General features: G+C 70.6%; 48 protein-coding genes and 4 pseudogenes (1 of these 52 running past the window's edge). 38 read left to right on the top strand and 14 right to left on the bottom strand.

Features of this window, described 5'->3' with window-relative positions; all coding sequences use genetic code 11:
- Window positions 1–135, top strand: partial view of an anthrone oxygenase family protein gene (locus AB0C20_RS07345; protein ID WP_238687178.1) — the final stretch only. The gene continues 369 nt to the left of window position 1, outside the view; 135 of the gene's 504 nt are visible here — the last part of the coding sequence; its start codon lies beyond the left edge, outside the window; the stop codon is at window positions 133–135.
- Between the two features lie 246 nt (window positions 136–381).
- Here the strand turns inward: AB0C20_RS07345 and AB0C20_RS07340 are convergent, their stop codons facing one another.
- Window positions 382–702 (bottom strand): hypothetical protein, encoded by a 321-nt coding sequence (locus AB0C20_RS07340; protein WP_357189267.1) that lies wholly within the window; start codon window positions 700–702, stop codon window positions 382–384.
- Window positions 703–1,747: 1,045 nt separating this feature from the next.
- Between AB0C20_RS07340 and AB0C20_RS07335 the strand changes: the two genes are divergently transcribed.
- Window positions 1,748–2,179, top strand: a complete 432-nt coding sequence (locus AB0C20_RS07335; protein ID WP_357567588.1) for a hypothetical protein — start codon at window positions 1,748–1,750, stop codon at window positions 2,177–2,179.
- A 3-nt stretch (window positions 2,180–2,182) separates the two neighbouring features.
- Window positions 2,183–2,261: pseudogene (locus AB0C20_RS07330) on the top strand (IS5/IS1182 family transposase); the annotation flags it as partial.
- Window positions 2,262–2,405: 144 nt separating this feature from the next.
- On the opposite strand, the gene AB0C20_RS07325 reads toward AB0C20_RS07330, so the two are convergent.
- The gene (locus AB0C20_RS07325; RefSeq protein WP_357189264.1) at window positions 2,406–2,873 is read right to left on the bottom strand and encodes a hypothetical protein; all 468 of its coding nucleotides are present in this window, start codon (window positions 2,871–2,873) and stop codon (window positions 2,406–2,408) included.
- 249 nt (window positions 2,874–3,122) lie between these two features.
- Between AB0C20_RS07325 and AB0C20_RS07320 the strand changes: the two genes are divergently transcribed.
- A complete protein-coding gene (locus AB0C20_RS07320; protein WP_357567587.1) occupies window positions 3,123–4,289 on the top strand; it encodes a helix-turn-helix domain-containing protein in 1,167 nt (388 codons plus the stop codon).
- Between the two features lie 178 nt (window positions 4,290–4,467).
- Window positions 4,468–4,857, top strand: coding sequence for a hypothetical protein (locus AB0C20_RS07315; RefSeq protein WP_357189260.1), 390 nt, complete (start codon window positions 4,468–4,470; stop codon window positions 4,855–4,857).
- A gap of 143 nt (window positions 4,858–5,000) precedes the next feature.
- Here AB0C20_RS07315 and AB0C20_RS07310 read toward each other — a convergent pair.
- Window positions 5,001–5,341 (bottom strand): annotated as a pseudogene (locus AB0C20_RS07310) (transposase family protein); the annotation flags it as partial.
- Window positions 5,342–5,561: 220 nt separating this feature from the next.
- Here AB0C20_RS07310 and AB0C20_RS07305 point away from each other — a divergent pair.
- Both AB0C20_RS07305 and AB0C20_RS07300 read left to right on the top strand, forming a co-directional pair.
- The gene (locus AB0C20_RS07305; protein ID WP_357189258.1) at window positions 5,562–6,542 is read left to right on the top strand and encodes a helix-turn-helix domain-containing protein; all 981 of its coding nucleotides are present in this window, start codon (window positions 5,562–5,564) and stop codon (window positions 6,540–6,542) included.
- A 270-nt stretch (window positions 6,543–6,812) separates the two neighbouring features.
- Entirely contained in the window at window positions 6,813–7,139 is a 327-nt protein-coding gene (locus AB0C20_RS07300) for a DUF6355 family natural product biosynthesis protein (RefSeq protein WP_196930466.1), read from the top strand.
- Between the two features lie 31 nt (window positions 7,140–7,170).
- On the opposite strand, the pseudogene AB0C20_RS07295 reads toward AB0C20_RS07300, so the two are convergent.
- The 3 genes and pseudogenes from AB0C20_RS07295 to AB0C20_RS07285 form a co-directional block, all read right to left on the bottom strand.
- Window positions 7,171–7,254: pseudogene (locus AB0C20_RS07295) on the bottom strand (IS5/IS1182 family transposase); the annotation flags it as partial.
- A 264-nt stretch (window positions 7,255–7,518) separates the two neighbouring features.
- A complete protein-coding gene (locus AB0C20_RS07290) occupies window positions 7,519–7,719 on the bottom strand; it encodes a hypothetical protein (protein WP_357189362.1) in 201 nt (66 codons plus the stop codon).
- 160 nt (window positions 7,720–7,879) lie between these two features.
- Window positions 7,880–8,845 carry a WYL domain-containing protein gene (locus AB0C20_RS07285; RefSeq protein WP_357189255.1) on the bottom strand — a complete coding sequence of 322 codons (966 nt, stop codon included), beginning with the start codon at window positions 8,843–8,845 and terminating at the stop codon, window positions 7,880–7,882.
- A 93-nt stretch (window positions 8,846–8,938) separates the two neighbouring features.
- Here AB0C20_RS07285 and AB0C20_RS07280 point away from each other — a divergent pair, with 93 nt between their 5' ends.
- Window positions 8,939–9,307 (top strand): VOC family protein, encoded by a 369-nt coding sequence (locus AB0C20_RS07280; RefSeq protein ID WP_357567586.1) that lies wholly within the window; start codon window positions 8,939–8,941, stop codon window positions 9,305–9,307.
- A gap of 596 nt (window positions 9,308–9,903) precedes the next feature.
- Window positions 9,904–10,362, top strand: coding sequence for a hypothetical protein (locus AB0C20_RS07275; protein WP_357567585.1), 459 nt, complete (start codon window positions 9,904–9,906; stop codon window positions 10,360–10,362).
- 243 nt (window positions 10,363–10,605) lie between these two features.
- On the opposite strand, the gene AB0C20_RS07270 is transcribed toward AB0C20_RS07275, so the two are convergent.
- Genes AB0C20_RS07270 through AB0C20_RS07260 form a run of 3 tightly spaced genes read right to left on the bottom strand, consistent with a single transcriptional unit; the run spans window position 10,606 to window position 11,835 of the window.
- On the bottom strand, window positions 10,606–11,004 hold the full coding sequence (locus tag AB0C20_RS07270) for a DUF6188 family protein (RefSeq protein ID WP_357567584.1): 399 nt from the start codon (window positions 11,002–11,004) through the stop codon (window positions 10,606–10,608).
- Window positions 11,001–11,456 (bottom strand): hypothetical protein, encoded by a 456-nt coding sequence (locus AB0C20_RS07265; RefSeq protein ID WP_357567583.1) that lies wholly within the window; start codon window positions 11,454–11,456, stop codon window positions 11,001–11,003. The genes AB0C20_RS07270 and AB0C20_RS07265 overlap by 4 nt, the downstream gene beginning before the upstream one ends.
- Window positions 11,457–11,493: 37 nt before the next feature.
- Entirely contained in the window at window positions 11,494–11,835 is a 342-nt protein-coding gene (locus AB0C20_RS07260; protein ID WP_357567582.1) for a hypothetical protein, read from the bottom strand.
- Between the two features lie 625 nt (window positions 11,836–12,460).
- On the opposite strand from AB0C20_RS07260, the gene AB0C20_RS07255 reads away from it, so the two are divergent.
- Window positions 12,461–12,808, top strand: coding sequence for a hypothetical protein (locus AB0C20_RS07255; RefSeq protein WP_357567581.1), 348 nt, complete (start codon window positions 12,461–12,463; stop codon window positions 12,806–12,808).
- Window positions 12,809–13,017: 209 nt separating this feature from the next.
- Here the strand turns inward: AB0C20_RS07255 and AB0C20_RS07250 are convergent, their stop codons facing one another.
- The 3 genes from AB0C20_RS07250 to AB0C20_RS07240 all read right to left on the bottom strand — a co-directional run bounded on the left by AB0C20_RS07250 (window position 13,018) and on the right by AB0C20_RS07240 (window position 19,763).
- Window positions 13,018–13,443: a hypothetical protein gene (locus AB0C20_RS07250; RefSeq protein ID WP_357567580.1), complete on the bottom strand. Its 426-nt coding sequence runs from the start codon at window positions 13,441–13,443 to the stop codon at window positions 13,018–13,020.
- 417 nt (window positions 13,444–13,860) lie between these two features.
- On the bottom strand, window positions 13,861–16,941 hold the full coding sequence (locus AB0C20_RS07245) for a tetratricopeptide repeat protein (RefSeq protein ID WP_357567579.1): 3,081 nt from the start codon (window positions 16,939–16,941) through the stop codon (window positions 13,861–13,863).
- 905 nt (window positions 16,942–17,846) lie between these two features.
- Complete coding sequence (locus AB0C20_RS07240; protein ID WP_357567578.1) at window positions 17,847–19,763, bottom strand: hypothetical protein; 1,917 nt, start codon at window positions 19,761–19,763, stop codon at window positions 17,847–17,849.
- A gap of 1,073 nt (window positions 19,764–20,836) precedes the next feature.
- Here AB0C20_RS07240 and AB0C20_RS07235 point away from each other — a divergent pair.
- Together AB0C20_RS07235 and AB0C20_RS07230 are read left to right on the top strand one after the other, a co-directional pair.
- Window positions 20,837–22,828 (top strand): PKD domain-containing protein, encoded by a 1,992-nt coding sequence (locus AB0C20_RS07235; RefSeq protein WP_357189243.1) that lies wholly within the window; start codon window positions 20,837–20,839, stop codon window positions 22,826–22,828.
- A 95-nt stretch (window positions 22,829–22,923) separates the two neighbouring features.
- Window positions 22,924–23,391: a hypothetical protein gene (locus tag AB0C20_RS07230; RefSeq protein WP_357189241.1), complete on the top strand. Its 468-nt coding sequence runs from the start codon at window positions 22,924–22,926 to the stop codon at window positions 23,389–23,391.
- A gap of 152 nt (window positions 23,392–23,543) precedes the next feature.
- Here the strand turns inward: AB0C20_RS07230 and AB0C20_RS07225 are convergent, their stop codons facing one another.
- Together AB0C20_RS07225 and AB0C20_RS07220 are read right to left on the bottom strand one after the other, a co-directional pair.
- On the bottom strand, window positions 23,544–24,005 hold the full coding sequence (locus tag AB0C20_RS07225) for a hypothetical protein (RefSeq protein ID WP_357189239.1): 462 nt from the start codon (window positions 24,003–24,005) through the stop codon (window positions 23,544–23,546).
- 158 nt (window positions 24,006–24,163) lie between these two features.
- Complete coding sequence (locus tag AB0C20_RS07220; protein WP_357189237.1) at window positions 24,164–24,685, bottom strand: GNAT family N-acetyltransferase; 522 nt, start codon at window positions 24,683–24,685, stop codon at window positions 24,164–24,166.
- 1,143 nt (window positions 24,686–25,828) lie between these two features.
- Here AB0C20_RS07220 and AB0C20_RS07215 point away from each other — a divergent pair.
- The 26 genes and pseudogenes from AB0C20_RS07215 to AB0C20_RS07090 form a co-directional block, all read left to right on the top strand.
- The gene (locus AB0C20_RS07215; RefSeq protein ID WP_180200199.1) at window positions 25,829–26,098 is read left to right on the top strand and encodes an acyl carrier protein; all 270 of its coding nucleotides are present in this window, start codon (window positions 25,829–25,831) and stop codon (window positions 26,096–26,098) included.
- 29 nt (window positions 26,099–26,127) lie between these two features.
- Window positions 26,128–27,378 carry a beta-ketoacyl-[acyl-carrier-protein] synthase family protein gene (locus tag AB0C20_RS07210; RefSeq protein ID WP_357567577.1) on the top strand — a complete coding sequence of 417 codons (1,251 nt, stop codon included), beginning with the start codon at window positions 26,128–26,130 and terminating at the stop codon, window positions 27,376–27,378.
- Complete coding sequence (locus AB0C20_RS07205; RefSeq protein WP_357567576.1) at window positions 27,375–28,535, top strand: beta-ketoacyl synthase N-terminal-like domain-containing protein; 1,161 nt, start codon at window positions 27,375–27,377, stop codon at window positions 28,533–28,535. The genes AB0C20_RS07210 and AB0C20_RS07205 overlap by 4 nt, the downstream gene beginning before the upstream one ends.
- Window positions 28,532–29,515 (top strand): beta-ketoacyl synthase N-terminal-like domain-containing protein, encoded by a 984-nt coding sequence (locus AB0C20_RS07200; protein WP_357189230.1) that lies wholly within the window; start codon window positions 28,532–28,534, stop codon window positions 29,513–29,515. The genes AB0C20_RS07205 and AB0C20_RS07200 overlap by 4 nt, the downstream gene beginning before the upstream one ends.
- Window positions 29,512–30,294 carry an alpha/beta hydrolase gene (locus AB0C20_RS07195; protein WP_357189228.1) on the top strand — a complete coding sequence of 261 codons (783 nt, stop codon included), beginning with the start codon at window positions 29,512–29,514 and terminating at the stop codon, window positions 30,292–30,294. The genes AB0C20_RS07200 and AB0C20_RS07195 overlap by 4 nt, the downstream gene beginning before the upstream one ends.
- 1 nt (window position 30,295) lies before the next feature.
- A complete protein-coding gene (locus AB0C20_RS07190) occupies window positions 30,296–31,255 on the top strand; it encodes a thioesterase (protein ID WP_357189225.1) in 960 nt (319 codons plus the stop codon).
- Complete coding sequence (locus AB0C20_RS07185; RefSeq protein WP_357567575.1) at window positions 31,252–32,415, top strand: beta-ketoacyl synthase N-terminal-like domain-containing protein; 1,164 nt, start codon at window positions 31,252–31,254, stop codon at window positions 32,413–32,415. The genes AB0C20_RS07190 and AB0C20_RS07185 overlap by 4 nt, the downstream gene beginning before the upstream one ends.
- Entirely contained in the window at window positions 32,412–33,407 is a 996-nt protein-coding gene (locus AB0C20_RS07180; RefSeq protein ID WP_357189221.1) for a beta-ketoacyl synthase N-terminal-like domain-containing protein, read from the top strand. Before AB0C20_RS07185 ends, AB0C20_RS07180 begins: the two co-directional genes overlap by 4 nt.
- Window positions 33,401–34,225, top strand: coding sequence for an SDR family oxidoreductase (locus AB0C20_RS07175; RefSeq protein ID WP_357567574.1), 825 nt, complete (start codon window positions 33,401–33,403; stop codon window positions 34,223–34,225). Before AB0C20_RS07180 ends, AB0C20_RS07175 begins: the two co-directional genes overlap by 7 nt.
- A 26-nt stretch (window positions 34,226–34,251) precedes the next feature.
- Window positions 34,252–34,842: pseudogene (locus AB0C20_RS07170) on the top strand (beta-ketoacyl synthase N-terminal-like domain-containing protein); the annotation flags it as partial.
- Between the two features lie 247 nt (window positions 34,843–35,089).
- Window positions 35,090–35,359: a hypothetical protein gene (locus AB0C20_RS07165; protein ID WP_357567593.1), complete on the top strand. Its 270-nt coding sequence runs from the start codon at window positions 35,090–35,092 to the stop codon at window positions 35,357–35,359.
- A 46-nt stretch (window positions 35,360–35,405) separates the two neighbouring features.
- A complete protein-coding gene (locus AB0C20_RS07160) occupies window positions 35,406–35,681 on the top strand; it encodes an acyl carrier protein (RefSeq protein WP_357567573.1) in 276 nt (91 codons plus the stop codon).
- The gene (locus AB0C20_RS07155) at window positions 35,678–36,058 is read left to right on the top strand and encodes a hotdog domain-containing protein (RefSeq protein ID WP_357567572.1); all 381 of its coding nucleotides are present in this window, start codon (window positions 35,678–35,680) and stop codon (window positions 36,056–36,058) included. The genes AB0C20_RS07160 and AB0C20_RS07155 overlap by 4 nt, the downstream gene beginning before the upstream one ends.
- On the top strand, window positions 36,055–36,570 hold the full coding sequence (locus tag AB0C20_RS07150) for a beta-hydroxyacyl-ACP dehydratase (protein ID WP_357189211.1): 516 nt from the start codon (window positions 36,055–36,057) through the stop codon (window positions 36,568–36,570). Before AB0C20_RS07155 ends, AB0C20_RS07150 begins: the two co-directional genes overlap by 4 nt.
- Before the next feature lie 12 nt (window positions 36,571–36,582).
- Window positions 36,583–37,332, top strand: a complete 750-nt coding sequence (fabG, locus tag AB0C20_RS07145; RefSeq protein ID WP_357567571.1) for a 3-oxoacyl-ACP reductase FabG — start codon at window positions 36,583–36,585, stop codon at window positions 37,330–37,332.
- Window positions 37,329–38,057, top strand: a complete 729-nt coding sequence (locus AB0C20_RS07140; RefSeq protein WP_357189207.1) for a DsbA family protein — start codon at window positions 37,329–37,331, stop codon at window positions 38,055–38,057. The genes fabG and AB0C20_RS07140 overlap by 4 nt, the downstream gene beginning before the upstream one ends.
- Before the next feature lie 75 nt (window positions 38,058–38,132).
- Complete coding sequence (locus tag AB0C20_RS07135; RefSeq protein WP_357189205.1) at window positions 38,133–39,884, top strand: fatty acyl-AMP ligase; 1,752 nt, start codon at window positions 38,133–38,135, stop codon at window positions 39,882–39,884.
- Window positions 39,881–41,647 carry an acyl-CoA dehydrogenase family protein gene (locus AB0C20_RS07130; protein WP_357567570.1) on the top strand — a complete coding sequence of 589 codons (1,767 nt, stop codon included), beginning with the start codon at window positions 39,881–39,883 and terminating at the stop codon, window positions 41,645–41,647. The genes AB0C20_RS07135 and AB0C20_RS07130 overlap by 4 nt, the downstream gene beginning before the upstream one ends.
- Entirely contained in the window at window positions 41,644–43,431 is a 1,788-nt protein-coding gene (locus AB0C20_RS07125) for an acyl-CoA dehydrogenase family protein (RefSeq protein WP_357189201.1), read from the top strand. The genes AB0C20_RS07130 and AB0C20_RS07125 overlap by 4 nt, the downstream gene beginning before the upstream one ends.
- A 3-nt stretch (window positions 43,432–43,434) precedes the next feature.
- The gene (locus AB0C20_RS07120) at window positions 43,435–43,710 is read left to right on the top strand and encodes an acyl carrier protein (protein ID WP_357567569.1); all 276 of its coding nucleotides are present in this window, start codon (window positions 43,435–43,437) and stop codon (window positions 43,708–43,710) included.
- Window positions 43,711–43,769: 59 nt separating this feature from the next.
- A complete protein-coding gene (gene sbnA, locus AB0C20_RS07115) occupies window positions 43,770–44,729 on the top strand; it encodes a 2,3-diaminopropionate biosynthesis protein SbnA (protein ID WP_357189355.1) in 960 nt (319 codons plus the stop codon).
- A 12-nt stretch (window positions 44,730–44,741) separates the two neighbouring features.
- A complete protein-coding gene (locus AB0C20_RS07110) occupies window positions 44,742–46,061 on the top strand; it encodes a condensation domain-containing protein (protein ID WP_357567568.1) in 1,320 nt (439 codons plus the stop codon).
- 80 nt (window positions 46,062–46,141) lie between these two features.
- Window positions 46,142–47,137: a 2,3-diaminopropionate biosynthesis protein SbnB gene (sbnB, locus tag AB0C20_RS07105; RefSeq protein ID WP_357189195.1), complete on the top strand. Its 996-nt coding sequence runs from the start codon at window positions 46,142–46,144 to the stop codon at window positions 47,135–47,137.
- 39 nt (window positions 47,138–47,176) lie between these two features.
- Window positions 47,177–47,389 (top strand): MbtH family NRPS accessory protein, encoded by a 213-nt coding sequence (locus tag AB0C20_RS07100; protein WP_357189193.1) that lies wholly within the window; start codon window positions 47,177–47,179, stop codon window positions 47,387–47,389.
- Window positions 47,390–47,422: 33 nt separating this feature from the next.
- The gene (locus AB0C20_RS07095) at window positions 47,423–52,483 is read left to right on the top strand and encodes an amino acid adenylation domain-containing protein (RefSeq protein ID WP_357567567.1); all 5,061 of its coding nucleotides are present in this window, start codon (window positions 47,423–47,425) and stop codon (window positions 52,481–52,483) included.
- Window positions 52,480–57,671 (top strand): amino acid adenylation domain-containing protein (locus tag AB0C20_RS07090; protein ID WP_357567566.1); only part of this gene is annotated, 5,192 nt, incomplete at its 3' end. The genes AB0C20_RS07095 and AB0C20_RS07090, both read left to right, overlap by 4 nt.

Raw genomic sequence — 57,671 nt, 5'->3', positions numbered from 1 at the left:
CCTGCGGAGGCGGTCCGGATGTGGGCTTCCTACTCGTCCGCATGGACGTGGTGGAACTCGGTACGCGCCGGTGCCAGCCTGATCAGCCTGTTGCTGGCTGGTCTCGGGGTCTACCTCTCGGGCACGTCCCGATGACGTCGCCGTCCGGTGCGGGCAGGGTGGCCAGTTCCGGGCACCCGGGGGTGTCCCTATGGGTTTCATGAAGGGGGTCACCACTGTGCGTCTAGCTCGGCAAGGCGTCGGCGGAGTTGGCGGGCGTCGTGCCGAGGCGCGGACAATCGCCCGATGTCGCGAACGCTGACAGACGAGGCCGGACGACCTGCACAGGGCTTGTGGGCGTCACGACGACAGTCAGCGCTTGCCCGCTGCGCGGCGGTGGCGTCAGAGCGGTTCGGCGGACTTGTAGCAGGCGGAGTGGACCAGGAGCAGGAGGGCTGTCGGTTCTCTGGTGCCACTCACGGTGAGGGAGTAGTCGTCAGGGGTGGTCGTGGCGGTGATTGTGCCCTCGCTGCCGTTGGGGAAAGTGCGGTCCTCGGTAATGGTCCACCCTTGGGAGCGCCATTGGTCGCGGAGGCGGGCGAGGGTTTCGCACGGCGCGGAGCTGGCGGCGGGATTGGCGAGGGTGCTGCCCGTGGCGGCTGCTACTTGGCCGGCGTATTCGTTCACCCGGCGAGTGATGTCGGCTTCGCTCGCGGTCTGCATGTCGCTCGCCTGGTGACGGCACGCCCCCGATGGTGGGGGAGCGGGGCGCGGTGGAACCCAGCGCTGTCCTGTCGGCCGGCCCCCGTTTACCCCCCGAAAACCCCCGCCTGCCGTTGACAATCAGTGACAAGAAGCGACCAGTGCATGATCGTGTCTGTGCAGCTCAACGCCTGCTCTTGACAATCAATGACAAGCTCGATTTGGTTACGGATGGTAACAAGGGGTTTTGACAAGCAATGACAAGCAATGACAAGCCTTGACGAGGCTCGACGTGAGGTTCTACTGGGTTCAAATATCCTCGTTCCCCACGAGGGTGGCCTGGCGAAAACCCCGCGGTCACGGTAGCCGATACGTGCAGGAGGAGTCTGGAGGCGTGGAACCGGCGGCTGTAGAAGTCGCAGGTTTCGTGCTGGTAGAGCTTTGTGCGGTAGACGTTCGACGACCAGTGAGTCGTTCGGCGGGGGTGACTGTCTCACTGTTCGGCGGAGCGTATGTGGCTGCGGCGGTCACGACAATTGTCGTACGCCCTCTCACTGGAGACGCCGTGCAGCAGACACCCGATTCGTCGGAGCCATCCGCTCAGCACCCGCCCGGAGTCGACGCGTCGCCGTCTGCTGGGCGGCCCTCGGTGCAGCCGGTGGTCCCGGGGGCGGCCCAGCTTCGGGCGGGCGTGAGGGTGGGAATCGTCCTGTCAGTGGTAGTCGTTGGTGGACTCTTCATGTGCTGTGTCGGTGCGAGCGCTCTTGCCGCTGTCGGTTTGATCATCGGCGAGGCGTCACCTTCTCAATCCGCTCCGGCTGTCTCTGCCGCCGGACCGACGCCGTCACCAGCTATCCGAACACCTGAGCCGGCTCGCACCACCGCTCTACCTAGCCAACCGGCCACGCCGTCGGCACAGCCGACTCGCCTACCGACGCCTGGACAGCGCCAACCCGTCTACGACACCTTTGAGCGTCGGGACGTCAGCTCGGGATCCGGCGCTCGCCGTCTGGCCTTGCGGGTCGAGCTACGCGTCTTTCCCGTCGACAGTCGGCAGGTCGTCGACGTGGCGACGCAGATCGTGGAGAGCCATCGCGGGCAGGGGTGGCAGGCGTTGTCAATCGTTGTCACGTACGACCGGCGTGAGGTGGTGCCCAGCTACGCGGTGTTCGAATGGGCGTCCGAGGGGCGCTGGACGGACGCCGCCGATGGCGACCCCGCGTCCTGGCGGGGCTACCGGCTGCATCAGGCCGTCGTTCGCGACAAGCTGTCGCAGCCTGATGAGTGTCAGGTGCCGTCGGAGCAGGCCTATGTGCTCAACGCCGAGTTCAACCAGGCAACCGAGGACAACGTCGACGTCAGCGAGGAAGCAGTGCTGGCGGATATTGCCGAACGGCACGGCATCTCGGTTGCCCGCGCTGAAGAACTGGTCCTGGCTGTCGAGACTGGACAATGTGCTGAGCCCCAACACCCAGGCCGAGTCCACCCGGCCCTTTAGGGCATCGGTCGATCCCGCGGGCGGGCCGAGCACGAAGATCCACCTCGCGGTCGACGGACGCGGCCGACCGTTGTCGGTCCTGCGGCGCGATGACCTGGCCGGTCAACTGGGACGTGACGAACGGCAACCGCCTCGCCAACACGGTCGGCCCGCACCTGGACGCGCTGCCCTGAGACCGGCACCGCCGGCACGGATCCGGCATCGGGATCCGTGCCGGGTGGGCCGATCAGATGAACGCGAGCGAGCTGAAGAACGCCGGGTAGCAGTCGACATAGATGTCGTAGACGCCGGGCGGCACGTGCACGGGGCCCAGGGTGGCCCCGTTGGAGCACCGGGCGCTGACCGCGGTCGTCGGCTGGCCGGTGAGGGTGCAGCCCTGGAACACGATCAGCCACGGGTCGACGTACTGCCCGGCGTACGGGCAGGAGCCCGACATCACCGAGAAACCGCCGCCCTTCGCCGGTGAGGCAGCGGCCGTTGACGTCGTGACGCTCAACGTGCCGGCGGAGCTCGCCGATGCCCGCTCGGCTCCGATGGCGGCGACAGCCGCGTCGCCGGTCGGCGCGGGTGCCGCGACCGCCGCGGACGGTGCGGCCATGAACGCCGCGAGCATCGCCGTCGCGGCCAACAGCAGACTGGATGCGCGGAGAATGCCGGATCGTGCTCCGGCGGAGGGTCGACTACGCCATGTCATAACCAGAACCACCTCTCGCTTGCTGTGCGATCTGCGGATGCCGGGGCGCGTACCTGGTCGCGCCCGACCCGGCCGGGCCGTCGTCCGACGTCCATGGCGAAGCGTTCCAGGGTGCCGGTGGCCGGGTCTTCGTGACATTGCGAGAACCGGGTCGCCGGCGTACCCCGGTTCTTGCGAATGTCCGCAAGGCTGTCCGGTCCGCGTCAACCGGGCGGCGTGGCCGGAACGCATCGATTACCGTTGACCGGCATGGGCGGTCTGTTCAGCCTCTGGCGGCAGCGAGTGGCCGACAACGCCCACCGGGCGGTGGACGCCTACCAGGAGGAGCTGCTGGAATACCGCAACCTCGCGGCCATGCCGCGGGTGCGGTCGGAGATGCTCGATTTCGCGGTCTTCCTCCGTCAGCGCACGGTCGACCTCGCGGCGGACAGCGCGCCGTTCCACGTGCAGGATCTGGACCTGATGGCCGCGATGGGCCGCCAGCGCGGCGAGAAGGGACTCACCCTGACCGCGCAGCGGCAGGTGCTGCTCGTGCACACCCGGCTGACGCTGCGTGAGGTGTACGAGGCGGCCGGCCCGAACGACATCGCCGCGACGATGCACACGCTCGCCTGGCTGGCTCCCGCGGGACTGGCCGCGCAGGGCGCGTACACCCGGGGCTGGATCGAGGGGCAGCGGCGCACGCTGGCGACCGCCGCCCAGGTGCGGCTGCTGACGGTGATGCTGCTGGCCGGCGACGACAGCGCGACCGACCTGGCGCGCGGCCTGCACATGCCGGTCCCCGACCACGTCGTCGCGACGGTGGTCCGGGTGGCCGGCGGGTCGCCCGGGCCGGACCAGGCGGCGCGGGACGAGTTCGCCGGCGCGCTGCTGAAGACGCACTGGATGCCGCTGAGCTGGCCGGAGCCGCACGAGGTGGTCGCGCTGATCCCCAGCTCGCCGGGCGGCCGGCAGCCGGCGGTCGAGCGCGGGCTCGCGCTGGCCCGCGACGTGGCCTCGATGACCGGCCGGCCGTGCGCGGCCGGCACCGCGCCTGGGCGGGTGCGCGCGTTCGGCGACGCCGTGGCGCTGGCCCGGCAGGTCAGCGAGGTCGCACCGGTGCGGGCCGTGCCGCGCCACGCGTACACGGTCACCGACGTCTTCGCCGAGCTGGGCGCCGCCCGACTGGCGGAGGTCGGGCAGTGGCTCCAGGTGGTCGGAGCGCAACTCGACGCCGGCCCCGACCTGGTCGCCACGCTGGACGCCTACTACCAGCACGACATGAACCGGCTCGACACCGCGGCCGCGCTGTGCATCCACCCGCGCACGCTCGACTACCGGCTGACCCGGGTGCGCGACCTGACCGGGCTGGAGGCGGGCTCGACCCGCGGCGTACGCGTGCTGAGCACCGCCGTCGCCCGGATCCTCGCCGGCTAGATGAGCAGCCGGGTGAGCTCCATGTTCTTCATACTGATGTAGCTCAGCTTGTTACCGAGACGCATCGAAACCTGTAGCGAGCCGATCATGCCGGACGGGCCTGTGGGGCTCGAGAATTGGGTTACGCCGGCTGAGCTGCAGTTCGCTCGACATCGACCTGGCCGACACGATGAAGGCCATGAGCACATCGCTGATGTACCTGCTGCTTCGCCAGGTTCTACAGATGTTGTCCCAGCTCGCCTGCGATGGTGGGGCCAAGGACGTGGAAATCCTGGTACTCCGGCATCAGGTGGCGGTGCTGCGCCGACAGGTGCACCGCCCAGATCTTCAACCCGCCGACCGGGTGGTGTTGGCGGTGTTGTCGCGGCTGCTGCCCCGCCCGCGCTGGTCGGCGTTCTTCGTCACCCCAGCGACACTGCTTCGGTGGCATCCGGGGGCTGGTCGCCCGACGATGGACCTACCCGCATGCCCGGCCGGGCCGGCCGCCCGTCGACAACCGGGTCCGTGGGCTGGTGCTGCGCTTGGCGGCGGAAGACCCGACCTGGGGGCACCGGCGCATCCAAGGTGAGCTGGTCGGCCTGGGCTATCGGTGGCGGCCAGCACCGTGTGGAAGATCCTCCACCAGGCCGGCATCGACCCCGCGCCGCGGCGGTCCGGGCCCACCTGGCGACAGTTCCTGACCGCCCAGGCCCGCACGATGCTGGCTGGTCAACGCCGCGCGACTCGGTCGATCGGGATCAGGGTGCCGTCCAGGATCGCGTACGCGATCCTGGCGATGCGCCGCACGGCCGCGTTCAGGTCCTCGGCCTGCGTGGCGAGCAAGTCGATGGCTTCTCGGACGTACCGCCAGACCGTGGTGACGCTGACCGCGAAGCCGCAGGCCAGCCGAGCGATGGTGTCACCGTTACGCAGATGGGCCAGGGTGAGCAGGGCCTGCCGGCATCAAGACGTCGCCACCGGCCGCGTCGGCGGGTGCGTTCGGCGCGGATGAGGTCGGCCAGGTGGTTCAGAGTGCGGCTGGACAGCGCGACTGCAGACGGGTGAGACAGCACAGCGAGGCTCCCGGTTGGGGCATCGGGTCTTGGTCGACGGCTGTCTTACTACCGGGAGCCTCGTCCAATGTCGACACACGCTGCCTGCCACCCATCGCAACCAGGCCCATCACGATGAAGAGCCCTCAATGCCTGACCCGCACCATAACATCGCAACGCCGCTATATTGACGCCAAGCTATCGTGGTCTGACCCCTGCAGCGACAGCGCGAAGGTGAGTCATGGACGTAGTCAGCACCACCGAGGTCCCGGTTGAAGACGGGTTCGCCTTCTGGCGCGAGGTAAACTCGAAGCTCTGGGTGCCCTACGATTTACGCTGTGAATCGCAGTGGGAGCCCGGATTTCGGGCTCAGGTCGGAATCAGCGAGTTCGGTCCCGTGCAGGCGACATTAATGACCACGATGCCGCACTCGGTCCACCGTACTCCCAAGCTCATTCGGCAGGCCGATCCCGAGGTGTTCAAGCTGGGTTGCCTTGTGCGCGGTGGCGGCATGATCACGCAAGACGGCCAGCGCACAGATTTCGGCGTGGGGGACCTGATACTGTATGACACCTCCCGGCCCTACGTGGCCGAATTCACCCCGGATGCGCCAGTTAGTCAGCTGCTGCTCCTGCGCTTCCCGCGCTCGTTACTGCCGTTGCCCCCTCGGGAGTTGCGACGCCTGAGCGCAGTTCGCATCCCTGGCGCCCAAGGCGTCGGCGCGTTATCTTCACAATTCCTGCTGCGTCTTGCCCGGCACATGGACGAACTCAGTCCGTTGGACGCCGCCCGGCTGTCCACCCTCACCATTGACGTGTTGACAGCGGCACTGGCCAACGCGCTGGACGTCCAAAGCGCGGTGCCCTCCCACACCCAACGGCGAGCGTTGATGGCTCAGATTTACGCCTTCGTCCGAGAGAATCTGGGCGATCCGCGCCTGACACCGGACGCGATCGCCGCAGCGCATCACATCTCGTTGCGATACCTGCACAAGCTGTTCCACGAGGACGGGCGCACGGTCGCCGGCTGGGTCCGCGAGCGTCGCCTGGAGCAGTGCCGACGCGACCTCGCCAACCCCCAACTAGGCGCGCGCCCGATCCACACGATCGCCGCCCAGTGGGGGTTCACCAGCCCGGCGCATTTCAGCCAGGCGTTCCGCAGCGCCTACGGCCTTTCGCCACGCCAGTTCCGCGAGCAGTGCGCGAGAGTACGCGCAGACTAAAGACTTGTGCGCTTACCAGTAACGACAGACCCGGCTGTGGCGTGCACTCTTATCTTAGGAAGCCCGCTCAGTCAGGGTTGAATCTGATTCCGCCTTACGGAAGAAGGTTCACTTGAGCGTGTTACATCGGTCCGTGTTTTCGCGATGGAAGGAGCGCGAGGAAGTACATCGATCACTTCATGCAGCCAGCAGCATCATCTAGGCCGCAGCGGCGGCTGACAGGAGACCATTGTGAAAATGTGGTACAGAACGGCGTTTCGGATCTCGGCAGTGACCGCGATCCTCGGCGCACTCACCCTGTCCGGGACCGTGGCACAGGCAAGTCCGGGCGCCGGCTCCCGCCTGTCCCAGCCCGAAACCACCGCGGTTTCGGAGCAGGCCAAGCCCGGCAGCGAGGACGTCGCCGCGCAGGTTTGCGGCTACTACGAAGACGCGGTGACGGCCTGGTACAACCACTGCGGGAACACCCATGTGCTCATCTACGTCGACGCGACGTGGCCCCGCGACGACTGGACCTGGTGCATCGGCCCGGGAACGTGGGACATCGGCGGCGCCAACGCCGTATCCAACGCCTGGTACTCGGGTCAAACTTGTTGAACCGCCAGCCAAGCGCTGCGCGATTCTCCACCTGCGTTCGGTGGTTGCGGATCAGGTCAGCGAGGCAAATGAGGGTGCGGTCGGACAGGGGAATCGCGGCGGGGTAGGACAACAGCGAGGCTTCCGGTTGGGGCATCGGATCTTGGTCGACTGCTGCCTTGCCGGGAGCCTCGCCCTACGTCGATCCCTGCCCCCACCCCACCGCCGTGACCAGCCCCGTCACGATGAAAAGGGCTCATTGGACCAGCAGCCACCGAGTCGGCCGCCGAAGGTCGTAGACCTGACCACCGCCCGGGTCCAGCGACGCCCAATCCTCGGTGGCCTGATCAACCAGTATTCGCCGGCGGCGTAGCCGAAGCCCGATTTCCGTGCCCGACAGTCACCGACCGGTCGACGACGGCCTTGCGCACATGTCACGTACCGCGTCGGCGTCCCACTTCGCCCGGTAGAGCAGCCGCTGCATCGCGTCCGGACGACCATGCCCCGCCTGCTCGGCCAACTGCCAGCATGTCTTGACTTCGAGGTCGGAGAGGAGGCGGGTGACGAACCCGGCGGCCGACCGGGAGTGAACGACTTCCATAACCAGCCTCGCTCATATGCGGACCACGGCGTCCGCGTGGGAGGGCAGCGCGCGGCTCGCGGCTCCTTCGAGACTTTCCTCAGGATCGGTGTCCGGCCATGAGGGTGAGTTGATCTTGATGCAAGGATGGGCATCCTCGCAGACAACCAGGTATTGCTGGTCAGGACGTTGGTGAAGGCGCATAGTGGCGGGCAAGGTCGGTGGCGAGAGCGCGGAGGTGAGCCCTGGCTTCGGCTGGGCCGTGCACCATGATGGCGCTCCCGAACGGCAGCAATGCTCGTACGTCCTCAAGATGCATGAAGCGAATGGTCACCTTGTGGCCGGTGGCGGATTCTTCATGGTTGTCCCGGACGAGTCGTAGGCCGAAAATCCGTTGCGCTCGCTCGATTTGGGTCTGGTCGATGGTGGCGCTGACCTCTATTGCGTGGTTGTGTGCCCACTGATCAATGAGCGCCGCAGCGAGGGTGACCAGGGTCTGGTTCTGGCGGATCCGTCGTGGCCGGTCGACTTCTTTCCACCCCGTGATCCGTTCGAGTCGGTACATCCGTGGCACTCGGGCACAGTCGGCAACGAGGTACCAGATGCCGGCCTTGGCGAGCAGCCCGTACGGATCTACGACCAGGTCGCGTGGGCATGACTCGCGTGGGCTGTCGTACTCGATCCGTAGCTGGTGACCTCGCCGCACTGCGCCGATCAGCGAAGCCGGAGTCGGGCCGGAAGCTCGTGTCTGGTGCCAGGGACGGCTGTCCACGTGCACGACGTCGGTGAGCGGCAGGAGCTCATGAACTCGACGTGACTGTATCGCGGCGAGCTTGGCGAGCGCGCGTCGGCTTTCGGCCGATGCGTTGAGCTCCGCGCGTTGCTTTTCATCCAGCCCGATGAGCGAGAGATGATCACGCTCGCCAGGGGTGAGTCGCGTGAGGTCGAGCCCGGACCCGGGCAGCATGGTCACGCCGCCGAGGCGGCCCCGGTGTGCGGTTACCGGCAGACCGGCGTCGCGGAGCCAGTTCAGGTCCCGGGTGATGGTTCGGAGGGAAACCCCGAGCGCCGAGGCAAGTTCCTGGGTGGTTGCGCCATCCCTCGATTCGAGAAGCAGCATCAGGGCGAAGAAACGGTCCGGGGTCACCCACCAAGTTTCTCAAGAAATTGCGACATGATGCGGCGCATATTCCGGCCAGGCTGGTGGATGCGTACCTACGACCAGCGAGAAGGAACAACCATGACCACATCCGTCGTGTCCATCGTCTACGTGAACGACGCGCCCGCCGCAGCTCGTTTCTACGGCGATCTCCTCGGCATGAGCCCTTCGTTCGAGACTTCGGGATACATCACCTTCGGCCTCGGGCCTGGCGCTGAGCTCGCTCTGTGGTCCGGTCAGTTCGAGGATCTGTCGCCTGGCGTCCCGCGTACCAGTGAGGTTTGCCTGGCCATCGAAGGTGGGCGACCCGACGAGATCACCGCGATCTTCAAGCAGTGGCAGTCCAAGGGCGTCACGATCCTGCAAGAGCCGCACGATGTGGGATTCGGCCTGACCTTCCTCGCAGCCGACCCTGACGGGAACCGTATCCGGGTCGCACCGAAAGACTAAAGTGCACGATGCGGCAGGCGCGCACGTCAGGTGTCGCGCCTGACGTTGTCTGCCTTCGAGAGGACGACGAGCGCCCCACGTCGACGGTGCACTTCTCGGAGGTGCACGCCTGCGGGTTACCGCGATCTTCTCGGAGGTCATCTTGCTGGGCCAGCCACCTCGGCGCGTGACTGACATCCGCGCTGCCAGTCAGGCGAGAAGTCTCAGCTCAACCGGCTCCAGTAACACTCGTAGGGGAACAGCAGCGAACGCGCTCACATCGGCAGATCCGGAAGCGAGCGGCTCGTGGCGGGACGGGTTGCGGCCGTCCTCCGCGGAGTTCATCTCATCCAGCAGGGTCGCCCGTCACAAGATCAGCGACAGAGCCTCTTGTCGTGCAGAGCTGCAGCGGGGTAGCTGGCCTCCCGCTGATCGCCTGATGGGCATCGTGACGCGTGCAGGACCGGCGGACGTTCCGATTGGTGACGTTGCGTAACGGATGGCCTGCCAGCGACGCGCGGCTCGCGTTCGGATCTGCCGGTGATCACCAACTCGCACGACCTCCGGCACTGCCGCTTCGGATCGACTACATCAGCTGGCATAGCTGGAGGTGCTTCATGCGAGAAAACCATCCCATCGATCGACTCGTGGTCGCGCTCGAAGACGAGGTATCCGCATCAATCGTCAGCACGATGCAAGCGTCGATCGAAAGGCTTGCTGGCCGGCGGACCTGGGTCCTCGGTCCGCCGGTCTTCCTTGACCAGTCAGATGAGCACGGCTCTCACTGGGTGGGGTTCGGGCTGATGCTTTATACAGCTCTGCCCCCTTGGGGAGAGCAGATCGATCCTCAGGTGGACAGGGCGCATCTTGAGGAGGTCAAGGAGCTGCTCGGCGAAGTCTGTCGTGTCTCGGATGAGTATGGTGCCTCATTCCAGGCTGAGTACGCCGGCGAACTTGTAGGCATGGTCGAGTCTGGTCAGATGGACTCTGGGCTTGAGGTCACACTGATAGGCGAGTGGGAGCGTGTTCTCAACGCCGCGAGCCCCCGTGGAATGACACCGGGCCGCAACGCATGACGTGGTCGATGGGTGTCCCGCAGACACGCCCTCGATTCGACATGACAGGACGTTGTGTCGGCGGCCAGCCTGTTGCCCCTAGCTTGCCGGATCTGTCGCACATCAGCTGGCGGATCACACACGTTGATTCTCAGCTGTCAGGCTCCACTTGATCCGTTACGGATCAAGGTCAGATGATCCGTGACAGCTCCGGCTAGAACGATGTTCGTCGGGCACGGTACCGAGGATCGGTGGGGTCGGTGTTTAGGGGAGCTGCCAGTCGGTTTCTCCGCCGGGGCCGACGGTGACGGGCTCGACGCCGGTCCCGGTCAGGCTCCAGGATTCGTACCGAGGGTGTGGGCCGACGTGTAGTTGAAGACCTTCGTCGAAGGTGAGGTGGAGGGCACCTTTGGCACGAATCTCGACGGCGGTGACGGCCCGTCGGAAGAGGTCCAGGGCGGGCGCGAGGGCCGAGCCGGTGCCGGGGTCGAGTTCGTGCCATTCGCCAGCGCGGTCGCGGAGCAGAAATGGTGTCTCGATGACGAGGTCTGCGTCGACCCGGTAACCCTCGTCTGGATCGAGGGCCGAGAAGCTGAGGCGTACCTGATAGTCGAACGCGGTCCGGTCGACGTGGCAGCCGATCAGCGATGCGGGGATCTTCATGACACCTGTCCTGCGCTGTCGGTTGGGGCTGCCCGGCGACGCGGTGCTTCGGGTTTGGAGACCTTGAATCTAGCGATGTTCTTGCTGGTGGTGCGGGCGACTTCGGTGAGCAACTCGTCGCCGTGGTAGATCCGCCAGGTGGTGTCGGCGGTCTCGACGGCGGCGGTGCGCCCGGCGTGGACCATGCCGACGTGGATACGTTGCCCGGCGACGGCCAGGGCACCACGGCCGCTGATCCGTCGCTCGACCCGAACCGGGCCGGTGGGAGGCTGGGGTGGCGGACCGGCGGGCCGGGCGTCGCGGAGGCGGGCCAGCTCGGCCGGGGTGAGCGGGTTGGGCAGGCTCCGCAGTAAGACGCCGTCATCGATGAGCTGCAGTAAGCCGAGGTCGAGGCGGATGGTGACCCGGCGGCCGGCGAAGTGGTAGCCGACGGGATGTTGCCGTCCGGCCAAGCCGACGGCGCCGACGGCGTTGACCGTGCGCTCGACCTCAATGGCTGCGTTCAGCGGTGTGTTGCCGGTGTGGCGGTCCGGCGGGACGGCAGTCGTTGTCCAGGAGCCGGCGCAGGTGTGTAGTGGTGAGCCGGGACGGCACGGTCTTGAGCCGGACGCCGTGGACCAGCAGGTGCACGACGGTGGTGTCAGCCCAGAAGGTAACCGTGCTGCCTGCGCGGTCCGGGCCGAGCCAGAACTGCTGCCCGCACACGGTCAGATTCCCAGACAACGGCGCCAGCCGGGTAAACTCCACGGCCAGATCGACCTGGTCGACGCTGTCGACGGGCAATACCGGCGCGGCCGGTGCCGGTGTGACGGGCAGCCGCAGATCGCTCAAGTCGTCGGGATGACACGTGCTGGCGTCGGACAGCTCCTGTCGTCTGGACCCGACCGGAACGAGCGATGCGCTCGGGCTGGAGTGGCTGCTCTACTGATGCGGTGCGCACTCATCTTGTTCTCAGCGTCGCCTTGCTGGTGTCGGGTGTGATGGCGGCAGGGGCCGGACTCGTGGTCGCCTTGGGATACGTCGAGCAGCTAGGGCCCTTCAACGAGGCGATATTGGGTGCGATGGGCGGGGGGATGATCGTCGCGGGCCTCCGCCGTTGGAGGAAGCACCGCTCCTCGGGCTCGGGGCACAAACGGGGCACAAGACAGCGTGGAACGTCGGCTACCAGCCACCAATGACGTGAGCCCAAGACGGAACGTCACCAGCATGCCGTCCAGCCTGCCGCAGGTCACGCGAGGGTGGGTCTAGTTCCGCTTCAACGTCTGACACTCGGGCTGGGTGACCAACTGGGTGACGACAGGCACGGGCAAGGCCGGACGTCCGTGGACTGCGGTGGACGGTTCAGACAGCTCAGCCCAACGACTGGCGCAGCTCATAGCCGCTGGTGGTTCCTTCGGGGACGAAGAGGTAGGACTTCGGGCCTTGATCTGTCCGCACCGCCTGCGAAAATTCGTCCGTGACCGGCATCAAGGGACTGACACCAGCGGAGTACTTCGTACTCCATGGCTCCGATGGCTGTGCCGCGCTACCCGAGATCCTTATGACCTGGATGGACAACGGTGATCGGTCCCCAAGCCTTGAGGAGGCCGTACGAGACCTCGCGAGAGCAATCGTGTCCCTAGAGCGTGACGGCCTGGTCGAAGTGCGCCGCTTCGAACTCTGGCCTGCAGGTTGGGACCAAGGCGTCAGGGTGACAGGTGAGGAGCTACAGGAGGCGAGTTGCCAGGCGAGCAGTTGGTTGCCTGACGCGCCAGCCAGGTTGCTCGTCGTCGGTATCACGGAGATAGGCGGGGCCTGGCTCTGACCGAGGCTGCTCGCGCCGTGCCCGATGCGTGCCCGATGCAGCGGTTAACACCGGCCTACAACACCACCGTCCGGCACCGCCGCATGAACGCTCCGTGCTCACTGGCTATGCGATCCGGCTACCCACGGCGTAGATCAACGCGATTCCCAAGCTGACAGTGTGGTTCGATCTCCGTCACCGGCTGAGCAAGTAGGCCCCAGATCAGGACGTCAGTCCCCGTCGAAGCCCCGGTACGTGTCCGACCTATCGATGGCGTTGGCGAACTCGGCAAAGTCCATGTTCGCGATGGTGAGGTTGGTCGAGACGTCCGCGTACCAGCGGGGCGGCACCCGGAAGGTGCGGCCCGGCTCGTCCGCCAGGTCGAGTGCGAGAAGCGGACGTTCGACGTCCGTCATCGTGGTCGCGTCGGCAAGGAAGAGGTACGTCAGCCTGTCTTCTTGGCTTGCTGCGTTGTCGGCGTCGACCAGCTCATGGAGGCTCACGCCCTTGTACTTCGGGTCGCTGACGAGGGTGGCGCTGTCTTCAGCCTCCCAGATGCGCAAGGCCGCCTTCACGGCTTCCCAGGCAGTGTCGTCGATGAAGTCCGTACGGAGCACCAGCGATGTGAGGTCGTTGGGTTGAGGTAGAGAGATCACGATGACATCCTCCCCAGCCCTCCGCTGGGTGACTAAACGGGTGACGATCGGGACGGACGCCAGCGGACGAGCAGGGACCTTGATGGATGGCTTCGGCAGGCCAGCCCCTGTGGAACAGCAGGTCAGCACCTCGCGTTGGTTGCCTGGGGGTCAAGGGGTCGTCGGTTCGAGTCCGGCCGTCCCGACGCAGGTCAGAGGGCTGATCCGGAGATCGGGTCGGCCCTTTCGCCGTTTTGGCGACCAAGATCAGTCGAGTTGGAGCGTGCCGAGCTCTGCTTGACCGGTAGTCAAGTCTCAAGTGTCAAGCCGGAATGGCTGCCGAATCGTTCGCTCTCTGGACCAAGGAGCCGTGCAACTGCGGCGCCGCCCGCGGCTGCTCGCCGGGCGGCCTTCGGCCGTCTCCGGGCGGCCGCAGCGCTACATGCTGTCGTCCCGAAGGCGGTAAGCGGCGGCGAGGTTGTTCCGCGACGTCAGCGTGTCCGGATGCTCGTCACCCAGCACTCGTTCGTACGCGGCCAGCGTCGCCTCGTGCAAGGGGATTGCCCTATCCAGCCGGCCTGCTGCCTGATAGGCGGCAGCCAGGTTGTTCCGCGACGTCAGCGTGCTCGGATGCTCGTCACCCAGCACTCGTTCGTACGCGGCCAGCGTCGCCTCGTACAACGGGATTGCCTCACCCAGCCGGCCCGCCGCCTGATAGGCGTAGGCCAGGTTGTTCCGCGACATCAGCGTGTCCGGGTGCTCGTCACCTAGCACTCGCTCACGTACGGAAAGTGTTGCCTCGTACAACGGGGTTGCCTCACCCAACCGCCCCGCCGCCCTGTAGGCGGCAGCCAGGTTGTTCCGCGACAACAGCGTGTCCGGGTGCTCGTCACCTAGCACTCGCTCACGTACGGAAAGCGTTGCCTCGTACAACGGGGTTGCCTCACTCAACCGCCCCGCTGCCTGGTAGGCGGCAGCCAGGTTGTTCCGCGACGTCAGCGTGTCCGGGTGCTCGTCACCTAGCACTCGCTCACGTACGGAAAGCGTCGCCTCGTACAACCGGGTTGCCTCTCCCAGCCGGCCCGCCGCGTCGTAGATGGTGGCGAGGTTGTTCCGTGACGTCAGCGTGTTCGGATGCTCGTCACCCAGCACTCGTTCGTACGCGGCCAGCGTCGCCTCGTACAACGGAATCGCCTCACCCATCCGGCCTGCTGCCTGATAGGCGTAGGCCAGGTTGTTCCGCGACATCAGCGTGTCCGGGTGCTCGTCACCTAGCACTCGCTCACGTACGGAAAGCGTCGCCTCGTACAACGGGATTGCCTCATCCAGCCGGCCTGCTGCCTGATAGGCGTAGGCGAGGTTGTTCCGCGACGTCAGCGTGTCCGGGTGCTCGTCACCTAGCACTCGCTCACGTACGGAAAGCGTCGCCTCGTACAACGGGATTGCCTCATCCAGCCGGCCTGCTGCCTGATAGGCGTAGGCGAGGTTGTTCCGCGACGTCAGCGTGTTCGGGTGCTCGTCACTCAGCACTCGTTCGTACGCGGCCAGCGTCGCCTCGTACAACGGAATCGCCTCACCCAGCCGGCCTGCTGCCTGATAGGCGGCAGCCAGGTTGTTCCGCGACATCAGCGTGTCCGGATGCTCGTCACCCAGCACTCGCTCACGTACGGAAAGCGTCGCCTCGTACAACGGAATCGCCTCACTCAACCGCCCCGCCGCCCTGTAGGCGGCAGCCAGGTTGTTCCGCGACATCAGCGTGTCCGGGTGCTCGGCACCCATTCTTGCGACGGCAGCGGCGACGACGTCTTCGCCTTGGTCGATAGCCGCCGGATACGAACCTTGAGCGGTGTAATGGTACGTCAAACCATTGTTGACACCGACCACGCGGGCAATCAGGTCTTCGCTCATCTCGGCGATCACACCGAGCGCTACTCTCGCGTGCGGGGCGACCACCTGCCACCCGTTCCAGTCGGCAGGATCAGCCGGGTTCAACCGTGCGCTCGCGGCCACGACCATTCCGGCCGCCGCCGCCATCAGCGACGATCGCTGCCCGTCGCGCCCGGCTCGCCATCGGCACACCTCGGCCACCAGCGGATGCACTATCAGCCCATCGCCAGAACCATCCACCCCGGCTGGTGCCCCGTCGATGAGGCCCACCGCGCGCAGGCCCGCCAACCCGGCCGCCATTTCCGCGCGGCCCTCGTCCCCATCAGGTAGCAGCCCCGCTTCCGACAACACCGAGGGGTTCAGCATCGGCATCGGTACCATCGAGCCCGGTCTCAGGAACGACAACACGCGCAACAGGGTGCGCGCCCGTACGCGGCCTTGCCGCTCCAAGGCGTCCAACGAGATCTCCCACGTCGACATGATCAGCCGACGCGGATCCTGTTCCCCCCACCCAGGCGCGCCCTCATCCACCACGCTCAGCGAGCGATCCGTCAACAGATGCAGGTAGCCGTCCAGCCCTACCACTGCCATGCCCGAACCCAGATACGACCCCGCCAGGTGCACTGCCAACGGCAGCCGGCCTAACCGATCCGCCACCGCCGTCGCCGCCTCAATCAGCTCGGGCTCGTCCGCACGGCCCATCCGGTCCAGCAGCATCAACGCCGCCGCCTGCTGATCCAACTCACCCAGCGAGAACCACCCTGCCCGATGCCCCCACACCGCCCGATCAGTCACTCGGGTGGTCACCAAAACGACCCCGGCACCGGCAGACCTCAACCAACCGCTACCACCCGCCACACTCGTACCGCCCGGGTCCAACACTTCAGGCGCATCGGCATTGTCAATGACCAACAACCAGTGGCCGGACAGTCGATTGAGCTGCCCCCATACCACCCCCGCTAACGCCAAATCCGAATCGGCGCTGGTCACCTCCTCTGCCGACGCCCCCGCCTCCCGCGCCACGGCCGACATGCCGGCCACCAATGTCGCCCTGTCCACCGCCGACACCCACCACACCCGCCAGCCGGACGCCTGAGCCTCCCGCGCCGCCGCCAACGCCACAGTGGTCTTCCCGCAACCACCCATCCCCACCAAGACCCGAACCTGCGGCGAATAGGCACCAGGCGGTGCCACGAGGTCACTGACTACACCGTCACGTCCCCGGACGACGACCGGCAACTCCCCTAGCGGTGCACCTATCACACCGGTACCGCTGGGTAGCCCACCGTCCCCTGAGGCTGGCGAGGCATCGAAAATGGACGTAGCCACGGCTGAAGCGCCAGTGGTACGAGCTTCCCGCTCGCGTGGCACCGACACCACCATGATGCTCAACATCGCGAGTACTACCGTCAGGACCAACACCGAAGGAAACGGGTAGTCCTGGATCATGTGCAGGCCCCACGGCCACCGCCGCTCGTCACTGCTCGCCGCGTTGACCGCCAACGCCACCGCCGTGGTCACAACCGCCACCAGAATGAACAACAGGGCCACAAGCCACCGCGACCACGGCTGACCCCGAAAGCTCACCGTCACTCCCTGACGCGACCAAATCACCAAAAGCTGACCGCTCATTGAACCGCATCTCTGAGCAACGGCCCATCCGCCGACAGACCCAGCGAAACCGCCCAACGGCCGACCACCACAAGCAAAATGCTGCCGCGCCGCGTCGCGTCTTGTTACCGGCAACCAGGGTGCATGCGCGGAGAACCGGTCACACGGCTTGCCGCCCCAGCCCCGAGAAGCCGGGGGCGGTAAGCCGCTTAGCATCCAGGGACCACACGGCATGCGCGATGACAGCCGGCACGCCGTCAGCCACGCGGCCTGATCTTCGGGATAGCGTGCGTGACGTGCGGGAACGCTGACCAAAATGTCCTGGGGGTCAAGGGGTCGTCGGTTCGAGTCCGGCCGTCCCGACCGATTGGCCTGGGGAGATGAAGATCATCCCAGGTAACGGCCGGTAACATACAGTGACGGATGATCTATGTTGACGGTAACCGCCTGGGTGGTTGGCCGTCGACATGCGCCCCTGTAGAGCTCTGACCTGCCGCTTCATCCATATCCTGGATGAAGCGGCACTTGGGTCTCTTGATTCCGCGTCAAGCGCTGCTGATGCCGTCAGCTGTCGCTACGCCGGACGTTTTCGACGATCGCCCGAGGCGAGGCAGGATCGCCGAGGGGTTCTCTGGTCCTGGTCTCCATGAGTTGATCGTGGACGGTGGAGCACCCTGTCATCGCGTCGCCAGAGAGGTCGTGCCATGCGTCGGCGTCGTTCCAGTCCCGCAACCTGCGCCAGCAGGTCTTCCACTCTGCGGTCGTCGAGGCGCTTACGCCCGGGGAACCCGTGCCGGCGTGGTGGTCGGGGTGGCAACAGTGGTTCGATCTCGGCCCAGAGTTCGTCCGAGACGATCCGCGGCGGCTGCTCACCCCTCCTCACGTTCAGACAGAACGATCCTCGTCTCCCGAGGACACGCCCAACATCACTTCGTGATGGTGTCGATGGTGTACACCACGTCTGGCCCGACGTCATGGCGGGTGATGCCGGGTACGTCGGGGATGTTTAGCAGTGGTTCGTATGGGGTGCCGTGGACCCGGTCGCGCAGCAGGACGACGCTGCGGATACCGAGCTGGTGCAACCGGTCCAGGGCCGGCTGGCTGGGGAAGGTCGCCATGACGTCGCGGATCGCCTGACGGTTGGGTGTGGTGTGACTGGCCGCACCGTTGACCATGGTGGGAAATCCGTCGGTCGACCACAGTAGGACGTGGAGGTCGATGCCGTCGTTGGACGGCAACACCATGATGGGAGCGTGCGCGGACGCTAGCGCCATCGCGGCCGGTTTGGCTGGGGTTTGGGGGTGGTCCAGGTCAGGCACGCCCTCAGCTAGCACGAGGACCAGCAACGGCACGGTCAGCAGACGCGCCGCTTCCACCGACCATTGCGGCTTGGCGCCCTTGCGAGCCACCTCGGCCAGGTGGGTAACCAGGCCGGCCGCGAGGATGGCCAGGCAGAGAGTGGGCCACAAGATCAAGCGACCTGGTGTACGGGATCCATCGAACCCGGGCACGTAAAGATAGAGCAGGTGGTAGATCGGCCCGTTCGTGCCGAGCGCGAACAACACTCCGACGACCGCCCCAGACAGCAGCAGAAGCCGTTGCACCGGTGACCAGCGGGACAGGAACAGGCCGGCGAAGGCCAGTAGATACAGTGCGTACCCGCATAGCAGCACTTTCTCAGTCGGTACGTCACCAAGAGCGGTGCGGGCGTCGTTGTGCAGGGTGCCCCAGGGCAGCGAGGACTGCGGCGCCACGAGAAGTCCGCGCAGTGTCGGGGAGAAGTGCGCGACGTAGTCCCAGTCCCTTGTGACATCTGGGTTGAGCTCGCGCACGTGTTTGTACGCGTACGCGAAGTATCCGGTCACCACGGTGAAGACCAGCCCGCCGATCAGATCACCGACGATCAGCCGGAGGCTGAGGCGTGGGCGGTGGATCAGCCAGGCTGTCAGTGTGATCAGGCATAGGGCGGCGAGGACGTATACGAATCCCAGCCCCACGCCGAAGCCGAGGCTGACCTGCCAGGCCGCAACCAGCCAGCCAGCGAACGCCCAGCCCGGCCGGACTCGTTCGGCAAGGTAGCCGCGGGTGAACGAGAGTCCGTGGCCGCGCGCCAGCATCGCCAGGGCCAGAGTGATACCACCGGTGGAGAGAATATTCAGATGGCCGTCGTGGCCGTAGCGCCAGGGCGCGTAGGCGAGGGCGGCCCCGGCTATCGCGGCGGCGACCTTGTTCGCGCCAAGTTGGCGCAGGAGAGCGTAGCCGCCGAGGAAGGCGAGCGCGAAAGCCAGCACGAACAGGATGTTGTAGCGCAGCACGGCGCCGACTACACCGCTGCCGATCAGCCCTGCCGGGGCATAGCCGAGCAGGCTGTCGTTCAGGGCTAGGCCGTACGTGTCGGGATAGAAGGCGTTGGTATCCCACAGGTCACGCAGACCGTGGGTGAGAGCGTGGCCACCCCATCCCACCAGCCATGCTTGGGCCGTCGGGTCACCCGCGTCACCGACGATGGTGTGGGCCGGGTCGGCGATCGGCACAGTCTTGGCGCCGGCAGTCAGCACGCGAACCGCGTACGGCGGAATCAGCCAGATCATCGCGACAGCGAGGAGCACCGAACCGAGGCTCGCGATACTCAGTTCCCGCCAATGGGGCCTACGTGTCAGCCAGTCCCTCGTGCCTGAACTGGCACGCGCGAGTCGGCTAGTTTGTCCAAGCTCGTTGAGAGTGGCGGCTGATGTGGGGCCTCCTGCCGGTGGCTCTACCTGCGTCATCACATTGACCCTCACTGTCGAACCGCCGCAGTAAATCATGAGCAGAGCGGCGCATGGAGTCAAGACATCGATCAATGCCGTTCCGGTAGCCGGGCCTTACGCTGTTTGTCAAAGGCGCTTGTCACGCAGGAGTCGCGCTCGGTGCAGCGGCGAATGTTGCCGCTGTCGGAACAGGACACGCCAGGTTGCTGCAGGCCCTCGCCCGGGTTCCGGACCCACGGGACGCTGGCGGCCGGATCCAGCCGCTGCCGGGACTGCTCGTGATCGCGGCGGTGGTTCCGGGATCGAGTCGCGTCGTGGAGATCGTCGAATGGGCCGCCGACCTGCCGTAGCCGGCAGACGAGTGATCGCGGTCGACGGCAGGACACTGCGCGGCAGTGGGCCGAACGGGGCCGGAATACCCGATGTGAGATCTCGAGGGCTGCTCACACTCACTGTCGAGCCGCCACGTGACGTTGGTGCGCGATGGCGGGCCGCGTGGGAAAGTTCATCGGTCGTCATCTCTACAGAGGGCTGGAGTGGGTCTGGTCGGGTGAATATCGTCGCCCGTGGTGTCCGCCAGGGCATCGCCGCCGCGTGCTCGCCGACCATCAGCTCGGCACCCGCAGCGGCTACACGGGGAAACGGGGATCTCCATGGAAAGAGTAGGTAGACGCCGTGCTGTCGCGATACTGGCGGTCGGTGCGGCGCTGAGCTGGACCGCGTCACTCACGCCCGCCGTCGCTGGCCCGACGGCCACCCAGACTGCCGTGACCGCGCGGCCAGACACGCAAGCAGGCCAGCGGCTGCTGGGAATGGCACCGGCCAGCGCGCCGCCGGCTGAACTGGCCAAGGCCGCAGCACCGAGCCGGCTTGCCGGCGGGCCGCTATCGGTGCAGGAGGCGCAGCAGCTGGCACGGCGCAACGCCCGGCCAGCGCCGCCCGGCACGCCAGGCTTCGACGTCGCCGCCGCTGCAGGGCCGCGGATCCTGCGCGAGCGGTTCAGTCCACCGCATCAGCCTGATGAAGACCTGGTGCGGGAGTGCCAGACAACATCGGCGGCGACCACTGGCCGGGGACACATACGGAACCGGCTAATGTGGTGTGCCCGCTACATCGCCTACGACTACGTTTTCGACACCCGGAACAGGCAAACCGGATTCGTGTACATGCCGGTCATCGCCGTCGGGTACGGCCGCGACGACGGCCAGCGGGACATCACGGTGTTCCTGCGCGCGGAGTCTGTGACCTTCGGCGGCAGCTACACGCCCGCATCGTTGTTCGGTCTCGAGATGGAGTGCTACCGCGATACTCCTGGCTGCGACATCAGCGGCGGCACCTGGCTGATGCCGCTCTCGCTGTGGAAGGAACGGGCCGCCGCCAACCAGTGGGTCACCTGGCACCTCAACTCGGACGAATCGGTGTCGACGCTGCAAGACCAGGCGCTGTACCACGCGTTCAACTTCGAGGTCCAGGCTCAGGACGGCCACACCTCCGACAACGAGAACCAGTACTGGGTCCGGTGCGACTCTGCGACCTACTTCCTGGCCACGCGCACGAAGGCGTGCATCTTCAACGACGTGATCCCGCACCTGCAGTACCGGCTGTACGAGGCTGACGGCACACCGACGCCGGTGCACGCCGTGGCCGCGCACATCCGCGACGCGTTCGCCAGCCCGAACGCCACCTACCCGCTCAAGCCCGACGGCGACAAGGTCATCCCCGGCCGGTATGCCGGACCACTGGACCAGTACCTCGAGCGGGTCCCCACCGGCGGAAGCACGCACACCGACAACGGACGCGAGAAGGACCGGGCGTGTGACCGCACCGCCCCCTACCAGAGCACCGGCCTGCCCAACCCGCCCGGCGATGGCGAACAGTGCGACGAGTATCCGTTTGCCAGCACCCAGCAGGGAGCAGCCAACCCGAACTGGGACTTCTCCGTACGTGCGGTGCCCACCGGCGACAACAGCCGGGCCGGATCGGCCCTGCGGGACTTCTACCGCGACGACCGGATCCTGTACTCGGAGAACAAGCCATCGGGGGAGTGGGTCGACCTGTTCTTCGTCGAGATCATCGAGTCGTCCGGCGGCGCCGGCGGTGGCACCGGTGAGATCGACCAGGCGCCTGTGGTCGACGCCGGACCCAATGTCACCGGTGACGAGGGCTCGCCGATAACCTTGCACGGCTCGGCCCGCGACCGAGAGTCCACCCCGTCGGTGACCTGGACCTACACCGCCGGCGACAACGTCGATGCCGGCGCCACCTGCCAGTTCACCGCCGCCCATGACCCCCAGACCGCGATCAGCTGTACCGACGACGGCACGTTCACTGTCACCCTGACCGCCGACGACGGGTTCAACGTGCCGGTGTCCGACACCACCGTGGTGACCGTGCACAACGTCGCACCGCAGGTCACCGTGACCGGTCCCGATCCCTGGCAGCTGTTCAAGGCCCGTACGCCGGTGACCGTCACCGCCACCTTCACCGATCCGGGCAGCAACGACACCCACACCTGTGCGGTGAACTGGGACGACGGCACCACCGGCACCGCCGCCGCCAGCGCGGACACCTGCACCCTGCGGCGCAGCTTCGCCCACGCCGGCATGTACACGCTCGACGTGACCGTCACCGACGACGACGGCGGCAGCGACGCCACCACCGTCATGGTCGTGGTCTACGACCCGGACGGCGGCTGGACAAACGTCGACGCCGCCACCGAGACACCAGCCGGCGCGGTGGACGGCACCGACACCACAGCGTGGACGTGGGCGCACCTGACCGCCCGCTACTACACCCAGGCCGGTCCACCCACCGGCGAGGCCAAACTCTGGATTCCCGACGTGATCCGCATGGAGCCCACCTCCCGGTTGGAATGGCTGGTGGTCACCCCCGACGGGAAGGTGGCCGCGAAGGGCACCAGCACGACCACCACCGGCGCAGGCGTCGGGTTCCTCGTGTACGGCTACCGAGGCTGTCCCGCTGCCGGCCCGAACTGTCAGCCCGGCCCCGATCGCATACGGGCCGTGCTCTGGCCTACCAGCAGCGGAGCAATCCCCCGTGACACGATCACCTACGACAACCGGCGCGGCGCCGACTACGACGTGGACCGGTTCCTGCCCACGCCGGTAACCGCCGGAGCGGTGCAGATCCACCACTAATAGCCTGACCGTCCGCTAGCGTTCGGTGTGGGCCGGCCCGTCATAACCGCGCCGGCCCGCACCGAACATGATGGACACGAGCTACGGAGGTCTGCGTGGCGAGCCGGCTGGGCAGCATCAACGCCACCCCCATGCCCGAGCGCTGCCTGATCACCATCATCGGTGCGGACTTCGACGTGTTCGGCTACCCCGAGACCACCGCCCACCTGCTCTGCTGGGCCGGCACCGAACAGATCCACCTGTTCAGCGCGATCAGCAGCGGCCACCGTGCCCACGTCACAGTCGAAGCCTGGGACGGCCCCGCACCAGCGGAGACGGATGAGTGGGAGGCCCACGGCCGCGCCGAACTGCGCTCCACCAGCGGCACGCTGTGCATCAGCGCCCTGGACGAGCGGCTGCTCACCCCACCCCTGCCAATCGGCGAACCGGGAACATACACCGTAGACGTCCACGCCATCGGCCGACATCGGCTGCGCACCCTGTACGGGCAGGACGCCTGGTACGGCGACGAGCCCCCGACCGGTGTCGAACGATTCCGGGTCCGCGTCTGGCCACAGCCTTAACCACCTCGCGCGGGTCCTCCCCAACGATGCAGAGAGGACCACAGGCCGCCTCTGCCCACCGGGGCTGCCCCCGCGTCGGGGTCCGGCATGGGCGTGGTCACGCTGCGGCGGCATCCTGGCACCGGCCGCCCGAATGGGTCGGCCCCGACAGATCACCTCGCACGACCGCGACGGCCACCACCTGCTCGTCCCGGCGGCGGCGCATCCGCAGCACCGCCGCGGCGGGTGAGCGGGTCGGGCAGCCGACCGGATCTTACGTAGTCGAAGTAGTCCTCGGCGGCGACGCCGACGTTCGTCCAACGCTCGCGTACCGCGTCCGTGACCCGTTCGGCGGTGGCGAGGGCTTCGATAGCATCTACGACCTCGGCGACTAGTTCGCCGGCGTCGTCGGCATGGGGATCCAGCGGCGGGAACTCCAGCAGATCGCCGAAGTGCTCATCGCCGATGTCCCAGCTGAGGTAGACCATCACCGCGTACCGGCCGTTGCGCCCGGGCTCGATGGCGACCCAGCGGACGCCTCGACGCTCGCCGTTGAAGGTCGGGCCAAGGAACTGCTCGATCGAGGACGACCGGCGCAACGCGCCGACCGCGAACGATTCGCTCAGGTATCGCACCGGGCGAGGCTAACGCAGCCCGCGCGTAGCGTGCCCTTATCAGGTTTGGCTCTGGACCCCGCCGAACCACGGCGGATGCTTCGCCCATGCCCAGCACTTGTGCGCCGCCGGCAGGCAGTTGTGATGCACCTGGCGGTTCAAGCGCACGGAATCCCTCGCTATAGCTCAATCCAGTAGCGCCGGGCGGGACCGAATTTGGTGTCCCGGATGCCCTCGAACAGGCCGCCGCACCGCTCAATCGTCCTGACCGAGGCGACATTGGCGGTCGCGCAGACCGCCAGTACCCGATCCAGGCCGAGCACTCGGGCCTCGTCAAGCATTCGGCCAAGAGCCCAGGTGGCCAACCCGCAGCGGCGCGCCGAGGGCCGGATGCCGTAGCCGATGTGGCCAGCCCACTGCACGTAGTCGCTCGGCCCGCGCCGCAGCGCGACCCCTCCGAGCACTCGCTCGCTGTCGACGATCCATCGATACGTGCAGCGCACATTGTCGGCGTCGATCGGCGACGCCGGGTTCGAATCGTCGGTGAGCCGTGCCACCCAGGCCGCGAACCCGACCGGCGAGTCGACTTCGTCGGACGGGACCAGCCCGAAACCGTCCTCGTGCTGCCCGGGGCCCCATTCCGCGTGCGCCTCGAGCCAGGCGATGTGCAGGCGGGTGGTGGGCGCGATCAGTTCCGGCATCCGGCAACGATAACGGCAAGATTGCAAGGGTCTAGCTGACCGATGAGGGCCGAACCTCTCGTCATCGATCGATAGATTGGAGCGGAGGACCGGAGGTGGTGGGTCGCCCGGTGCGGCTGCCGAGGAAGGGCTGCCACAGGTTCGGTCAGTACGCATGCCGTGAGGCGGGCGCGGCACGGTGGCGGGGCCAGCGGGGACAATCAGACCTGGCGGGTTTCTGTGCGGGACCCCCCGTTTACCCCCGAAAACCCCGCCAATCAATAACGAAGATGACAAGAAGCGATGTGCGCCTGACGGTGTCTCTGCAGCTACCCCCACTGGTGGAGCAGCCATCCAACGAGGGCACGGGTGCGGTAGGCGGTGGTGTGCTCGGTCCCTCCCCGCCAGCCGTCGATACCGGCGGGTGTGACGCTGGCCCGCTGGGCGCGGCACGCCTCGACGCTGCTGTCCGGCGGTGGCGGGTGCCGGGACCGCCGGTGCCGCGCGGGAGCTGATGAGCCACCGGTTCGGCTCGGCCGGGCGACGGCCGTCCCTTATCGACCGGAGGAGACGTTCCCACCCCCCTGACCGAGGTGCTCGCGGCCGTACGCCCGGAGACGCCACCCGGCTCGGGTTCCGCAAGAGCAGCGCCAGCTTCCCGATCGTCGAGCCCGTGCTGCGCGACGTTCCCTGAGCTCGTCGAGCGCCTGGTGTGTGTACCGCTGGGACTGGTCTCCACCACCAGCTTCGACCAGTGGTATCCGGAACAGAGCCGGTATCCGGCAGCCCTCGGGCACGACGGGGCGGCGGGGCGCTGGAGGACGGCTGGCGTACCCGCGCGGAGGACGACACCGGCGGCGGCGCCGAGTACGGCCACGGCGGCCGGACCCGCGGGCTACCGCGCCGGCACGTTCGCCCGGTTCGACAGCGACACGGGCTTCGTCGTGCTCACCAACGCCGAATCCGCTAAGCGGGGTCGGGTCGCTGGTGGCCGACGCGCTGCGCCGGCCCGGCACCGCGGGCCTCGCCGCGCGCTGGCCCGGCGCGGGCGCCGCCGACCCCGCCGTCGTATAGGGCTCGTATAGCCGCCGACGGCACTCTCGACCTGCCCGACAAAGGGCGCGCCCCTCCTAGCCGGCGCGCCTCGAACCGAACGGAGCCGACATGCCGAATGCCGACCTGACCGTTGGCCTTGACGCCGCCCGCAAGCAGGAGATCAAGACGATCGTCTGCGACATCCTCGAGCTCGAGGAGGACGAGGTCAGCGAGACCAGCCTGTTCAAGGAGGACCACGAGGCGGACTCGCTGAGCGCCATCGAGATCCTCGCCGCCCTCGAGCGCAGCCAGCGCGTGACCATCGACCAGGCCGAGCTGAGCCGGATGGTCAACCTCCAGGGCATCTACCAGGTCGTCGAGCAGGCCTCGCGCCGCTGACCGCCCGGCCCCGACCGCAGATGGGTGAGATGATGCAGCACGCTCCAGCACCGGGCGCCACGCGCCGCCGGGTCGTCATCACCGGCCTCGGTGTCATCACCAGCATTGGCACCGGCGTCGAAGCCTTCGCGTCGGGGCTGCGGGAGGGGCGCAGCGGCGTCAAGGCGATCACCGCCTTCGACACCGCCGGCTTCGCCCACGCCCAGGGCTGCGAGGTGGACGACTTCGAGCCGGAGGCCTGGATCCAGCGCCTCGATCCCGCGGAGCTGGGCCGGGCGAGCCAGTTCTCGGTCGCCGCCGCCCGGATGGCCGTCGCGGACGCCGGCCTCACCGAGGAAGACGTCCGCGCCCGCCGGTGCCTGGTCTCCGTCGGCACCACCGACGGGGAGTCCCGCGACCTCGACGAGCTGGTCGAGGCGGGGCTCCGCGACGGGCCGGAGTCCTACGACCCGGTGCGGGCCCGGCGGGTCTCGGCCGGCCGGCTGTCTGCCGGCATCGTCCGCGAGCTCGCGCTCGAGGACGTCGAGGCCGTGACCATCCCGACCGCGTGCGCGGCGGGCAACTACGCGGTTGGGTCCGGGTACGACGCCCTCAGCAGCGGCGATGTCGACATCGCCGTGTGCGGCGGTGCGGACGCCATGTGCCGCAAGACGTTCACGGGTTTCTACCGGCTCGGCACCATCGCCCCGGAGCTGTGCCGCCCGTTCGACCGGGACCGCGAGGGCATCCTCACCGGCGAGGGCGCCGGGATCCTGGTGATGGAGAGCCTCGACTCCGCGCTGGCCCGCGGCGCGCGCATCTACGCCGAGGTGCTCGGGTACGGGCTCGCCTGCGACGCGCTGCACCCCGTCGCGCCCGACCGGGACAGCATCGCGCGTACGGTGCGCAACGCCCACCGGCACGCGGGTGTCACCGCCGACCAGATTGACTTCGTCTCGGCGCACGGCACCGGCACCAAGGCCAACGACGTCACCGAGTGCGGGGCGCTGCGGCAGGTGTTCGGCGACGACGCCGTGCCGCGCACCATCTCGATCAAGTCGATGATCGGGCACAGCATGGGTGCCGCCAGCGCGGTGGCCGCCGCGGCCTGCGCCATCTCGGTCTCTCGCGGTTTCATCCCGCCGACCGTCAACCACCGCGTCACCGACCCCGAGTGCGCGGTGGACTGCGTGCCCAACAAGGCGCTCGACATGGAGCTGGACATCGTGCAGAACAATGCGCTCGCCTTCGGTGGCAACAATGCCGTGCTCATCATGCGTCGGTACCGGAGCGCGGCATGAGCTGGATCGTGACCGGCATGGGCGCGGTCGCCAGCGTCGGCGCCGACGCGGAGGAGATGTTCTCCGCTCTGGTCGCCGGCCGCAGCGGCATCGACGAGCTGCGCGGCTTCGACCGCAGCCGGTTCCGGGCGCAGGTCGCGTACGAGATCGACGACCGCCCCGAACTCGGCTCCGACGAGCCGCTGCGGGCCACCCGCTGGCTCGTGCAGGCCGTCGCGGCGGCGGCCGCCGACGCGGGGCTGGGCGACGACCTGAGCGAGGTACCGGTCCTGGTCGGCACCACCCTGCGCGAGCTGCGCTCGGTCGAGCTGTCCTGGCGCGACAAGATCCCGTTCCACGTACGGGATCTGCACTTCGGCACGGCGCTGCGGCAGCACTTCCGGGCCGCCGACACGCACACCGTCGTCAACGCCTGCTCCGCCTCGCTGTATGCTCTCGCACTCGGCGCCGACCTGCTCGACCTCGGGCACGCGGACACGGTGGTGATCGCCGGCGTGGACACCCTCACCGAGAGCACGTACGGCCTGCTGGACCGCTGCTATCCCGAGGCCCCCGACCGCGTACGCCCCTTCGACCGCAATCGCCGCGGCATGCTGCAGGGCGAGGGCGCCGTCGCGATCGTGCTGCGCCGGGAGGCCGCCGGTCCCGGTCCCGCGCCCCGGATCCACGCGAGGGTGCGTGGTGTCGCGGTCAACTGCGACGCGTACCACCCGTCCGCCCCGGAGGCCAAGAGCATCGCCGCGGTCACCGAGGAGGCCCACCGCCGTGCCGGGATCACTCCGGGCGACATCGACCTCGTGCTGCTGCACGGTACCGGCACGCCGCTCAACGACGAGGCGGAGTCGGAGGCGATCAGCGCGGTCTTCGCCGGGGTGGAGCCGATGCCGCACATGACCGCCATCAAGTCCATGACCGGCCACACCGCCGGGGCGTCGGGGCTGCACAGCCTGGTCGCCGCGGTGCTGGCGATGCGCCGCGGCGTCGTGCCGCCGGTGCTCGGCCTCATCGACCCGGTCGAGGCGGTCTCCGGGTTCCGGCTGGCGCGCGGCGTGGCCGTACGGCCCGCCGAGCCGATGCGCCTTGCCCAGATCGACTCCTTCGGCTTCGGCGGCCTCAACGCCGTGGCCGTCATCGAGAGCACGGAGGACCGACCATGACGCCCGAAGGCCGGCGCGCGGTGGTGACCGGGCTCGGGCTCGCCGTCGCCGGTCTCGACGACGCGGGCGATCTGCTGCAGCCGCGCGGGGACCGGCGGGACCCCGCCCCCGCCGACCCGGTGCGCCGGCTCACCGGCCGCGGACTGCGCTACAAGGACCGCGCTACCAAGCTGGCCCTGGTCGCCGGCCGTGACGCGCTGCGCTCGGCCGGTCTGGTCGGCGAGGACGACCGGGCGACCGTGCCCGGCGAGCGGGTCGGCGTGGTCGTCAGCACCAACCTCGGCAACGTCGACACCGTCTGCGACACAGTGCAGGCGATCGCGGAACACACCTACCTCGGTACCAGCCCGATGACGCTGCCCGCGACCTCCAGCAACGTCGTCGCGTCGTGGCTGGCGATCACGTACGGCTTCCGCGCAGCGAACCTGACCCTGTGCAACGGGCAGACCTCCGGCCTCGACGCCGTGCACTGGGCGGCGCTGCTGATCGCCGCGGGGCGTGCCGATCGGGTGCTGGTCGCCGGGGCCGAGCCCGACAACGCGCCGGTCCGCCACGTCCTGTCCAGCTCCGGTGTCACTGCGGAGCCGTTCGACGGCGCGGCGGCGCTGGTGCTCGAAGCCGAGTCGGCAGCCCTCGACCGGGGCGTACGGCCGTTGGCCGTCGTCGGGCGCTACGCGCGGCGCGCCTCGCTCACGACGGCCGTCGCCCAGGTGACCGCGGGAGCGGCCCCGGTCGGGCTGTGGTGTCTGCCGGAGCGTGGGTCGGCTCCTATGGGAGACATCGTGACGGGCGCGCACCGCATCGACCTGTCGGCGACGTTCGGACCCGCCTCCGGCGCGCTGGGTGTCCTGCAGTGCGTGGCCGCGGCGGCGTGGCTGGGCGGCCCGCACTCGGGGTCCGTGCTCGCCACCGCCGGCATCGGCGACGCGGGAGGCGAGGACGCGGCCGCCGCGGTCGTCCTATCCTCGTACGGGCCGTGACGGCGACGGCCGCACGGCTGATCCGCCCGGCCACCTCCGACGCACCGCAGCGGGTGCTGCTGCTCTCCGGCCTGGCGGGCAACGACGCGATGTGGGAGCCGTTCGCGGGCGGGCTCCCGGGCGGCGCCGAGGTGTGGATGGCAGAGCTGCCGTGGAGCTCGTTCAGCGAACCGGCGTGGAGTCACCGCGGCGACCCCGCGGAGTGGATCGGCCGCTCGCTGGCTGCGATGTCGGGCACAGTGGACATCGTCGTCGCGCACTCCTTCGCGGTGCCGCTGACGCTGGAGTGGCTTGCCCGCACTGCGGACCGGCCCCGCTCGGCCATGGTGCTGGCGCCCTTCCACCGCGCCACCCCCGGCGATTTCACCTGGGACACCGCCTCGACGTACCTCAACGGCTTCCACCGGATCCTTGAGGAGGGGCTGCGGGTACGGTCCGCCGGCCGGCTCGGGGACGACGTCGTCGCGGGGATGGCCCGGCGGGTGCGGGACCGGATCGGGCCGTACGGCTGGACCCGGTTCTTCGACGCGTACCTGCGTACCCCGTTCCTCGACGTCGCCGCGCTGGATCTGCCCGTGCGGATCGTGGCCGGCGCCGACGACTTCTGCGCGCCGCCCGGCGATGCCGCGGCCCTCGCGGCGCGCCTGCCCGACGCCCGGCTGGAGATCCTCACCGGCTGCGGCCACTTCCCGATGGCCGAGCGACCCGGGCACTGCGCCGGCGTCGCCGGGGACCTGCTGCGGGAGCTTCCCCGCCTGACCACCACCTCAAGGAGCTGACGTGACCCTGACCCCGACGCCGTCGCTGACGGAGCCGTCCGAGCTGACGATCCGGCCCCGCTACGAGGGCTCCAACATCTGCACCTGGATCGGCTTCAAGCACGTCAACTACCTCGTCGAGGAGTCGGTGCTGAACCACCTGCGCGAGGGCGGGTTGCCGCCGGGCGCGATCTACGAGACGTACGGCCTGTGCACCGACCTCGTGGACATCGACACGCGCATCGTGCACGCCCTGCACATCGACGACGTCGTAACCGCCACGGTCCGCCCGCACCGGCGCGCCCGCGACGGCGAGCTGCTGTTCGGGGTGGTGCTGCAGGTCGCCCGGGAGGAGGGCCTGGTCAAGGCCGCCACGTCGACCGTACGGGTGCAACTGCGCCACGACCCCCGCGGCGGTAAAGACCAGCCGATCCCGGCCGTGCTGCGGCCGCATGTCGTGTCGCAGCTGGGCGCGGCTCCCGGCTGGGCCGTCGAGGCGCCCGAGGTCAACCTCGACGCCGACGACCTGATCAAGCAGCTGACCGCCGGCAGCAACGCCTTCGCCTGGAAGTGGCGCATGCCGTACTGGTACTGCCACTTCACGGAGCGCGTACAGATGTCGGGCTACCTGCGGCTCATGGAGGAGGTCGTGGACCTTTTCCTCGAGGACCGCGGCGTGTCCATCAAGACGCTGCTGGACGAGCAGAACTGGATCCCGGTCGTGCCGCGCTCGCGGATCACCGTCGTCGACGAGGCCCGCATGGAGGAGGACCTCTACACGGTCTTCACCGTCGAGGAGGTTTTCAAGGACGTCACGTACACGGCCCGGATGGACACGTACGTCGTGCGCGACGGCGCCCTGGTGCACACCTCCACGGGCACCATCACCCACGGGTACGCCCTCATCGAGAACCGCCGCGACTGGAGCCTGGTCACCTTCGACGACCGGATGAACGCCGCCCTGGCCGGTACGTCGGCATGACCACCGACGTCATGGTCACCGGTATCGGCGCCGTCTCGTGCCACGGCACCGGCGCGGACGCGTTGTGGAAGGCCATGACGGGCGCCGCGGCGCGCCGCCCCGACCGCCCCGCCGATCCGCCGGCGGTGATGGACCGCCCGCTGATCCACCTCGCCCCGGGCGGGGATCTGACCGGCGCGCGCGCGACCCGGTTCGCGGTCGCCGCGGCCCGGGAGGCGTGGCGCGACGCCGGGCTGGGCCCCGCCGAGGCCGGTGCCGGGGTGGCGGTCGTCGTCGGCAGTTGCATGGGCGAGCCGGGCATCAACGAGAGCGACCGGCGCGGGGATGTCGCACCGGAACAGGGTTGGCTGCCGCCGTTCCGGCTCGCGGCCGGGGTCGCCGGGGCGCTCGGGGTGCTCGGCACCGCCCAGGACATCGCCAACGCCTGCGCCGCCGGCGGGTACGCCCTCGGCGCCGCGGCGGACATGATCCGCGCGGGCGAGGCCTCCGTGGTCGTCGCCGGTGGCGCGGACGCGTACTCGCGGGTGGCGCTGGGCTGTTTCAACCGGCTTGGCGCCGTCGACCCGCAGCGGTGCCGCCCCTTCGACCGGAACCGGGGCGGCACGGTCTTCGCCGAGGGCGCGGCAATGCTCGTCCTCGAGTCGCGTGAGCACGCCGAGGCGCGCGGAGCCGCCGTGCCCGGCCGTGGCCTGCGGCTCGCCGGCACGGCCTGGAGCTGCGATGCGGGGCATCCAACGGCGCCCGAGCCAGAGGCGGAACAGATCGTGCGCGCGATGAGCGAGGCGATCGCCGAGGCCGGCGGCGCCGAGGGGATCGGCTGCGTCGTGCCGCACGGCACCGGCACCCGACTCAACGACGCGCTGGAGAGCCGGGCGCTGCACCGGGTGCTGGGCGCCCGCGCCGCCCGCGTACCGCTCTACAGCCTGAAGGCGTTGCTGGGTCATGCGGGCGGGGCGTCCGGCGCGCTCGGTGCCGTGGCGGGCGCCCAGATCCTGCGGCACGGCAGCGTCCCGCCCAACGTGCGCCTCGACGAGCAGGACGAGGAATGCGACGTGTCGCTGCCCCAGGACGGGCCGGTCCCACTCGACGGGGGCCGGGTGCTGGTGAACGCGTACGGCTTCGGCGGCAACAACATGTCCCTGGTCCTGGAGGCGGCATGAGCGCCGTTGCGGTGACCGCGGTCGCGGTGGTGAGCCCCGGCGGCGACAGCGCCACGGCGGCGCTGGGCGGCACGGGCACGGTGGCCGGCTGGTTCGACCACCGCACCCGCCTAGGTGCGCGGGGATATCGCTACCTGCCGCCCGCGGCCCAGTACGCGCTCGCCGCGGCCCGGCACGCCGCCGGCGGCACGGGCCTGGCCGAGGTCCCGGAGGTACGCCGCGGACTGGCGCTGGCCACCAACGGCGGACTGGGACGCCTCTTCGACGACATGGACCGCCAGGTCACCAGTGCGGAAGGCGCGGCGGGGCTGGCGCCCGTGAGCGCGCCGTACTTCGCGGTGAACGTCCTGGGCAACCGGGTCGCCGCTGACCACGGCCTGAAGGCGTTCGCGCTGACCATGGCCTCCCCGCGGACAGCCGCGATGGATGCCGTGGAGGCGGGCGCCCGCGCACTGCGGGCCGGTCGCTGCGACGTGGCCCTGGTGGCCGCCACCGAGCAGCACCTGCCGGACGCCGGCTCGGATTCGGCCCCGGGTGAGGAGGGCGCGGTCGCCTTCGTGCTCGAGGCGGGCGACGGCCGGCAGGAAACGCCTGTTCTCCGGGCGGGATCGCTGTTCGTGCCGCCACAATTCCTCGCCGACCCCGGCGGCACGGAACGGGCCGCCGTCGCCATCAGGGCCGCCGTCCGGCGGGTCACCGGCGATGCGGCGCCCGGCCTGCGGGTGCGGCTGATTCTCGACGGCTCGGGCCTTGCGGAGTTGACAGCGAGTACGGTGCCCGCCGCCCTGGTCGGTCCGGACGTCATCCAGCACCGCACCGAGTCACCGCTGGGCTGCCTGACCCCAGCCCTGCACCTTGCCGACGCCCTCACCGGCGAGCCGGGCGACACCCTGCTCGTCACCGCCGTCCACGACGGACATCTCGCGATCACCCTGGCGTGCCGCCCCGGCGCACGCCGTCGGTCCCCCGGACAGGAGTCCCGGCCATGCTGAAGTCCCTCTCCGGCACGTGGTGCCTCGTCCTCGGCGCGTCCAGCGGGATCGGCCGGCAGATCTGCCTGGGCCTGGCCCGCGAGGACGTGCACGTGGCCGGGGTCCACTTCGACACCGCCGCCCGCCAGGACGAGGTGGCGGAGCTGGTGACCCAGCTGCGCGACTTCGACGTGCGCGCCGAGTTCTTCAACGCCAACGCGGCGAGCCGCGAGACGCGTACCCGGGTCGTCGCCGCCCTGCGCGAGCTCACCGGCGGGACCGGCATCCACCTTCTCGTGCACTCCCTGGCCTTCGGTTCGCTGGTCCCGTTCCTGCCGCGCGACGGCTGGGACAAGACGCTGTCCTCACGGCAGCTGGAGATGACAGCAGACGTGATGGCGCACAGCCTCGTCTACTGGACCCAGGACCTGCACGCCGCGGGCCTGCTGCGCCCGGGCGCGAAGGTGTTCGCGATGACGAGCGCCGGGGTCGGGCAGGCGCTGCCGAGCTACGGCGCGGTGTCCGCGGCGAAGGCGGCGCTGGAGTCGCACGTGCGGCAGCTCGCCTGCGAGCTCGCGCCGCACCGGGTCGCGGTCAACGCGCTGCGGGCGGGCGTCACAGTCACTCCCGCCCTCCAGCGCATCCCCGAGCACGCCGGCTACGTCGCCCGCGCCGCGGAGAACAACCCGCACGGGCGGCTCACCCAGCCGGAGGACGTCGCCGAGGCGGTGGCGCTGCTGGCGCGCACCGATTCGTCCTGGATCACCGGCAACACGATCGGCGTCGACGGCGGGGAGTTCCATGCGGCCGCCGGCGCCTGGGGACCGTCCCCCTCGTAGCCCTGCGGAAGCTGAGGAGTCGCACCATGATGACCACGTTCCTGCCCGCGGACCCGCTGGTCGTGTCGGGCTGGTCAGCCACGTCCCCGTACGGTCTCGGCGCGCAGCCGTTCACCGACGGTGTCCGGCAGCAGCGCTCTGCCGTGACCGCCGCCGAACCGGGTACCGCCGGGCCGTTCGACCGCGCCGGGCGGATCCCGGATTTCGACGCCCGCACCGTGCTGGGCCGCAAGGGCACCCGGTCGATGGACCGGGCCACCGCGATCGCCGTGGCCACCACGGCGGCGCTGCTGGAGTCGGCGGGGCCCGGGCTGACCGCGGACCACCCCGAGGAGATCGGGATGGTGCTGGGCACCGGGCACGGCAGCGTGCAGAGCATCATGGACTTCACCCGCGACGCGCTCGCCGGGGACAAGCCGTTCCACGTCGACCCGGCGCGCTTCCCCAACACGGTGATGAACCGGGCGGCGGGGCAGAGCGCGATCTGGCACTCGATCAAGGGCCCCAACACCACTGTCGCCGGCGGCCGGCTCACCGGCCTGCTCGGGCTGCGCTACGCCTCGCGGCTGCTGCGCCAGGGCCACTGCGCGGCGGTGCTGTGCGGGGCGGTCGAGGAGTTTCTCGGTCGACCGGGCCTGGCTGGAATACCGGGGCTCGCTCGCCGGGTCCCCGCACGGTCGGCCCGCCGGCCCGCTGGGCGAGGGCTGCGCGCTCTTCCTGCTGGAGCCCGCGGGACGGGCGCTCGCCTATGGCCGTACACCCCTCGCCACGATCGCCGCCGCCCGCTTCCTCGCGTTCAGCCGTCCCGAGGGCGCCCAGCACGCGGTCGCGCGGGCGGTCACCGAAGCCCTCAAGGAGGCCGACGTGCCGGCGGGCGATGTCCGCCTGGTCGTCCCCTCCGACCTCGGTGGTGCGCTCGGCGCCCGCGAGGAGGCCGCCCTCGACGAGGTGCTGGCCGGCCACACGCCCAACCGGCACCGGCTGCGGTCGCTGCTCGGCGACGCGTCGGCCGCCTCCTCGGCGTTCCAGCTGGCAGCCGCGCTGGCCCTGGCCGCTCCCGGCGACACCGTGCTCGTCACGTCCGTCGACCCCGACGGACAGGCGGGATGCGTCGTGCTGCGCGCGGGCGCCTGAACGCCCGCTGATCCACCCCCATCCGCCACGGAGAACGGAGAGAGCCATGACCGACACAGCCCGCCCGGCGAGCGTCCTGACGATCGACAAGGAGGAGCTGCGGGGCCGGATCGCCACCGTCCTGGACATCGACCCTGCCGAGGTCACCGACGACGCCCACTTCGCCGACGACCTCGAGGTCGACTCGCTGCTCGCGCTGGAGATCACCGTCCGGCTGGAGCGTGAGTACGGCGTCAAGCTCGACGAGAAGGAGCTGGCCGCCGTCACCTCCCTGCAGGCCACCTACGATCTGTTGAACCGCAAGCTGCGGGAGCAGGGGTGAGCACTGCGAGCCCGCTCGGCGCGGCGCTGGAGCCGCTGCGACGCGACGCCGACGGTGCCGCGGCGGCCTTCTCGGTCGACCCGGCCGACCCGGTGCTCATCGGGCACTATCCCGGCTTCCCGGTGCTGCCGGGCGTCTACCTCATCGAGGCGGCGGACCGGACCGTCAAGCACTGGAGCGAAGGCGGCCCGGCTGTGCGGCTGACCGCGGTGACCCGGTGCCAGTTCCTGCATCCCGTCTACCCCGGCGACCGGGTGGTCACCGAGGTGACGGTCACCGGTACCGACGGCGACGAGCTGGTCTGCCGGGCCCAGGTGCGCACCGGCCGCGGCAAGGTCGCCGACGTCCGCCTGCGCTACGCGAGGGAGACCCGATGAGCACGTACGGCCTGGAGCGCATCAGCCGCACAATCCCGCACCGCACGCCGATCCTGCTCGTCGACCGGGTCACCGAGGTCCTCCCCGGCGAGCGCATGACGACCCGCAAGGCCGTCTCCGCCAACGAGCCGGTGTACGCGGGCTTCGCCGGCGAGGCCGCGGACTACGCGTACCCGATCCCGCTGGTGATCGAGTCGTGGGCGCAGTCCGCGGTGCTGCTGGCGGTCTGGGAGTGCCCGAACCCGGACGTGCTGGCCGGCAAGGTCGAGCTCGCCGGCTCCATCAAGGAGATCGCCGTCGAGGGCCAGGTGTTCCCGGGGCAGGTGATCGAGCACCACGTGCAGCTCGTGAAGTCCATCGACGGCACCGCGATCCTCGCCGGGGAGAGCCGGGTGGAGGGCGCGCCGCTGCTGCGGGTGGGCTCCTTCGTGGTCGCTCTGCGCGACGTCACCGAGCTGCCGGCGCCGACCCTGTTCATTCCCGCATCGGCGCCCGCCGGTGCGCTCGCCTGAGGAGGCAGCGGCATGAGTCAGCAGCAGAAGTCCGGCGTCGTCATCGTGACCGGCGGCTCCCGGGGGATCGGCCGCGCGGTCGTGATGCACCTCGCCCGCGACGGGTACGACATCGCGTTCTGCTACCGGTCCGACGTGGCGGCGGCCGACGAGGTGGAGAAGGCCGTGGTGGGGCTGGGCCGGCGGGTGCTGGCCCGCAAGGTGGACGTCGGGGACCGCGCGGAGAGCGCCGAGTTCGCCGAGTCCGTGGAGCGCGACCTGGGCCCGGTCACCGGCATCGTCACGTCGGCGGGCGTGACCCGCGACCGCCCGCTCGTGATGATGGACGGCGAGGACTGGGACGCGGTCATGCGCACCAATCTCGACGGAACGTACAACGTCTGCCGGCCGGCCATCTACCCGATGATCAAACGCGGTGTCGGGGCGGTCGTCACGATCTCCTCCGTCGCGGGGGTCGCCGGCAACGCCGGGCAGACGAACTACTCGGCCTCCAAGGCCGGGATCATCGGGTTCACCCAGTCGCTGGCCAAGGAGATCGGCCCGTACGGGCTGCGCGCCAACGCGGTCGCGCCGGGGTTCATCGACACCGACATGACCGGTGCCATGTCGGAGAAGGCGGTGAAGGCGATGCTCGGCCGCATCCCGCTGCGGCGCTTCGGCAAGCCGGAGGAGGTCGCGCCGCTCGTCTCGTACCTGATCTCGGCGGAGTCCTCCTACGTCACCGGGCAGGTGTTCCAGATCGATGGCGGCATCGCGCTGTGAGCGCAGGACCGGCGCGGCGTTCCCAGCGGCCGCCGCGCTTCTACTTCTCGCTGCGCAGCCCGTACTCGTACCTTGCGTACCGGGACCTGCTCACGCACCACCCGCAGGTCGCGGCGCAGCTGGAGTGGGTGCCGTTCTTCGAGCCCGACCAGCGGAGCCTGGCGATGCTGGCCGAGGCGGGCGGCAGCTTCCCGTACGTGCCGATGTCCCGGCAGAAGCACCACTACATCCTGCAGGACGCACGGCGGCTCGCGGCCGCGCGTGGGCTGAGCCTGACCTGGCCGGTCGACCGTGACCCGATGTGGGAGGTGCCGCACCTGGCGTACCTGGCCGCCCGGCGGCACGGGCTCGGTCCCGCGTTCATCGCCCAGGCCGCGCGTACGCGCTGGGAGCAGGGCCGCGACATCTGCGACCGGGAGGTCGTCGCGGAGATGGCGACGGTGCTCGGACTCGACGGTGACGAACTGGCCGGTGCGGCCGAGGATGCGGTGCTGCGCGCCGAGGGGGTGCAGGCGCTACTCGCCGTCGACCACGACGGCGTCTTCGGCGTGCCGTTCTTCCTGCACCGGCGGCAGAAGTTCTGGGGCATCGACCGGCTGCCCGCCTTCTTGGAGGCGCTCGGGGCCGACCCGGTCCGCGCCGAGCCGCCCGTGGACGCGGGCCGGCTGGTGACGGTGCCCGCGCCGCCCGGCGTCGACGACGGTCACGCCGGCGGGTGCGGCTGACGGCGGCAACGGCCGTATAGGGGCGGTATAGCGCCGGCGGCAAAGCTTCTGGCAGATCGACGGAACGGGGGGACGGTGTCCGAGTTCGACAGCTTCACCGGCGCGTTTCGCCGGCGGGTGGCCGAGAGGCCCGGTCACATCGCGGTCCGGTTCTGCGCTGGGGACGGCGACGAGCGGCTGACCTACGCCCAGCTCGATCTTGCCGCCCGCACGGTGGCCGCCGCGGTACGGGCCCGCACCGCCCCGGCGGACCGGGTCCTGCTGTCCTGCGCGCCGGGCACGGCGTTCCTCAAGGGCTTTCTCGGCTGCCTGTACGCGGGCCGCGTACCCGTTCCCGTCCCGCCGCCGGGCGGCCACGCCCCGCAGACGCAGCGCACCGCCGGCATCGCCCGCGACACCGGCGCGGAGCTGCTCCTGACCGACACGGCCGAGGCGCTGTCCGGCGACGGGCTCGGCGCCCCGACGGTCCTCACCGTGCAGGAGGCGTTGCGGGCCGACCCGGCCGACTGGACACCGCCGTTGCCAAAGCGGCAGCAGCTCGCGTTCCTGCAGTACACCTCGGGGTCGACCAGTGAGCCAAAGGGCGTGATGGTGCACCACGGGGCACTGGCCCACAACCTCGCCCTGATGCGGGACAGCCACGGGTGGCACGGCGGGATGACGTGGTGCAGCTGGCTGCCGGCGTACCACGACATGGGCCTGATCGCGATGATGCTCGCGCCGTTGTACCTCGGCGGTACAGCGGTGCTGATGCCACCCACCGACTTCCTCAAGCGGCCGGTGTCCTGGCTGCGCCTGATCGACCGCTGCGGCGCCGAGATCTCCTGCGCGCCGAACTTCGCGTACGAGCTGTGTGCCCGGCTCGGCGACGAGCAGATCGCCGGCCTGGACCTGTCGCGTTGGCGCTACGCCTGCAACGGCGCCGAGCCGGTGGACGCCCGTACGCTCGCCAGGTTCGCCGAGCGGTTCCGTTCCGCGGGCCTCAAACCCTCGGCGCTGCTGCCCGGCTACGGGCTGGCGGAGGCCACTCTCTACGTCTCCGGTACGCCGGTGCACGAGGAGCCCGCCGTGTTCCGGGTGGACCCGGCGGCGCTCGAACAGGGCCGGCTCGTCGAGGCGGGCACGGACACCGTCGACGTGGCCGCCAGCGGCGTCGTCCGGGGCTTGGACGTGCGCATCGTCGACCCGATACGCCTCATCGAGACGGCGCCGGGCGTCGTGGGGGAGGTGTGGATCCGCGGCCGGAGCGTCGCCCAGGGCTACTGGCAGCGGCCGGAGGAGACCGCGCGGACGTTCGGCGGGACGACCGCGGGCGGCGACGGCGGTTTCCTGCGTACCGGTGACCTCGGCGCGTTCCACGACGGCAAGCTGGTCGTCACCGGCCGGCTGAAGGAGATCATCATCGTGCACGGCCGGAACCTGTACCCGCACGACCTCGAGCGGGAGGTGCAGGCGCTCGACCCTGCGTTCGACGGCCTGCCCGCCACCGTGTTCGCGGTCCGCCCGCCCGGGCGTACCCACGAGGAGATCGTGGTGACGCAGGAGGTCCGCGGCCGCGGCGTGCCGGCGGAGGATCTGCGAGCCCTGGCCCGGCGCGCCCGCACCGCCCTGGCCCGTCGCCTCGGCGTCGCGGTCGCCGGGCTCGTGCTGCTGCGCGTGGGGCGCACCCGCCGTACGACGAGCGGGAAGATCCAGCGCAACCTGATGCGCGACCTGTTCCTGCGCGGCGAGCTGGAGGCGTGGCACGAGGAGCTGGACCCGGCGCTGCACGGCGGCGCCGCGCGTCCGCTGCGGACACCGGTGGCGACGGGCGGGGCCGGCTCGTGAGCCGCGCGACGCTGGACGCCCTGGCCGGGCAGTGGACGCCGCACGCTCTGGCGGCCGAGCTGGAGAGGGTGCTCGGTGGCGCGGCGCGGACCTTCACCCCGCAGCAGAGCGCCGCGCTGGACAGTGACGAGAGGTTCCCGGCCGGCATCTGCCGCGACCTGGACGCGCTGGGCCTGCCGCGGTGGTTCGTGCCGGAAGCCCACGGTGGCGCGCTGCGCGACAGCGAGGACCTGGCCCAACTCATCCGCGTGCTCAGCCGCCGTGACTTCACCGTCGCGCTGGCGCACGTGAAGACGTACCTCGGCGCGGTGTCGGTGTGGGTCGCCGGGTCGGACCGGCAGGCCGCCGCGCTCGCCGCCCGGGTGAGCGCCGGCGAGGTCGTCTCGCTGGCTCTCACCGAGCACGAGCACGGCAGCGACCTGCTCGCCGGTGACCTGAGCGCCACACCTCTCGCCTCGGGCGGCTGGCGTCTCGACGGCGAGAAGTGGCTCATCAACAACGCCACCCGCGCCGGCATGGTCTGTGTGCTGGCCCGCACGAACCCCGCCGGCGGCGCTCGCGGTTTCAGCCTCCTGCTGGTCGACAAGGCGGCGCTGACCCCGGGGAGCTGGCGGGCGTTGCCGGCGGTGCCCACCCACGGGGTCCGCGGGGCCGACATCAGCGGCATCGCCTTCACCGGCGCCCGGGTCGCCGCGGACGCGCTGATCGGCGCCGAGGGCGAAGGCCTGGAGACGATCCTCAAGGGCTTTCAGATCACCCGTACGCTCTGCTCGGCCATGTCGCTGGGCATGACCGACCACGCGCTGCGCCTGGCGATGCGGTTCGCCGGCGCCCACCGGCTGTACGGCCGCCCGCTGGCCGAGCTGCCCCAGGCCGCGCGCACGCTCACTGAGTCCTATGTGGACATGTTGGCGATGGAGGCGGTCAGCCTCGTCGGCGTCCGCAGCATCCATGCGCTCCCGGCGGAGCAGAGCGTCGCCTCGGCGGTGGTCAAGTACCTCGTGCCGAGCCTCGGCGACGGAGTCATCGACGGCCTGCGCGGCGTCCTCGGCGCCCGCGCGATGCTGGTCGCCGACCACGAGGAGGGGGCGTTCCAGAAGCTCGACCGCGACCACCGCATCGTGGGCATCTTCGACGGCAGCACCGCGGTCAACCTCAACCTGCTCGTCAACCAGTTCCCGGCCCTGGTACGCGGCTACCGCGCCGGGCACACCGACGAGCCCGGCCTCGCGGCGGCGGTGACTTCCGACGGGCCGCCCCCGCCGTTGCAGCCGCAGCGGCTCGCGCTCTACTCGCGTTCCGGCAGCAGCGTGGTGCAGAGTCTGCCCGCCGCGGTGGCCGGCATCCAGGAGCTCGCCGCCCGCCACGACATCCCGGACGCCCTCGCCGACCGCTGCGCCCGCCTGCGCGACGTGGCGGACAGCGTGCACGCGGAGCTTTCCACCGTCCGGCCGTCGCCCCGTGGCGTCACCGAGGAGACGTTCGTGCTGGCCCGTCGCTACGCGGTCCTGTACGCCGCCGCGGCGAGCGCGCACCTGTTCCTGGCCGGCTTCGGGGCCCGGGCCGCCGATCCGCTGTGGCAGAGGGGCGCGTGGCTGGATGCCGTCCTCACCCGGCTGCTGCGCCGGCTGACCGGCGAGCCGGACCTCGACGACGAGGACGGTCCGGCCGTCGACGCGCTGCTGCCGGTCCTCCGTGCCCAGCACGACCGCGGGCAGCTGTTCTCCCTTTACCCCTGCGAGCTGGCGAAGGAGGAGCCGTGACGGTGGACATCCGCCCGGAGCAGAGCTACCGCACCCGGGCCGCCCACCTGGAGGACGTGCTCGGTCCCGGCGACGACCCGGCGAACCCGCTCGGGCACGCGGCCGTGCTCGCGGCCGACGAGCAGGGTGTGCTTCTCGCCGACGGCGAACGCGCGCTGCGTGACTTCGGGCTGAACGCCGAGTTCGTGCCGGCGCACCTGGGCGGGCGGTTCGAACGCGCCGACCGGTTGGGGCAGCTGATGCGTACGGTGTTCCGGCGTGACTGCGCGCTCGGCATCGGGTACGGCGTCACGAGCTTCATCGCCGGGCTCCCGGTCTGGGCCGACGGCACGCCGGAACAGCAGGCCCGGGTGGCGCGCACCCTGCTCGCCGGCGGGCGGGTCGTGGCGGCGTACACCGAGCTGGCGCACGGGAGCGACTTCTCGCGGACCGAGTTCACCGCCGCGCCCGGCCCCGGCGGGTTCGTGCTCGACGGCGGCAAGCAACTCGTGAACAACATCTCACGCGCCGAGCTGGCCGTGTTCTTCGCCCGTACGTCCGAGGGACCGGGCAGCCGGGGACACTCGCACCTGTTGGTGGACCTCACGGCACTGCCTGCGGGCCGGGTACGGCGCGACAAGCGGTATCCGGTCTCCGGCGTACGCGGCTGCCTGCTCGGCGGCATCGAGATCGACGGGTGCCTCGTGCCGCCGGAGGCCCAGCTGGGCGCCGAGGGCGGGGCGATGGAGACCGTCCTGCGCGTCTTCCAAGTGACCCGGGCCGTGCTGCCGTCCATGGTGGTCGGCGTCGGTGACACCCAGCTGCGGACCGTCCTGGGTTTCGCCCGAGACCGACGGCTCTACGGCCGGAGCCTCGCGGACCTGCCGTCGGCGCGCAGCACGCTCACCGGGTGCTTCGCCGACCTGCTCGTCTGCGACGCCTTCGCCTCCGTCGTCGGCCGTTCGCTGCACCTGCGGCCCGGCGAGACCAGTGTCAGCGCCGCCGCGGTCAAGTACCTGGTCCCCAAACTGCTGCAGGAGTCGTCGTACCGGCTCTCGGTCCAGATGGGGGCGCGCAGCTACCTGCGCACCGGACCGTACGCCATGTTCCAGAAAGCCGCGCGGGACCTGCCCGTCGTCGCCCTGGCCCACGCCGGCAGCGCCGTCTGCCAGGCCAGCCTGGTGACGCAGCTGCCCCGTCTCGCCGAACGCGGGTGGCGGCCCGCCCTCGCCGGGCAGAGCCCGGAACACGACGACGTCGGGTCCGTGTACGACCTCGACGGGCCGCTGCCGCCGCTGCGACTGGGCGCCCTGCAGCTCAACGCCCGGGGCGCGGACAGTCTCGCCGCCGACCTCGTCCGGTTGCACCCCGTCCTCGCCGGACGCGCCGGCCGCGAACCCGCGCTGGGCCTGCTCGCCGGGCTCACCGGGCTGTTCGTGACGGAGTTGCGCGGGCTGGCCGACCGGGTGCTCGCGCTGGCGCCCCGCGACCGGACGGTGCTGGCCGGGCCGCGGGCCTTCACCCTCGCCGACCGCTACGCCCATGTGCTCGCCGCCGCGGCCGTCGCCGGCGTCTGGTGGCACGCGTACTCCACCGGCGCCGGCACGCCGTCCGCCGACCCGGTCTGGGCCGGCGCCGCGCTGCACCGGCTCGCCGCCCGGCTGGGTCTGCGGCCCGGCCCGCTGCCGCCGGACATCGAGGACCGGCTCTTCGCCGACCTGACGGCCCGCCACGAGGCCGCCCGCACTTTCGACCTGTTCCAGGGGCGCCTGGCCTCTGGACCCGCTCGACGCCCAGGGAGCTGACCGATGACAGAGACCTCGCACACCACGACGGAGACGGCCGGGACGGTCCGGGCGTGGCTGGTGGAACGCGTGGCGTTCTACCTCGAACGGCCGGCCGCCGAGATCGACGTCAGCGCGCCGCTGGTCGACCTCGGGCTGGACTCGGTCTACGCGCTCACCCTCTGCGGCGACGTCGAGGACCGCTTCGGCGTCGTGGTGGAGGCCACCATGGCGTGGGACCACCCGACGGTGAACGCCATGACGGCCCACCTGATCGGCCTCGTCGCGGGCGACCGCTGACGCGACCGGCACTCGCCTCCAGGGGAAGGACAGCCGTGCGGGACAAACCCTACAAAGGCATTCTGGCGACCATCGGCAGGACTCCTCTCGTGGAGCTCAGCAGCCTGGTGCCGGGCGCCGCCTTCAACGTCTTCGCCAAGGTGGAGCGATTCAATCCCGGCGGGAGCATCAAGGACCGCAGCGCGCTGAGCATGCTCAACGACGCGCTGCGCGACGGGCGGGTGGTCCCGGGCCGCTCCGTCGTGGTCGAGTCGAGCTCCGGCAACCTCGCCGTCGGGCTGGCCCAGATCTGCCGGAACCTCGGCCTGCGCTTCATCTGCGTGGTGGATGGCAAGACCACCGGGGTCAACCTGGCCATCCTGCACGCTTTCGGTGCGGAGGTGGAGGTCATCACCGAACGCGACGAGCTCACCGGCGAATACCTGCCCGTGCGGCTGCGCCGGGTACGGGAACTGGTCGAGGAGATACCCGACGCCTTCTGGCCCAACCAGTACGCGAACCCGCTCAACCCGCGGGCCCACGAGACCACCATGAGCGAAATCGCCGAGGCGCTGGACGGGCGGGTCGACTACCTGTTCGCCTCGGTCAGCACGTTCGGCACCCTGCGGGGCTGCGCCGACCTCATCCGCCGCGAGGGGCTGAACACCCACGTGATCGCGGTGGACGCGCTGGGCAGTGCCATCTTCGGCCTGGAGTCGACGCGGCGGCTGATCCCGGGCCACGGCGCCTCGGTGGTGCCGCCGCTGCTGGACTCGTCCGCGGCCGGCGAGGTCATCCACGTGTCCGACCTCGACTGCGTGGTCGCCTGCCGGCAGCTTATCGACCGGGAGGCCGTGCTCGCCGGCGGTTCCTCGGGCGCCACGGTGGCCGCCCTGCTCAAGTACGCCGACCGCATCCCCGCCGGCGCCAACTGCGTGCTGATCTTCCCGGACGGCGGCGACCGCTACCTCGACACGATCTACTCCGACTCCTGGGTGCACGAGAACTTCGGGGAAGTCGCCCACCTCTGGAAGGGCTGAGATCCGATGTTGATGAGCGCCGGACAGGAGGCGCTGTGGCTCGCCCACCAGCTCGATCCGCACAGCTCCGCCTTCAACGTGGTGCTGGCCGTACGGGTGCGCTCGCCGCTCGCCCGGGCGCGCCTGGAACGGGCCGTGACCGCGCTTGCCGAGCGGCACGAGCTGCTGCGCTCCACCTTCACCATGACCGCGGCCGGCCGGCACGTGCGCGCGCTGCGTGCGGCGGACAGTGTCCAGCTCGACGTGCGGCCCGTGCCCGGCGCGAGCGACGCCGAACTCTTCGACCTGGCCAGGCGCGCCGGTGAGGAGCCGTTCGCGCTGGAAACCTCCGGAGCCTTCCGGGTGGTCCTGTTGACGCGGGCGCCCGGCGACGCGGTGCTCGTCACCGCCGCCCACCACCTCGTCACCGACGCGACGTCGCAGTGGCTGCTCATGCGCGACCTGCTGCGCCTGTACGAGGACCCCGGCGCGTCCCTGCCCGCAGTCCTGCCGTGGGACGACCGGGTACGGGCCGAACAGCAACTCACCGCCTCCGCCCGCGGCGAGCGCGCCCGGGAGCACTGGCGTACGGTCTGCGCCTCCCTCGCCGGAGCCGAGCTGCTGAGCGACCACCCCCGCCCGGCACAGCGCACCCTCAACGGCGCCACCCACACCCTCGAGCTGCCGGCCACGCTGGGCGCCCGCGTCCAGTCGTCCGCGGCGGCGCACGGCATCACCCCGTTCGCGTGGCTGCTCGGCACGTTCCAGGCGGCGCTGTACCGCTTCGGGTGCGGGACCGACTTCCTCGTCGGCTGCCCGGCCACCACCCGGTCGGTGCCCGGAAGCCGGGACGCGGTCGGGTACTACGTCAACATCCTGCCGATCGCCGCCCGCTTCGAGGCGACCCCGACGTTCGGTGACGTCATCTCCGCGGCCGCGCGCCAGATGCTGGCCGGCATGACCCACAACGGGCTGCCGACCGAGCTGTGCGACGCCCTGCCGCCGCTGCCGGTGACCTTCACGCTGGTGGCGGCGGACCGGCTGCCCGTGCCGGGGCTGTTCGACGGGCCGGTCCGGCACGCCGGGCTCGACCTCGAGCTGGTCGACGTCCCGCAGCAGGAGGGCCAGCTCGACCTCACTGTGGAGATGCTGCAGAGCGGCTCCCGGTTCACCGCCCTGCTGCGGTACAACCGCGACCTCTTCCTGCCGGAAACGGTCGAGCGACTGGCCGGGATCTACCGGCTGATGGTCGAGGCGTCGGTCGAGGACCCGGGTCAGCCGGTGACCCGCCCCGCTGTCGTCGCCGAGAACGATCTGGCGTTCCTGCTGAGCCTCGGATCCGGTGCCGCGTAAGGCTTCCGCTTCGTATAGGGCCGGTATAGCCGCCCCCCGCAGGATGGGCTCATCGAGATGGTCTTCGACAGAGGAGCCCCATGCTGATCCTTCGGCGCGCGGACGTGGAGACGGTGCTGGCCGGCCGGGAGAAGGAGATCGTCGACCTCGTCGCCGACACCTACCGGCTGCACGACGCCGGGCAGTCCGCCGTACCGCACTCCATCTTCCTGCGCTTTCCCGAGGAGACGCACAGCCGGGACCGGATCATCGGGCTTCCCGCGTACGCCGGAGGCCCGGCGCCCGCTGCCGGCATGAAGTGGATCGCCTCGTTCCCCGGCAACGTCGCTCGGGGGCGGGAGCGGGCGAGCGCCTCCATCGTGCTCAACTCCCTCGATGACGGGCGCCCGGCGGCGCTGGTCGAGGGCGCGGTCGTCTCGGCGCGGCGCACCGCCGCGAGCGCGGCCCTGGCCGCCCGGGAGCTCACCACCGAGGCACCGCCGTCCGCCGTGGGCCTGATCGGCTGCGGCGTCATCAACCACGAGATCCTGCGCTTCCTCACCGTCACCCTGCCCGGGCTGACCGAGGCGGTCTGCTTCGACACCAACCCGCAGCGGGCCGCCGCCTTCGTCGACCGGTGCGCCGCGGAGTTCCCCGCGCTGCGGGTGACCACCGCCGCGACCGCGGTCGAGCTCGTCGGCCGGCACCGGCTCGTGTCGCTGGCCACCACCGCCGCCGAGCCGCACATGGACCTGACGGCCTCGCCGCCGGACACCACCGTGCTGCACGTGTCGCTGCGCGACCTCACCGTCCCGACGATCCTCGCGGCGACCAACGTCGTCGACGACGCCGACCACGTCTGCCGCGAGCGCACGTCGCTGCACCTGGCCGAGCAGAGCACCGGCGGCCGTGACTTCGTGACCGCGTCGCTGGGCGCGCTGCTGCGCGGTACCGCCACGGTGACCCGCGACCCGTACCGCCCCGTCGTCTTCTCACCCTTCGGCCTCGGCGTGCTCGACATCGCGCTGGCCGAGTTCGTGCGCCGCACGGCCGCGGCCGCCTCGCTCGGCGTCCGCGTCGACGACTTCCTGCCCTGACCACCGATGCGTCATCCCTAGCCGCACAAGGAGCGAACCATGACCGCCGACGCGACCGACGACCGCACCTACCTCGTCGTGCTCAACCACGAAGAGCAGTACTCCATCTGGCGCAGCGACCGTGAGGTGCCGGCCGGGTGGCGCGCCGAGGGCTTCGATGGCCCGAAGGAGAAGTGCCTGGAGCACATCGCCGAGGTGTGGACCGACATGCGCCCGCTGAGCTTGCGTAAGCGCCTGGACAGCGCCGCGTAATCCCGATCGCCCGCCACCTGGACAGGAGTGCCCGTGACCACCGAACTTCCGCCGGTCGCCGCCGGCAGCAGCGGCGCCGCAGCCCTGCTCGTCGCGCGCCTCGCTGAGCAGGCTCGCCGCACACCGGACGCGATCGCCGTCGTGGACGCGGAACGCTCCGTCACCTACCGGGAGCTACACGCCGCGGCCGGGCGGACCGCCCGGCTGCTGCGCGAGCGGGGGGCCGGCCCCGAATCGCTGGTCGGCGTGTGCCTCGAGCGGGGCGTCGGCCTCGTCGTGGCGCTGCTCGCCACGTGGCGGGCCGGGGCGGCCTTCGTCCCGCTGGACCCCGGCAACCCGCCGGCCAGGCTCACCGCCCTGCTCACCGACGTGGGCGCCGAGCTGGCCTTCGTGACCCCGGAGCTGGAGTCCGCGGCGCGCTCCGCCGGCGCCGAGGTCCTGCAGCCCGGTGCGCCCGGCGACGGCGACGAGCCGGAGTTCACGGCGGTAGCCGCAGCCGGGGGCGACCTCGCGTACGCGATCTTCACCTCGGGCTCGACCGGGCGCCCGAAGGCGGTGGCGGTGACCCACGGGGGCATCGCCAACCGGGTCGACTGGGCCGTGTCCGCGCACGGCCTCGGGCCGGGGGACCGCGTCCTGCACAAGACCTCCATCGGGTTCGACGCGGCAGTCTGGGAGATCGCCGCGCCGCTCGTCGCCGGAGCCACCGTCGTCGCCGCGCCCGTCGGCGCGGAGCGAGACCCGGCCGCGATGCTGGCGGCCGTCGCGCGCCACGACGTGACCGTCCTCCAGGTCGTCCCCTCGGTGCTGCGGCTGCTCGCGGAGGAGCCCGCCGAGCTGTGGAGCCGGTGCGCCGCGCTGCGCCTGCTGTTCTCCGCGGGCGAACCGCTGCACGCCGAACTGGTGTCCCGCGTCCGGAAACGCCTCGGCCACGACCTGACGGTGTGGAACACGTACGGCCCGACCGAGTGCGCCATCGACGTGACCGCCCAGCTCGCCGACCCCGCGCTGACCACCGGACCGGTGCCCATCGGCCGCCCGCTGTCGGGCCTGCGCGTGATGGTGCTCGACCCGGCCGGCGACCCGGTGCCCGTCGGCGTGCCCGGCGAGCTGTACGCGGGCGGCGCCGGCGTTGCCCGCGGCTACCTCGGGCGTCCCGCGCTGACGGCGGAGCGGTTCGTGCCGGACCCGTACGGAGCGCCCGGAGCCCGGCTCTACCGCACCGGCGACGCCGTGCGCTGGCGCAGCGACCACACGCTGGAGTACCTGGGCCGGCTGGACCAGCAGATCAAGGTCAACGGGGTACGGATCGAGCCCGGCGAGATCGAGGCAGTGCTCGCCGCCCATCGGGCCGTACGGGGCGTGGCCGTGATCGCCGCCGAGGCGCCCGACGGGGGCAAGCGGCTCGCCGCGTACCTGACCACCCGCGAGCCGGTCGCCTCGGACGAGCTGCGGACGTACCTGCACGACCGGCTGCCCGAGAGCCACATCCCCTCGTCGTTCCGGGTCGTGGCCGAGTTCCCGCTGACCACCAGCGGCAAGATCGATCGTGCCGCGCTGCCCGCCCTCGACGAGCTCGCCGCCGCGCAGCCGGGCTTCGTGGCCCCGCGCACCGAAACCGAGCAGCTGGTCGCCGACGTCTGGGCGGAGCTGCTCGGGGCCGAGAAGGTGGGCGTCCACGACGACTTCTTCTCCCTCGGCGGCACGTCGCTGCAGCTGACCCGGCTCGCCGTACGCCTGCGCAACGCGACGGGGGAGCAAATCGCGCTGCGCGGCCTGTTCGCCGCGACCACGGTCGAGGCCCAGGCCCGCCTCATCGCCGGCAGCACGGAGCCCGCCGCCACGCCGGAGACGGCGATCGAGGCGGCCTTCCGCGACGGCGGCGCACCCATCGTGCCGATCCCTCGCAGCGGCCCGCTGCCGCTGTCCTCGGGGCAGCGGCGGCTGTGGTTCCTCGACCGCATGCACCCCGGCAGCCCCGAATGGGTCGCCCCGCTCTTCCTGCGGCTTCCCGCCGGGGTGCCCGCCGAGGTGGTGCGAGGCGCGCTGCAGACGGTCGCGGCGCGGCACGAGGCGCTGCGCACCCGCTACACCGACGACGGCGGCGAGCCGCGCCAGATCATCATGGCGCCCGGCGAGGCGCCGGTGGAGGTGCGCGTCGTCGACACGGTCCCGGAGCAGCTCGGCGACCGCTTCGCCGAGCAGTTCCAGCTCGGCTTCGACCTCGCCGAGGGCGTGCTGTGGCGGGCCCTGCTCGCCCGGCTCGGCGCCGAGGGCCAGGTCCTGCTGCTGACCATGCACCACATCGCCTCCGACGGCTGGTCGACGGTGGTGCTCGAACGTGAGATCCGCGAGCTGGTCGCCGCCGTTCAGGAGGGCCGGGAGCCGGTGCTGGCCCCGCTCCCGGTGCAGTACGCGGACTACGGCGCCTGGCAGGCCGCGCGGTTGACCCCCGCGTACGTCGAGCAGGAGCTGGCGTACTGGCGTACCGCCCTGGACGGCCTGCCCACGGTGGAGCTGCCGGCGGACCATCCGCGCCCCGCGGAGCGCGACCCGCACGGGGCCGTCGTCCCGCTGCGCATCGACCCGGAGCTGGCCGAGCGCCTCGCCGCGCTGGGCCGCTCGCACGACGCCACGCTGTTCATGACGCTGCTCACCGCGTACGCCGCGATGGTGGCGCGGTTCAGCGGGCAGTGGGACGTGGCGGTGGGCACGCCGGTCGCCGGCCGCCCCCGCGAGGAGGTCGACTCGACGGTCGGGTTCTTCCTGAACTCCCTCGTCGTGCGCTGCGGCCTGGACGGCGACCTGCCGTTCACCGCCGCGCTCGACCGGGTCCGCGACGTCGTCCGCGAGGCGATGCTGCACCAGGAGATCCCCTTCGAGGTGCTGGTCGACCACCTGCAGCCCGAGCGCGACCTGTCCCGTACGCCGCTCTACCAGGTCGCCTTCGACCTGCACAGCGAGGGAGTCACCAGCGTCGCCACGAACGACGACGACATGGCCTCGTTCGTCGCCGCGTGGCAGGTCGCCAAGACCGACCTCTCGCTGTTCATGCGCCGCACCGCCGACGGTGCCCTGGACGGGGTGCTGGAGTACGCGACGGCTCTCTTCGACCGTCCCACGGTGGCCCGTATGGCGGAGCACTTCGTGACCCTGCTGCGCGAGGTCGCCGGGGCGCCCACGGTTGCCCTCGGCGCCGTCGAGCTGCTCTCCGAGCAGGAGCGCACGCTGCTGCTCGACACCTGGAACGCCTCGTACCACCCCGCGCAGGAACTGTCCGTGCTGGCCGAGTTCGAGGCGCAGGCCGCCCGGACCCCCGGCGCGGTCGCGGTCGAGGGCGATGTCCGGCTGACCTACGCGGACCTCGACCGGTGGGCCAACCGGCTCGCGCACCGGCTGCGCGAGCAGGGCGCCGGCCGACGGTCCGCAGACGCGGACCAGGCCCGGGTAGGTGTCCTCGTCGACCGCGGCGCGGGCCTGGTGGCCAGCCTGCTCGCGGTGTGGAAGGCCGGGGCGGCGTACGTCCCGCTCGACCCGTCGTACCCGGCGGAGCGCATCGCGTCCATGCTGGACAGCGCGGGCGCCCACACGGTGGTGACGCAGGAAAGCCACGCGGGCCTGTTCTCGGTGCCGCACCTCGTGCTGCTCGACCAGGCGGAGGCGTACCCGGGAACCGCCCCGGCGCGCGACACCGCCCTCGACGACCTCGCCTACGTCATCTTCACCTCGGGTTCCACCGGGCGCCCGAAGGGCGTCGAGGTGACCCACCGCGGCCTGGTCAACCACGTCGCCTGGGCGGCGCGGGAGCTGGCGTCGCGCGGCGACGGCGGCGCGCCGCTGTTCTCCTCGGTCGCCTTCGACCTCGTGGTGCCCAACCTGTGGGCCCCGCTGATCTGCGGTCAGCGGGTCTTCCTGGTCGCGCAGGATGCCGACCTGGCCGACCTGGGCCGCACGCTGGCCGGCGCTGGCGCATTCAGCTTCGTGAAGCTCACGCCGGGACACCTGGACGTGCTCGCGCTGCAACTCACCCCGGCGCAGGCGCGTGAGCTCGCGCCGGTGCTGGTCGTGGCGGGGGAGGCGTTCACCCGGGCGACGCTGCTGCGGTGGCGGCGCCCGGCGCCCGACGTGCTGCTCATCAACGAGTACGGCCCCACCGAAGCGACCGTCGGCACCTGCATCTACCCCGTCCCGGCCACCATCGACGCCGAGGTGCTGCCGATCGGCCACCCGCTGCCCAACATGGTCATGTACGTGCTGAACGCGGACGGCCGGCTGGTCCCGCCCGGCGTCGTCGGGGAGCTGTACGCCGGCGGCACCGGTGTGGCGCGCGGCTACGCGGGCCGCCCCGACCTCACCGCCGAACGCTTCGTCCCGGACCCGTTCGGCCCGCCCGGCTCGCGGCTGTACCGCACGGGCGACCTGGCGCGCCGCGGCCCGGACGGCGAGGTCGTCATCCTTGGCCGCGCCGACGACCAGGTGAAGATCCGCGGCTACCGCGTCGAGCCCGGCGAGGCCCAGGCCGTGCTGCTGACCCACCCCGACGTGCGCGAGGCCGTGGTGCTGGCCGTGACCTCCGCGGCGGGTGAGACCGAGCTGGCCGCGTACTACGTGCCCGAGCCCGGCCGCGGACCGGTCACCGGAATGGCCGGGCACTGCGCCCGGACGCTGCCCGACTATCTGGTGCCGGCCACGTTCACCGCCCTGGACGCCATTCCGCTGACCGCCAACGGCAAGGTCGACCGCCGCGCCCTGCCCCGGCCGGACGGCAGCGACCGTGACGGCGGGTACGTGCCGCTGTCCGGGCCGGTGCAGCAGCGCATCGGCGCCGCGTGCGCCGAGCTGCTGGGCCTCGAGCGGATCGGCGCGCAGGACAACTTCTTCCACATCGGTGGCAACTCGATCCTCGCGATCCGGCTGATCTCCCGGATCCAGGAGGAGTTCGAGATCGGGTTCGCCGTCCGCACTGTGTTCGAGGGCCCGACGGTCGCCCAGCTGGCGGCCGTCGTCGAGGAGCGCATCCGGGCGGAGATCGCCGCGCTTTCCGACAGCGAGATCGCGAGCGAGGAACTGACGGCTAAGGAGCGCGACAGATGAGCACCGGTTCTGACCACCCCACCGCGGCCGGCACGTCCGAGGCGCGGGAGGAGCTGCTGCGCCGGCGGCTCGCCGGCGGGCCCACCACCCGCCGGCGCCAGGCCATCGAGCGCGCCGACCGCTCCGGGCCGCTGCCGCTGTCGTACGGACAGCAGCAGATGTGGTTCCTCAACAGGCTCGAGCCCGACAGCTCGGAGTACCTGGTCCCGCTGGTCGTGCGCCTGCGGGGTCGGCTGGACACCGCCGCCCTGGGCGAGGCGTGGCGCCTGCTGCTGGGCCGGCACGAGATCCTGCGCACCCGCTACCGGATGGACGGCGGCGAGGTCACCCAGGTCGTCGACGGCACCGGTGCGGCGGAGCTGCGGCTCAGCGTGCTCTCCGGGTCGGGCAGCCAGGCGGAGCGGGAGGCCGCCGCGCTCGCGTTCGTCGAGGAGGACCTGCGCCGCCCGTTCGACCTCGCCGAGGACCAGCCGGTGCGTGCCCGCCTCATCCGGCTCGCCGAGGACGAGCACCTGCTCGCCATCGTCTTTCACCACATCGCCTTCGACGCGTGGTCGATCGAGATCGTCGGGCGCGAGCTGAGCGAGGACTATGCCGCAGCGCTCGCCGGTGCCGGGTCCCCGCGCCCGCCGCTCGACGTGCAGTACGCCGACTTCGCGGCTTGGCAGCGCGAGCAGCTCTCGGCCGGGGCGCTCGATCGGCACCTCGCGTACTGGCGCGGGCAGCTCGTCGACCTGCCCCACCTCGACCTGCCCACCGACCGTCCCCGCCCGGCCCGCCGCGACGGCGCCGGTGCCGTGGTGCCGCTGGCGCTGCCCGCCGAGCTGATGACGGGTGTGCGGGACCTCGCCGCGCGCCACGACGCGACGCCGTTCATGGTGCTGCTGGCCGCGTACCAGGCGGTGCTTGCCCGGTGGAGCGGCCGCGCGGACGTCCCCGTCGGCACCGTCGTGTCCGGGCGGGTGCGCCCCGAGGTCCAGGACCTCATCGGGTACGGCATCAACAGCCTTGTGCTGCGCGGCCGCTGGGACGGCGACCCGTCGTTCGCCACGCTGCTCGGCGCCGTGCGCGACACCGTGCTGGAGGCGTTCGACCACCAGGGCGTGCCGTTCGCCCGCCTGGTCGACGAGCTGCAGCCCGAGCGGGACCTGTCGCGGACCCCGCTGTTCCAGGTGGCCCTCACCATGCACGGCGACCGCGCCACCGCGTTCGAGTTGCCCGGCGTGGAGGCGGCCCCGTACGAGGGCACCGGCGGCGGCGCGAAGTTCGACCTCGACCTGCAGCTCCACGAGGCGGCCGACGGCTCGCTGGGCGGCCGCCTGGAATATGCGACGGCCCTCTTCGACAAGTCCACTATGGAACGCCTCATCGACCACGTGATCCGGCTACTCGGTGCCGCGGTCACCGATCCCGGCACCCGTCTGTCCGATCTGGACCTGGTGGCGCCGCAGGAGCTGGCCCTGCTCGCCGCGGCGCCCTCCGCCGCGGAGACCACCCCGGTGACTGCCACCGCGGTCGAGATCTTCGAGCGGCAGGCCCGCAGCACCCCGGACGCGTCGGCCGTCACGTACACCGGTGAGTCGCTGACCTACCGCGAGCTGAACGAGCGCGCCAACCGCATCGCCCACCACCTGGTCGCCGCTGGTGTCCGGCCCGGCGCACTGGTCGCGGTGAGCCTAGAGCGTGGCACCGACCTCGTGCCCGCGCTGCTCGGTGTGCTCAAGGCCGGCGCCGGCTATCTGCCGCTCGACCCCGCCCAGCCTGCCGACCGGCTGTCCTTCATCCTCGCCGACGCCGACGTCACCATGGTCGTCACCGAGCAGCGGCACGCGGGCAAGCTCGGCGGGGTGCACGACGGCGAGACCCTCGTCCTGGACGCGGACACCGCCTCCCTGCTGGACCGGCCGTGCGACGACCCGGCGCCGCGAGCCGTGCCGGACGACCTCGCGTACGTCATCTACACCTCCGGCTCGACCGGCAAGCCCAAGGGCGTGGGCGTCACCCACGCCAACGTGCTGCGCCTGTTCACCGTCACCGCCGGACAATTCCGCTTCTCCGCCGGTGACGTCTGGACGCTGTTCCACTCGTACGCCTTCGACTTCTCGGTGTGGGAGCTGTGGGGCGCCCTGCTGCACGGCGGCCGCCTCGTCGTCGTGCCGCAGGACGTCACCCGCTCACCGGAGGACTTCCTCGACCTGCTGGTCGCCGAGCGCGTCACGATCCTCAACCAGACGCCGTCGTCGTTCCGCTCGCTCGTGGCGCTCGCCGCCGACCCGCGGCTGGACGCGTTGAGCCTGCGCGCGGTCGTCTTCGGCGGGGAGCGCCTCGAACCGGCCGAGCTGCGGCCGTGGGCGGAACGGCTGGGGCTCGACGCGCCGCAGCTCATCAACATGTACGGCATCACCGAGACCACTGTGCACGTCACGTACCACCGGCTCACCGCGGCCGACCTCGACCCGCACGCCGGCAGCCCGGTCGGGTCCCCGCTGGGCGACCTGCGGGTGCACCTGCTCGACGAGGCCGGCAACCTCGTCCCCACCGGCGTCGTTGGCGAGATCTGCGTCGGTGGCCTGGGCGTGGCCCGCGGGTATCTGGGCCGCCCGGCGCTGACCGCCGAGCGGTTCGTGCCCGACCCGTACGGCCCGGTCGGTGCCCGGCTGTACCGCAGCGGCGACCTCGCGCGCCGCCGTGCCGACGGCAGCCTGGAGTTCCTGGGCCGCGCGGACGACCAGGTGAAGATCCGTGGCTTCCGGATCGAACTGGGGGAGATCGCTGCCGCGCTGGTGGAGCTGCCCGAGGTGCACGACGCGGTCGTCGTGGTCCGCGGCACGGGCGCCGACCAGCGGCTGGTCGCGTACGTCGTGCCCGCCACCGGCGACGAACTGGACCGCGCCGCGCTGCGGGCCGCGCTGTCCCGGACCCTGTCGGAGTACATGGTCCCGTCGGCGTTCGTGCCGGTCGTCACGATCCCGCTGACCGGCAACGGCAAGCTCGACAAGGCCGCGCTGCCCGAGCCGGACGCGGACACCGTGCTCGGCGGCCGTGAGCAGGTCAGCCCGCGTACGGTCACCGAGGAGCGGCTGGCCCAGGTCTGGACCCGCGTGCTCGGTCTCGACCAGGTCGGCGTCACCGAGCCCTTCTTCGAGCTGGGCGGCGACTCGATCCGGGCGGTGGCGCTGGTCGGCGAGCTGCGCGCGGCCGGTTTCGACATCGCCGTGCGTGACGTGTTCGAGTACCGCACGATCGAGGGCCTGGCGGAGCTGCTCACCGGCCGGCCCGCGCTGGACCAGCTCGACCTCGTCGTGGCCCCGTTCGAGCTCATCGGGGAGGCGGACCGGGCAAAGCTGCCGGTGGACGCGGTGGACGCGTACCCGATGGCCCAGACGCAGGTCGGCATGGTCGTCGAGATGCTCAACGACACGGCGCTGCACGTCTACCACAACGTGACGTCGTTCCGGGTCCGCGACGACGAGCCGTTCGACGTGGACGCCCTGCGGCGCGCGGCGCACCTGATCGTGCAGCGGCACGAGATCCTGCGGACCTCGCTGGACCTTACCGGCTACTCGGTGCCCATGCAGGTCGTGCACGCGAGCGCGGAGATGCCGGTCGCCGTTCGTGACCTGCGCGGCCTCGACGCCGACGAGCTCGACCGTTCGCTGCGGGAGTTCACCGCCGAGGAGCGGGGCAGGCTCTTCGACCTCGCCGTGCCCCCGCTGTTCCGGATCTGCGCCCACGAGTACGACGGCGCGTGGTGGCTGACCGCGACCGAGTGCCACCCGATCCTGGAGGGCTGGAGCTGCCACTCGCTGATCATGGAGATCATCGAGGTCTACCGCGCGCTACGGACCGGCTCGGAGCTCGCGCAGCCGCCCGTGCCCGCCGTCCGTTACGCGGACTTCATCGCCGCGGAAGGACGATCGCTCGCGTCGGAGGAGGAGCGCGGCTACTGGCAGTCGATCGTGGACGGGTACGCCCGGTTCACCCTGCCGCAGGCGTGGGCGGGGGATCCGTCGCAGCCGCGGGAGAAGTACCGCGTCGCCGTACCGTGGCACGACCTGGAGGACAGCCTGCGCAAGCTGGCCGTCACCGCCCGCGCCTCGCTCAAGAGCGTGCTGCTCTCCGCCCACCTCAAGGTGATGAGCGTGCTCACCGAGGAGGAGTCCTTCGTCACCGGCCTGGTGTGCAACGGCCGGCCGGAGGCCTCGGGCGCCGACGAGGTGTACGGCATGTACCTCAACACCGTCCCGTTCGCCTTCGACCGCGGCGCACGTACGTGGGAGGAGCTCGTCCGCCGGGTCTTCGCCCGCGAGGTGGAGCTGTGGCCGCACCGGCGCTTCCCGATGTCGGAGATCCAGCGCGCGGCTGGTGTCGACCGGCTGCTCACCGTCCGGTTCAGCTACCACGACTTCCACCAGGTCGACCGGGAGCTGGTCGACTATCTGGCGAGCATCGATGACAGCCCCACGGAGTTCCCGTTCGCCGTCTCGGCCCGAGTCGGGCACATCACCCTGACCACCGACACCCACGCCCTGTCGCGCGAGTCGGCGGAGTCCCTGGTGGGCCTGTACCGGCGGGTGCTCGAGTCGATGGCGGCGGGTGCCGGTGGTGATGCGCTGGCGTCGTACCTGTCGGTGGAGGAGCGCGAGCGGGTTCTGGTGCGATGGAACGAGTCGGCTGTGGAGGTGGAGCCGCTGACCGTTCTGCAGCTGTTCGAGGCCCAGGTCGCCGGGAAGCCGGACGCGACCGCGCTGCGCTTCGACTGCGGCACGATGTCCTACGCGGAGCTCGACGCCCGGGCCACGCAACTGGCTCACGCCCTGCGCGGCTGCGGGGTACGGGCCGAGTCGCGTGTGGCCGTGCTGCTGGACCGCGGGCCCGAGCTGATGACCGCGCTGCTGGCGGTGTGGAAGGCCGGCGGCGCGTACGTGCCGGTCGACCCGTCCTACCCGGCTGAGCGCATCGCCGCGATGGTCGGCACCGCCGGCGTGCGCGTGGCGGTGACCCAGAGCGCCTACGCGGACCGGTTCGCCGTGCGGACCGTGGTTGTGGACGACCCGGACGACCGGGCGGCCATCGACGCCCGGCCCGTTTCGCCGGTGTCGCGGGTGGATGTGGTGGGTGGTTTGGCGTATGTGATTTTCACGTCGGGGTCGACGGGTCGGCCTAAGGGTGTGGAGGTTTCGCATGC

It is taken from the genome of Micromonospora sp. NPDC048843, assembly GCF_040649965.1.
Taxonomy (GTDB): Bacteria; Actinomycetota; Actinomycetes; order Mycobacteriales; family Micromonosporaceae; genus Micromonospora; species Micromonospora hortensis.
Note: the sequence above shows the minus strand (reverse complement) of the source record. Positions and strands in the feature narration are given on the sequence as shown.

What these genes read in the sequence shown, in the direction of transcription:
- AB0C20_RS07340 (WP_357189267.1), bottom strand. Translation starts at nt 702, where the DNA reads ATGCAGACCGCGAGCGAAGCCGACATCACTCGCCGGGTGAACGAATAC.
- AB0C20_RS07325 (WP_357189264.1), bottom strand. Translation starts at nt 2,873, where the DNA reads ATGACATGGCGTAGTCGACCCTCCGCCGGAGCACGATCCGGCATTCTC.
- AB0C20_RS07320 (WP_357567587.1), top strand. Translation starts at nt 3,123, where the DNA reads ATGGGCGGTCTGTTCAGCCTCTGGCGGCAGCGAGTGGCCGACAACGCC.
- AB0C20_RS07315 (WP_357189260.1), top strand. Translation starts at nt 4,468, where the DNA reads ATGAGCACATCGCTGATGTACCTGCTGCTTCGCCAGGTTCTACAGATG.
- AB0C20_RS07305 (WP_357189258.1), top strand. Translation starts at nt 5,562, where the DNA reads ATGGACGTAGTCAGCACCACCGAGGTCCCGGTTGAAGACGGGTTCGCC.
- AB0C20_RS07290 (WP_357189362.1), bottom strand. Translation starts at nt 7,719, where the DNA reads ATGGAAGTCGTTCACTCCCGGTCGGCCGCCGGGTTCGTCACCCGCCTC.
- AB0C20_RS07280 (WP_357567586.1), top strand. Translation starts at nt 8,939, where the DNA reads ATGACCACATCCGTCGTGTCCATCGTCTACGTGAACGACGCGCCCGCC.
- AB0C20_RS07275 (WP_357567585.1), top strand. Translation starts at nt 9,904, where the DNA reads ATGCGAGAAAACCATCCCATCGATCGACTCGTGGTCGCGCTCGAAGAC.
- AB0C20_RS07270 (WP_357567584.1), bottom strand. Translation starts at nt 11,004, where the DNA reads ATGAAGATCCCCGCATCGCTGATCGGCTGCCACGTCGACCGGACCGCG.
- AB0C20_RS07245 (WP_357567579.1), bottom strand. Translation starts at nt 16,941, where the DNA reads ATGAGCGGTCAGCTTTTGGTGATTTGGTCGCGTCAGGGAGTGACGGTG.
- AB0C20_RS07235 (WP_357189243.1), top strand. Translation starts at nt 20,837, where the DNA reads ATGCCGGTCATCGCCGTCGGGTACGGCCGCGACGACGGCCAGCGGGAC.
- AB0C20_RS07220 (WP_357189237.1), bottom strand. Translation starts at nt 24,685, where the DNA reads ATGCCGGAACTGATCGCGCCCACCACCCGCCTGCACATCGCCTGGCTC.
- AB0C20_RS07215 (WP_180200199.1), top strand. Translation starts at nt 25,829, where the DNA reads ATGCCGAATGCCGACCTGACCGTTGGCCTTGACGCCGCCCGCAAGCAG.
- AB0C20_RS07210 (WP_357567577.1), top strand. Translation starts at nt 26,128, where the DNA reads ATGATGCAGCACGCTCCAGCACCGGGCGCCACGCGCCGCCGGGTCGTC.
- AB0C20_RS07205 (WP_357567576.1), top strand. Translation starts at nt 27,375, where the DNA reads ATGAGCTGGATCGTGACCGGCATGGGCGCGGTCGCCAGCGTCGGCGCC.
- AB0C20_RS07200 (WP_357189230.1), top strand. Translation starts at nt 28,532, where the DNA reads ATGACGCCCGAAGGCCGGCGCGCGGTGGTGACCGGGCTCGGGCTCGCC.
- AB0C20_RS07185 (WP_357567575.1), top strand. Translation starts at nt 31,252, where the DNA reads ATGACCACCGACGTCATGGTCACCGGTATCGGCGCCGTCTCGTGCCAC.
- AB0C20_RS07180 (WP_357189221.1), top strand. Translation starts at nt 32,412, where the DNA reads ATGAGCGCCGTTGCGGTGACCGCGGTCGCGGTGGTGAGCCCCGGCGGC.
- AB0C20_RS07175 (WP_357567574.1), top strand. Translation starts at nt 33,401, where the DNA reads ATGCTGAAGTCCCTCTCCGGCACGTGGTGCCTCGTCCTCGGCGCGTCC.
- AB0C20_RS07160 (WP_357567573.1), top strand. Translation starts at nt 35,406, where the DNA reads ATGACCGACACAGCCCGCCCGGCGAGCGTCCTGACGATCGACAAGGAG.
- AB0C20_RS07150 (WP_357189211.1), top strand. Translation starts at nt 36,055, where the DNA reads ATGAGCACGTACGGCCTGGAGCGCATCAGCCGCACAATCCCGCACCGC.
- fabG (WP_357567571.1), top strand. Translation starts at nt 36,583, where the DNA reads ATGAGTCAGCAGCAGAAGTCCGGCGTCGTCATCGTGACCGGCGGCTCC.
- AB0C20_RS07120 (WP_357567569.1), top strand. Translation starts at nt 43,435, where the DNA reads ATGACAGAGACCTCGCACACCACGACGGAGACGGCCGGGACGGTCCGG.
- AB0C20_RS07110 (WP_357567568.1), top strand. Translation starts at nt 44,742, where the DNA reads ATGAGCGCCGGACAGGAGGCGCTGTGGCTCGCCCACCAGCTCGATCCG.
- sbnB (WP_357189195.1), top strand. Translation starts at nt 46,142, where the DNA reads ATGCTGATCCTTCGGCGCGCGGACGTGGAGACGGTGCTGGCCGGCCGG.
- AB0C20_RS07100 (WP_357189193.1), top strand. Translation starts at nt 47,177, where the DNA reads ATGACCGCCGACGCGACCGACGACCGCACCTACCTCGTCGTGCTCAAC.